The organism is Escherichia sp. E2562, from assembly GCF_005781075.1.
Lineage (GTDB): Bacteria > Pseudomonadota > Gammaproteobacteria > Enterobacterales > Enterobacteriaceae > Escherichia.
This window is the reverse complement of sequence record NZ_VATM01000005.1, coordinates 431,131-488,801: the sequence shown is the minus strand read 5'-3', so window position 1 is coordinate 488,801 and position 57,671 is coordinate 431,131. Positions and strand designations below refer to the sequence as shown.

Annotated in this window: 51 protein-coding genes and 1 pseudogene (2 of these 52 only partly in view); 25 read left to right on the top strand and 27 right to left on the bottom strand. The window is 51.5% G+C overall.

The features are described from left to right. The 8 genes and pseudogenes from FEK43_RS11200 to FEK43_RS11170 form a co-directional block, all read left to right on the top strand. Positions 1-854, top strand: partial view of a DUF4132 domain-containing protein gene (locus FEK43_RS11200; RefSeq protein ID WP_135407327.1) — the final stretch only. Its footprint begins 2,794 nt before the window's first position; the window shows 854 of its 3,648 coding nt (coding positions 2,795-3,648); the start codon falls outside the window, past its left edge; its stop codon occupies positions 852-854. A 60-nt stretch (positions 855-914) separates the two neighbouring features. Further along, entirely contained in the window at positions 915-1,262 is a 348-nt protein-coding gene (locus tag FEK43_RS11195; RefSeq protein WP_135407329.1) for a hypothetical protein, read from the top strand. Between the two features lie 123 nt (positions 1,263-1,385). Further along, positions 1,386-1,457: pseudogene (locus FEK43_RS23075) on the top strand (hypothetical protein); the annotation flags it as partial. A 539-nt stretch (positions 1,458-1,996) separates the two neighbouring features. After that, positions 1,997-3,085, top strand: coding sequence for a MoxR family ATPase (locus FEK43_RS11190; protein WP_001313986.1), 1,089 nt, complete (start codon positions 1,997-1,999; stop codon positions 3,083-3,085). 9 nt (positions 3,086-3,094) lie between these two features. Further along, positions 3,095-5,374 carry a DUF5682 family protein gene (locus FEK43_RS11185; protein WP_135407332.1) on the top strand — a complete coding sequence of 760 codons (2,280 nt, stop codon included), beginning with the start codon at positions 3,095-3,097 and terminating at the stop codon, positions 5,372-5,374. Continuing rightward, positions 5,367-6,503 (top strand): VWA domain-containing protein, encoded by a 1,137-nt coding sequence (locus FEK43_RS11180; protein ID WP_135407334.1) that lies wholly within the window; start codon positions 5,367-5,369, stop codon positions 6,501-6,503. The genes FEK43_RS11185 and FEK43_RS11180 overlap by 8 nt, the downstream gene beginning before the upstream one ends. After that, positions 6,500-8,491 (top strand): SWIM zinc finger family protein, encoded by a 1,992-nt coding sequence (locus FEK43_RS11175; protein ID WP_135407336.1) that lies wholly within the window; start codon positions 6,500-6,502, stop codon positions 8,489-8,491. The genes FEK43_RS11180 and FEK43_RS11175 overlap by 4 nt, the downstream gene beginning before the upstream one ends. Before the next feature lie 133 nt (positions 8,492-8,624). Beyond that, positions 8,625-9,086, top strand: coding sequence for a YehR family lipoprotein (locus FEK43_RS11170; RefSeq protein WP_130207020.1), 462 nt, complete (start codon positions 8,625-8,627; stop codon positions 9,084-9,086). Between the two features lie 40 nt (positions 9,087-9,126). Here FEK43_RS11170 and FEK43_RS11165 read toward each other — a convergent pair whose 3' ends face one another. From FEK43_RS11165 to btsS, 3 genes are read right to left on the bottom strand one after another with little or no spacing between them, the layout of a single operon-like run. Next, complete coding sequence (locus FEK43_RS11165; RefSeq protein ID WP_130257535.1) at positions 9,127-9,597, bottom strand: DUF1456 family protein; 471 nt, start codon at positions 9,595-9,597, stop codon at positions 9,127-9,129. Positions 9,598-9,643: 46 nt separating this feature from the next. After that, complete coding sequence (btsR, locus tag FEK43_RS11160; RefSeq protein ID WP_130207024.1) at positions 9,644-10,363, bottom strand: two-component system response regulator BtsR; 720 nt, start codon at positions 10,361-10,363, stop codon at positions 9,644-9,646. Then, complete coding sequence (btsS, locus tag FEK43_RS11155; protein ID WP_130261142.1) at positions 10,360-12,045, bottom strand: two-component regulatory system sensor histidine kinase BtsS; 1,686 nt, start codon at positions 12,043-12,045, stop codon at positions 10,360-10,362. The genes btsR and btsS overlap by 4 nt, the downstream gene beginning before the upstream one ends. Positions 12,046-12,266: 221 nt before the next feature. Between btsS and mlrA the strand changes: the two genes are divergently transcribed. Continuing rightward, entirely contained in the window at positions 12,267-12,998 is a 732-nt protein-coding gene (gene mlrA / locus FEK43_RS11150) for an HTH-type transcriptional regulator MlrA (protein WP_130207028.1), read from the top strand. Between the two features lie 59 nt (positions 12,999-13,057). After that, the gene (locus FEK43_RS11145; protein WP_064526871.1) at positions 13,058-13,165 is read left to right on the top strand and encodes a protein YohO; all 108 of its coding nucleotides are present in this window, start codon (positions 13,058-13,060) and stop codon (positions 13,163-13,165) included. On the opposite strand, the gene yehW is transcribed toward FEK43_RS11145, so the two are convergent. The 5 genes from yehW to bglX all read right to left on the bottom strand — a co-directional run bounded on the left by yehW (position 13,146) and on the right by bglX (position 19,436). Continuing rightward, positions 13,146-13,877, bottom strand: a complete 732-nt coding sequence (gene yehW / locus FEK43_RS11140; RefSeq protein WP_135407339.1) for a glycine betaine ABC transporter permease YehW — start codon at positions 13,875-13,877, stop codon at positions 13,146-13,148. The two genes, FEK43_RS11145 and yehW, sit on opposite strands and share 20 nt — an antisense overlap. A gap of 4 nt (positions 13,878-13,881) precedes the next feature. Then, complete coding sequence (yehX, locus tag FEK43_RS11135) at positions 13,882-14,808, bottom strand: glycine betaine ABC transporter ATP binding protein YehX (protein ID WP_135407341.1); 927 nt, start codon at positions 14,806-14,808, stop codon at positions 13,882-13,884. Then, entirely contained in the window at positions 14,801-15,958 is a 1,158-nt protein-coding gene (yehY, locus tag FEK43_RS11130) for a glycine betaine ABC transporter permease YehY (protein ID WP_135407343.1), read from the bottom strand. The genes yehX and yehY overlap by 8 nt, the downstream gene beginning before the upstream one ends. 6 nt (positions 15,959-15,964) lie before the next feature. Next, positions 15,965-16,882 carry a glycine betaine ABC transporter substrate-binding protein OsmF gene (gene osmF / locus FEK43_RS11125; protein WP_135407346.1) on the bottom strand — a complete coding sequence of 306 codons (918 nt, stop codon included), beginning with the start codon at positions 16,880-16,882 and terminating at the stop codon, positions 15,965-15,967. A 256-nt stretch (positions 16,883-17,138) separates the two neighbouring features. Next, positions 17,139-19,436 (bottom strand): beta-glucosidase BglX, encoded by a 2,298-nt coding sequence (bglX, locus tag FEK43_RS11120; protein ID WP_130207038.1) that lies wholly within the window; start codon positions 19,434-19,436, stop codon positions 17,139-17,141. A 195-nt stretch (positions 19,437-19,631) separates the two neighbouring features. On the opposite strand from bglX, the gene dld reads away from it, so the two are divergent. Next, the gene (gene dld, locus FEK43_RS11115; RefSeq protein WP_135559389.1) at positions 19,632-21,347 is read left to right on the top strand and encodes a D-lactate dehydrogenase; all 1,716 of its coding nucleotides are present in this window, start codon (positions 19,632-19,634) and stop codon (positions 21,345-21,347) included. Between the two features lie 392 nt (positions 21,348-21,739). On the opposite strand, the gene pbpG is transcribed toward dld, so the two are convergent. Together pbpG and FEK43_RS11105 are read right to left on the bottom strand one after the other, a co-directional pair. Then, positions 21,740-22,672 carry a D-alanyl-D-alanine endopeptidase gene (gene pbpG, locus FEK43_RS11110; RefSeq protein WP_130207042.1) on the bottom strand — a complete coding sequence of 311 codons (933 nt, stop codon included), beginning with the start codon at positions 22,670-22,672 and terminating at the stop codon, positions 21,740-21,742. 173 nt (positions 22,673-22,845) lie between these two features. Beyond that, a complete protein-coding gene (locus FEK43_RS11105) occupies positions 22,846-23,433 on the bottom strand; it encodes a Yip1 family protein (RefSeq protein ID WP_001295454.1) in 588 nt (195 codons plus the stop codon). A 168-nt stretch (positions 23,434-23,601) separates the two neighbouring features. Here FEK43_RS11105 and FEK43_RS11100 point away from each other — a divergent pair, with 168 nt between their 5' ends. Next, positions 23,602-24,159 carry a DedA family protein gene (locus FEK43_RS11100; RefSeq protein ID WP_135407351.1) on the top strand — a complete coding sequence of 186 codons (558 nt, stop codon included), beginning with the start codon at positions 23,602-23,604 and terminating at the stop codon, positions 24,157-24,159. Positions 24,160-24,210: 51 nt separating this feature from the next. On the opposite strand, the gene mdtQ is transcribed toward FEK43_RS11100, so the two are convergent. Next, positions 24,211-25,650, bottom strand: a complete 1,440-nt coding sequence (mdtQ, locus tag FEK43_RS11095; RefSeq protein WP_135407353.1) for a multidrug resistance outer membrane protein MdtQ — start codon at positions 25,648-25,650, stop codon at positions 24,211-24,213. A gap of 159 nt (positions 25,651-25,809) precedes the next feature. On the opposite strand from mdtQ, the gene yohP reads away from it, so the two are divergent. Beyond that, on the top strand, positions 25,810-25,956 hold the full coding sequence (yohP, locus tag FEK43_RS23385) for a small membrane protein YohP (protein WP_205712816.1): 147 nt from the start codon (positions 25,810-25,812) through the stop codon (positions 25,954-25,956). A gap of 373 nt (positions 25,957-26,329) precedes the next feature. Here the strand turns inward: yohP and dusC are convergent, their stop codons facing one another. Then, positions 26,330-27,277, bottom strand: a complete 948-nt coding sequence (gene dusC, locus FEK43_RS11085; protein WP_135407355.1) for a tRNA dihydrouridine(16) synthase DusC — start codon at positions 27,275-27,277, stop codon at positions 26,330-26,332. A gap of 272 nt (positions 27,278-27,549) precedes the next feature. Here dusC and FEK43_RS11080 point away from each other — a divergent pair, with 272 nt between their 5' ends. The 7 genes from FEK43_RS11080 (at position 27,550) to preA (ending at position 33,462) form a co-directional block, all read left to right on the top strand. Beyond that, positions 27,550-27,948: a CidA/LrgA family protein gene (locus FEK43_RS11080; RefSeq protein WP_001295452.1), complete on the top strand. Its 399-nt coding sequence runs from the start codon at positions 27,550-27,552 to the stop codon at positions 27,946-27,948. Further along, on the top strand, positions 27,945-28,640 hold the full coding sequence (locus FEK43_RS11075; RefSeq protein ID WP_130207051.1) for a CidB/LrgB family autolysis modulator: 696 nt from the start codon (positions 27,945-27,947) through the stop codon (positions 28,638-28,640). The genes FEK43_RS11080 and FEK43_RS11075 overlap by 4 nt, the downstream gene beginning before the upstream one ends. A gap of 129 nt (positions 28,641-28,769) precedes the next feature. Next, entirely contained in the window at positions 28,770-29,654 is an 885-nt protein-coding gene (gene cdd, locus FEK43_RS11070; protein ID WP_130207053.1) for a cytidine deaminase, read from the top strand. 185 nt (positions 29,655-29,839) lie between these two features. Beyond that, entirely contained in the window at positions 29,840-30,559 is a 720-nt protein-coding gene (sanA, locus tag FEK43_RS11065) for an outer membrane permeability protein SanA (RefSeq protein WP_130207054.1), read from the top strand. A gap of 2 nt (positions 30,560-30,561) precedes the next feature. Beyond that, positions 30,562-30,801 carry a DUF2542 family protein gene (locus FEK43_RS11060; protein WP_130207056.1) on the top strand — a complete coding sequence of 80 codons (240 nt, stop codon included), beginning with the start codon at positions 30,562-30,564 and terminating at the stop codon, positions 30,799-30,801. Positions 30,802-30,994: 193 nt separating this feature from the next. Continuing rightward, positions 30,995-32,233 carry an NAD(P)-dependent oxidoreductase gene (locus FEK43_RS11055; RefSeq protein ID WP_135407358.1) on the top strand — a complete coding sequence of 413 codons (1,239 nt, stop codon included), beginning with the start codon at positions 30,995-30,997 and terminating at the stop codon, positions 32,231-32,233. Next, positions 32,227-33,462, top strand: coding sequence for an NAD-dependent dihydropyrimidine dehydrogenase subunit PreA (gene preA, locus FEK43_RS11050; RefSeq protein WP_135407361.1), 1,236 nt, complete (start codon positions 32,227-32,229; stop codon positions 33,460-33,462). The genes FEK43_RS11055 and preA overlap by 7 nt, the downstream gene beginning before the upstream one ends. 58 nt (positions 33,463-33,520) lie before the next feature. Here preA and mglC read toward each other — a convergent pair whose 3' ends face one another. The 6 genes from mglC to folE all read right to left on the bottom strand — a co-directional run bounded on the left by mglC (position 33,521) and on the right by folE (position 40,430). Further along, entirely contained in the window at positions 33,521-34,531 is a 1,011-nt protein-coding gene (gene mglC / locus FEK43_RS11045; RefSeq protein WP_001275110.1) for a galactose/methyl galactoside ABC transporter permease MglC, read from the bottom strand. A gap of 15 nt (positions 34,532-34,546) precedes the next feature. Next, positions 34,547-36,067, bottom strand: a complete 1,521-nt coding sequence (gene mglA, locus FEK43_RS11040) for a galactose/methyl galactoside ABC transporter ATP-binding protein MglA (protein ID WP_135407363.1) — start codon at positions 36,065-36,067, stop codon at positions 34,547-34,549. A gap of 60 nt (positions 36,068-36,127) precedes the next feature. Next, positions 36,128-37,126 carry a galactose/glucose ABC transporter substrate-binding protein MglB gene (gene mglB, locus FEK43_RS11035; RefSeq protein ID WP_001036964.1) on the bottom strand — a complete coding sequence of 333 codons (999 nt, stop codon included), beginning with the start codon at positions 37,124-37,126 and terminating at the stop codon, positions 36,128-36,130. A gap of 297 nt (positions 37,127-37,423) precedes the next feature. Continuing rightward, a complete protein-coding gene (gene galS / locus FEK43_RS11030) occupies positions 37,424-38,446 on the bottom strand; it encodes an HTH-type transcriptional regulator GalS (protein ID WP_135407365.1) in 1,023 nt (340 codons plus the stop codon). A gap of 141 nt (positions 38,447-38,587) precedes the next feature. Continuing rightward, positions 38,588-39,745 (bottom strand): DUF418 domain-containing protein YeiB, encoded by a 1,158-nt coding sequence (gene yeiB, locus FEK43_RS11025; protein ID WP_135491637.1) that lies wholly within the window; start codon positions 39,743-39,745, stop codon positions 38,588-38,590. Between the two features lie 16 nt (positions 39,746-39,761). After that, positions 39,762-40,430, bottom strand: coding sequence for a GTP cyclohydrolase I FolE (gene folE, locus FEK43_RS11020; protein ID WP_001139613.1), 669 nt, complete (start codon positions 40,428-40,430; stop codon positions 39,762-39,764). A 257-nt stretch (positions 40,431-40,687) separates the two neighbouring features. On the opposite strand from folE, the gene yeiG reads away from it, so the two are divergent. Beyond that, the gene (gene yeiG / locus FEK43_RS11015) at positions 40,688-41,524 is read left to right on the top strand and encodes an S-formylglutathione hydrolase (protein WP_135407367.1); all 837 of its coding nucleotides are present in this window, start codon (positions 40,688-40,690) and stop codon (positions 41,522-41,524) included. A gap of 31 nt (positions 41,525-41,555) precedes the next feature. Here yeiG and cirA read toward each other — a convergent pair whose 3' ends face one another. From cirA to yieE, 3 genes are all read right to left on the bottom strand, one after another. Continuing rightward, the gene (gene cirA, locus FEK43_RS11010) at positions 41,556-43,547 is read right to left on the bottom strand and encodes a catecholate siderophore receptor CirA (protein WP_135407369.1); all 1,992 of its coding nucleotides are present in this window, start codon (positions 43,545-43,547) and stop codon (positions 41,556-41,558) included. A 285-nt stretch (positions 43,548-43,832) separates the two neighbouring features. Continuing rightward, the gene (gene lysP / locus FEK43_RS11005; RefSeq protein ID WP_130207072.1) at positions 43,833-45,302 is read right to left on the bottom strand and encodes a lysine-specific permease; all 1,470 of its coding nucleotides are present in this window, start codon (positions 45,300-45,302) and stop codon (positions 43,833-43,835) included. 204 nt (positions 45,303-45,506) lie between these two features. Next, entirely contained in the window at positions 45,507-46,388 is an 882-nt protein-coding gene (gene yieE / locus FEK43_RS11000; RefSeq protein ID WP_130207074.1) for a DNA-binding transcriptional regulator YeiE, read from the bottom strand. 98 nt (positions 46,389-46,486) lie between these two features. On the opposite strand from yieE, the gene FEK43_RS10995 reads away from it, so the two are divergent. The 3 genes from FEK43_RS10995 (at position 46,487) to FEK43_RS10985 (ending at position 49,558) form a co-directional block, all read left to right on the top strand. Continuing rightward, positions 46,487-47,536, top strand: coding sequence for a YeiH family protein (locus FEK43_RS10995; RefSeq protein WP_000182044.1), 1,050 nt, complete (start codon positions 46,487-46,489; stop codon positions 47,534-47,536). Between the two features lie 73 nt (positions 47,537-47,609). Next, positions 47,610-48,467 (top strand): deoxyribonuclease IV, encoded by an 858-nt coding sequence (nfo, locus tag FEK43_RS10990; protein ID WP_135407371.1) that lies wholly within the window; start codon positions 47,610-47,612, stop codon positions 48,465-48,467. A gap of 2 nt (positions 48,468-48,469) precedes the next feature. Then, positions 48,470-49,558 (top strand): sugar kinase, encoded by a 1,089-nt coding sequence (locus tag FEK43_RS10985; RefSeq protein WP_135407374.1) that lies wholly within the window; start codon positions 48,470-48,472, stop codon positions 49,556-49,558. Positions 49,559-49,612: 54 nt separating this feature from the next. Here FEK43_RS10985 and FEK43_RS10980 read toward each other — a convergent pair whose 3' ends face one another. Then, positions 49,613-50,863, bottom strand: coding sequence for a NupC/NupG family nucleoside CNT transporter (locus FEK43_RS10980; protein WP_135404852.1), 1,251 nt, complete (start codon positions 50,861-50,863; stop codon positions 49,613-49,615). A 99-nt stretch (positions 50,864-50,962) separates the two neighbouring features. Further along, positions 50,963-51,904 (bottom strand): ribosylpyrimidine nucleosidase, encoded by a 942-nt coding sequence (rihB, locus tag FEK43_RS10975; RefSeq protein WP_135407377.1) that lies wholly within the window; start codon positions 51,902-51,904, stop codon positions 50,963-50,965. Between the two features lie 129 nt (positions 51,905-52,033). Here rihB and FEK43_RS10970 point away from each other — a divergent pair, with 129 nt between their 5' ends. Next, positions 52,034-52,732, top strand: coding sequence for a transcriptional regulator YeiL (locus FEK43_RS10970; protein ID WP_135407380.1), 699 nt, complete (start codon positions 52,034-52,036; stop codon positions 52,730-52,732). Positions 52,733-52,790: 58 nt separating this feature from the next. On the opposite strand, the gene FEK43_RS10965 is transcribed toward FEK43_RS10970, so the two are convergent. The 4 genes from FEK43_RS10965 to fruA all read right to left on the bottom strand — a co-directional run. Next, complete coding sequence (locus FEK43_RS10965) at positions 52,791-54,041, bottom strand: NupC/NupG family nucleoside CNT transporter (protein WP_130207086.1); 1,251 nt, start codon at positions 54,039-54,041, stop codon at positions 52,791-52,793. 93 nt (positions 54,042-54,134) lie between these two features. After that, positions 54,135-55,073, bottom strand: coding sequence for a pseudouridine-5'-phosphate glycosidase (gene psuG / locus FEK43_RS10960; protein ID WP_135407382.1), 939 nt, complete (start codon positions 55,071-55,073; stop codon positions 54,135-54,137). After that, a complete protein-coding gene (locus FEK43_RS10955) occupies positions 55,061-56,002 on the bottom strand; it encodes a pseudouridine kinase (protein WP_135407384.1) in 942 nt (313 codons plus the stop codon). Before FEK43_RS10955 ends, psuG begins: the two co-directional genes overlap by 13 nt. A gap of 422 nt (positions 56,003-56,424) precedes the next feature. Further along, positions 56,425-57,671, bottom strand: the 3' portion of a protein-coding gene (fruA, locus tag FEK43_RS10950; RefSeq protein ID WP_135407386.1) for a PTS fructose transporter subunit IIBC. It continues 445 nt past the right edge of the window; the window shows 1,247 of its 1,692 coding nt (coding positions 446-1,692); its start codon lies off the right edge, out of view; the stop codon is at positions 56,425-56,427.

Below are 57,671 nucleotides of genomic sequence, written 5' to 3'. Positions count from 1 at the left end.
TTTTTGATTTTGGTCCACGGCAGTTTACCGTTCGCTTCGATGAAAACCTCAACCCAGTTATCTACGATCAGCAAAACGTTCGCCAGAAAAGTGTTCCCCGGTTGCGAGCCGATGACGATCAACTGAAAGCGTCCGAGGCACTGGCCCGATTAAAAGGGCTAAAAAAAGATGCCACTCAGGTGAGCAAAAACCTGCTCCCTCGTCTTGAAACGGCACTACGTACCACCCGACGCTGGCCGCTGGCAGATTTTCATTCTCTCTTTGTTAATCATCCATTTACTCGCCTGGTTACCCAGCAACTGATATGGGGCGTTTATCTGGCAAATGAACCGCGACGTTTACTCAACGCCTTTCGTGTGGCTGCAGAGGGGGAATTCTGCAATGCACAAGATGAGCCAATTGACCTGCCTGCGGACGCTCTGATTGGCATTGCCCACCCGTTAGAAATGACAGCAGAAATGCGCAGTGAATTTGCACAGCTTTTTGCCGATTACGAAATTATGCCGCCTTTTCGCCAGTTGGCGCGGCGCACGGTACTGCTCGCACCTGACGAGTCAGCCAGTAACAGCCTGACTCGCTGGGAAGGTAAATCCGCTACCGTTGGGCAACTTATGGGAATGCGATACAAAGGCTGGGAGTCAGGCTATGAGGACGCATTTGTCTATGACCTGGGCGCGTACCGGCTGGTCCTTAAGTTTTCACCCGGTTTTAACCACTACAGTGCTGATAGCAAAGCGCTGATGAGCTTCCGTTCTCTTCGAGTGTACCGTGACAATAAATCCGTCACTTTTGCCGAACTTGATGTGTTTGATTTGAGTGAGGCGTTAAGTACGCCAGATGTCATTTTCCACTGACACACAGCGGGCAGTGATGCAACTGCCCGTTATCAACACGACTTACCACCGGGAAAAGCGATGATCGTGCCAAAAGAGCTGGTCGCTATTTACGATTATGAGGTTCCTGTACCTGAAGATCCTTTTTCCTTCAGACTTGAGATCCATAAATGCTCTGAATTATTTACAGGTTTCGTCTATCGACTGGAACGATTCCGGCTACGTCCAACATTTAATGATGCCGACCCGCTAATAAATGATGCGTTGATTTATATAAGAGATGAGTGTATTGATGAGCGAAAATTACGAGGTGAATCACCAGAAACGGTAATAGCAATTTTTAATCGTGAACTACAAAATATATTCAACCGACAAATAGAAAAATATACTCTAAATAATTCAAGTTGCAGGAAGGCGATAAGCGAGTGAATCCCCAGGAGCTTACTAAAGTAAGTGACTGGGGTGAACGACAAATCCGCATGGAGTGGATTTGAACGCTACTTGTAGCGGCCCCGTAAGGGGTGAGGTCCATGGATGGGCCGAATAACCCGCAGTCGCAGCACATGCAACTTGAAGTATGACGAGTATAGCTTTATTAAAGGGGGAAACGGTATTCCCCCTTAAATGCGTTTCAATTTGCCCGTTACTTCAACAAATCAATCAACCGTAACAGAGCCACTAATAACTCCAGTACGGCAATGAGCACGGTTAACTTTTGTGTCAGCGTGTCCATCCGCTCTCCTTATTAAGGAGCGCAACACCAGTACCTTACCCTTACACTGCCTGTCGATACTGGTTTACGTATGTTGAGTCGCCATGTTGCACTCCGGATCAGGGCACCACCTGCGGCACCACCCGTCCGGTAGCCAGGACTTGAAATTGGTTCGATCCGGCGCAACTTCCCAACAGTCAGGATTATAAATCTCATTATCTTAATTGCAACACGGTCCAGAGGTGGTTATAATTCGTTCGTTGAGATGCCATGTTGCACTATCAGTAACTTAACATCAAAGTAGTAAATAAAAGAACCTGCCTCACCAGCAGGTTTTTTTATTTACTGTGATCTGCTTTCCAGATATTTTCCGCTCAAACAACTAATGCGCCAAACATTTATTGCGCGTAAAATATCGTTTATTTTCTTAATACATTTCAGGGATGAATATATGTCACCGCAGAATAATCATCTGCAGCGTCCGCCTGCTGCTGTGTTATACGCCGTTGAACTGGCAAAATTAAAGCAAAATGATAACGCACCTTGCCCGCCCGGTTGGCAGTTAAGTTTGCCTGCAGCCCGTGCTTTTATCCTTGGCGACGAAGCGCAAAATATTAGCCGTAAAGTCGTGATTAGTCCCTCCGCTGTCGAACGTATGTTAGTCACTCTTGCCACCGGACGCGGTTTGATGTTGGTGGGAGAACCCGGCACCGCAAAATCTCTCCTGTCTGAATTACTGGCAACCGCTATTAGCGGCGATGCCGGGTTAACCATCCAGGGCGGCGCATCTACCACCGAAGATCAAATCAAGTACGGCTGGAACTACGCCCTGCTTATCAACCATGGCCCGTCAACGGAAGCGCTGGTCCCTGCCCCGCTTTACCAGGGAATGCGCGACGGCAAAATTGTCCGTTTTGAAGAGATAACGCGTACACCGCTGGAAGTACAAGACTGTCTGTTAGGTATGCTTTCTGACAGGGTGATGACGGTGCCGGAACTCACTGGTGAAGCCAGTCAGCTCTATGCGCGAGAAGGCTTTAATATTATTGCCACTGCCAATACCCGCGATCGCGGCGTCAATGAAATGAGTGCCGCGCTAAAGCGTCGCTTCGATTTTGAAACGGTTTTTCCGATTATGGATTTCGCCCAGGAGCTGGAGCTGGTCGCCAGTGCTTCGGCGCGTTTGCTGGCCCATAGCGGTATTCCGCATAAAGTGCCTGACGCGGTACTGGAGTTACTGGTACGCACTTTCCGCGACTTGCGTGCCAACGGCGAAAAGAAAACGTCAATGGATACACTAACAGCGATTATGTCCACCGCTGAAGCCGTGAACGTGGCCCACGCTGTGGGCGTCCGCGCCTGGTTTTTAGCGAATCGCGCGGGGGAGCCAGCCGACCTGGTGGACTGTATTGCCGGAACCATCGTCAAAGATAACGAAGAAGATCGCGCTCGTCTGCGCCGTTACTTCGAACAGCGTGTCGCCACACATAAAGAAGCTCACTGGCAGGCTTATTATCAAGCTCGCCACCGCCTGCCGTGAGGAAAGAGCATGAGCGAGCCGTTAATTGTCGGCATCCGGCATCATAGTCCGGCCTGCGCCCGGCTGGTGAAATCGTTAATCGAAAGCCAGCGACCACGATATGTGTTGATTGAAGGCCCGGCTGATTTTAATGACCGGGTAGACGAACTGTTTTTAGCCCACCAGCTTCCGATAGCTATTTACAGTTATTGCCAGTATCAGGACGGTGCTGCCCCCGGGCGTGGTGCCTGGACGCCATTTGCTGAATTTTCGCCGGAGTGGCAGGCGCTACAAGCCGCACGTCGTATTCAGGCACAAACTTACTTCATTGATTTGCCTTGCTGGGCGCAAGGTGAAGAAGAGGACGATTCGCCTGATACGCAAGAGGAAAGCCAGACCTTGCTGCTGCGTGCCACCCGCATGGATAACAGCGACACCCTGTGGGATCACTTGTTCGAAGATGAAAGCCAGCAAACTGCATTACCCTCTGCACTGGCGCGCTATTTTGCCCAACTGCGGGGCGACTTCCCCGGCGATGCACTCAATCGTCAGCGCGAAGCCTTTATGGCCCGCTGGATTGCATGGGCGATGCAGCAAAACAATGGCGACGTGTTAGTCGTCTGCGGTGGCTGGCACGCTCCTGCACTGGCAAAAATGTGGCGAGAATGTCCGCAGGAAATTAACAAGCCAGAATTGCCCTCGCTGGCAGATGCCGTTACAGGTTGCTATCTCACGCCATACAGTGAAAAGCGCCTTGATGTGCTGGCTGGATACCTTTCCGGTATGCCTGCTCCGGTCTGGCAAAACTGGTGCTGGCAGTGGGGCTTGCGGCAGGCGGGAGAACAACTGCTAAAAACGGTTCTTACCCGTTTGCGCCAGCACCACTTGCCTGCTTCAACCGCTGATATGGCTGCCGCTCATCTGCATGCGATGGCTCTGGCACAGTTGCGTGGTCATACACTACCGTTACGCACTGACTGGCTGGATGCTATAGCAGGATCGCTGATTAAAGAAGCCTTGAACGCGCCGTTGCCGTGGAGCTATCGCGGAGTTATTCATCCCGATACCGATCCGATTCTGGTTACGTTGATAGACACATTAGCGGGTGACGGATTCGGTAAACTTGCCCCCTCCACGCCACAACCGCCTCTGCCAAAAGATGTCACCTGCGAACTGGAACGTACCGCAATCTCTCTTCCGACTGAGCTTACCTTAAATCGCTTTACCTCCGATGGGCTGGCACAAAGTCAGGTGTTACATCGGCTGGCAATACTCGAGATTCCCGGCATTGTGCGCCAGCACGGAAGTACGCTGACGCTCGCAGGCAACGGTGAAGAACAGTGGAAATTAACCCGCCCGCTTAGCCAACATGCGGCATTGATTGAGGCCGCCTGTTTTGGTGCCACACTCCAGGAAGCCGCACGCAATAAATTAGAAGCCAATATGCTGGAGGCGGGTGGAATCGGCAGTATCACCACATGTCTTAGCCAGGCGGCGTTAGCGGGTCAGGCGTCCTTCAGTCAACAATTACTGGAGCAACTCACATTATTAATCGCCCAGGAAAATCAATTTGCCGAAATGGGCCAGGCGCTGGAAGTGCTATATGCCTTATGGCGGCTGGATGAAATTAGCGGTATGCAAGGCGCGCAGATATTACAAACGACGTTATGCGCGGCTATCGATCGCACGCTGTGGCTGTGTGAATCTAACGGAAGACCGGATGAAAAGGAGTTTCACGCTCACCTGCATAGCTGGCAAGCGTTGTGTCATATCCTGCGCGATCTACATAGCGGTGTGCAGCTCCCCGGCGTTTCTCTTTCTGCGGCGGTGACCTTACTGGAGCGCCGCAGTCAGGCGATTCATGCCCCGGCACTGGATCGCGGTGCGGCTCTTGGCGCACTGATGCGTCTGGAACATCCCAACGCCAGTGCCGAAGCGGCGCTGACGATGCTGACGCAGTTATCCCCGGCACAATCCGGCGAGGCGCTGCACGGTTTGCTGGCGCTGGCCCGCCATCAACTGGCCTGTCAGCCTGCATTTATCGCCGGTTTCAGCAGTCATTTAAATCAACTAAGTGACGCCGATTTTATCAACGCCCTGCCCGATTTACGCGCGGCGATGGCCTGGCTACCGCCACGAGAACGCGGGACGCTGGCGCATCAGGTGCTTGAGCATTATCAACTGGCGCAACTTCCCGTTTCGGCGCTGCAAATGCCGTTGCATTGCCCACCGCAAGCCATTGCACATCATCAACAACTCGAACAGCAGGCACTGGCATCGCTGCAACACTGGGGAGTTTTCCATGTCTGAACTGAACGATCTTCTGACCACCCGTGAGCTACAACGCTGGCGATTGATTCTTGGCGAAGCGGCAGAAACGACGCTTTGTGGACTGGAAGACAACGCCCGACAAATAGACCACGCGCTGGAGTGGCTGTACGGGCGCGATCCTGAACGGATCCAGCGTGGTGAACGTTCCGGCGGATTAGGTGGCTCAAATCTCACCACGCCTGAGTGGATCAACAGTATTCACACGCTGTTTCCGCAACAGGTAATTGAGCGGCTGGAAAGCGATGCCGTGCTGCGCTACGGCATTGAAGATGTGGTGACGAATCTCGACGTGCTGGAACGTATGCAGCCTTCTGAAAGCCTGCTACGCGCCGTTTTGCACACCAAACATCTGATGAATCCTGAAGTGCTGGTTGCCGCCCGCCGGATAGTGCGCCAGGTAGTGGAAGAAATTATGGCGCGACTGGCAAAGGAAGTTCGCCAGGCTTTTTCTGGTGTCCGCGATCGCCGCCGTCGCTCATTTATTCCACTGGCGCGTAATTTCAATTTCAAAAGTACTCTGCGCGCCAACCTGCAACACTGGCACCCGCAACATGGCAAGTTGTATATCGAATCCCCCCGCTTTAACAGCCGTATTAAGCGCCACAGTGAACAATGGCAATTGGTCTTACTGGTTGATCAAAGCGGATCGATGGTCGATTCGGTGATCCACTCTGCGGTGATGGCGGCCTGTTTATGGCAGTTACCCGGCATTCGTACCCATCTGGTCGCTTTTGACACCAGCGTGGTTGATCTCACGGCAGACGTTGCCGATCCGGTAGAGTTATTAATGAAAGTACAATTAGGCGGTGGGACCAATATCGCCAGTGCCGTGGAGTATGGTCGGCAACTTATTGAACAACCGGCAAAAAGCATCATTATCCTCGTGAGCGATTTTTATGAAGGGGGTTCATCATCATTGCTGACGCATCAGGTGAAAAAGTGTGTCCAGAGCGGCATCAAAGTGCTGGGACTGGCAGCGCTCGATAGCACCGCAACACCTTGCTATGACCGCGATATGGCCCAGGCGCTGGTTAATGTCGGCGCACAAATAGCCGCGATGACGCCGGGCGAGCTGGCTACCTGGCTGGCGGAGAATCTTCAATCATGAATTCACTACGCCCGGAATTATTAGAACTGACACCACAGGCACTGACGGCGTTAAGCAATGCCGGTTTTGTTAAGCGCAGCCTTAAGGAACTGGAAAATGGCAATGTTCCAGAAATCAGTCATGAGAACGGCGCTTTAATCGCCACCTTCAGTGACGGTGTCCGTACCCAGCTGACGAACGGTCAGGCACTGAAAGAGGCTCAGTGCAGCTGCGGGGCCAGCGGCATGTGCCGCCATCGCGTGATGCTGGTGTTAAGTTATCAACGACTTTGCGCTACCGCCCAGCCCACGGAAAAAGAAGAAGAGTGGGATCCAGCAATCTGGCTGGGAGAGCTGGCAACCCTACCCGATGCCACCCGTAAACGCGCACAGGCGCTGGTCGCTAAAGGCATCACCATTGAGTTGTTCTGTTCGCCAGGAGAGATTCCCTCTGCTCGCTTACCAATGAGTGATGTCCGTTTTTATTCCCGCAGCAGTATTCGCTTCGCGCGCTGTGATTGCATTGAAGGAACACTTTGCGAACATGTCGTGCTGGCGGTACAGGCCTTTGTCCAGGCCAAAGCGCAGCAAACAGAATTTACCCATTTGATCTGGCAGATGCGCAGCGAGCAAGTTGCCGCGAATGATGACCCATTTGCCAGCAACGAGGGCAACGCGTGTCGTCAATATGTTCAGCAATTAAGCCAGGCATTATGGCTTGGCGGCATCAGCCAGCCGCTCATCCATTACGAGGCAGCATTCAACCGCGCATTGCAGGCGGCAGAGACCTGCAACTGGCGCTGGGTGAGTGAATCAATACGACAGCTACGGGCAAGCGTTGATGCCTTCCACGCCCGCGCCAGCCACTACCACGCCGGAGAATGCCTGCGTCAGCTGGCGGCGTTAACCAGTCGCTTGAACAGTGCACAAGAAATGGCGCGCCGCGACAGTATTGGTGAAATTCCTCCCATGCCGTGGCGCACGGTGGTTGGCGCAGGCATTGCCGGAGAAGCAAAGCTTGATCATCTGCGGCTGGTGTCGCTAGGTATGCGTTGCTGGCAGGATATTGAGCAGTATGGTTTACGCATCTGGTTCACCGATCCCGACACCGGCAGTATTTTGCACCTTTCGCGCAGTTGGCCGAGAAGCGAACAGGAAAACTCACCGGCTGCCACACGTCGGCTGTTTAGTTTTCAGGCTGGCGCACTGGCAGGTGGGCAAATTGTTTCACAAGCCGCGCGTCGCAGTGCCGAAGGCGAGCTGCTGTTAGCTACTCGCAACAGCTTAAGCAGTGTTGTCCCACTGTCGCCTGATGCCTGGCAAATGCTGGGGGCGCCGTTGCGCCAGCCCGGCATTGAAGCTTTGCGGGAATACTTACACTTGCGCCAGCCAGTCTGCGTCCGGCCGCTTAATCAGGTGGATAATTTATTTATTCTGCCGGTGGTGGAGTGTATTTCGCTGGGATGGGACAGCAGCCGCCAGACGCTGGATGCGCAGGTGATTAGCGGCGAAGGTGAAAATAATGTGCTGACGTTATCGCTGCCAGCCTCTGCCTGCGCCCCCTTTGCGGTTGAACGCATGGCGGCGCTTTTGCAGCAGACGGATGATCCCGTGAATCTGGTTTCTGGGTTTGTCCGTTTTGTCGACGGGCAGTTAACGCTGGAGCCGCGGGTAATGATGACGCTAACCCGCGCCTGGGCACTCGATGCAGAAGCTGCGCCAGTTGTACCGCTACCTTCTGCCAACGTTCTTCCTGTGCCGTCCACCGCGCATCAGTTGCTGATGCGCTGCCAGACATTGCTCATTCAACTGCTACATAACGGTTGGCACTATCAGGAACAAAGCGCTATTGGTCAGGCCGAATTGCTGGCGAATGAACTTACCGCAGTGGGTTTTTATCGGCTGGCGCATGTGTTGGCACAATTGCGTAACCCGGAATGCGATTCAAGGGTAGAAGCATTGAATAACTGTGTTTTACTTTGCGAGCAGTTATTACTGATGCTTGAGTAACAAGGAGGGCAAGATGCTTTTTATTAAGAGTTCTACTCCATTTCCGGACTGCTCAAAACAAGGTATAAAGCATATTCTATAGCGCCCTGGTGAGAGTCACCAGTTTCCTGATTTTGATAAAATGGAGTTTTACATGAAGGCTTTCAACAAGCTGTTTTCCCTCGTTGTTGCATCTGTTCTGGTTTTCTCTCTCGCAGGCTGCGGTGACAAAGAAGAATCTAAGAAATTTAGCGCTAACCTGAACGGTACTGAAATTGCCATTACTTATGTCTACAAAGGCGACAAAGTGATTAAGCAATCTTCAGAAACCAAAATTCAGTTTGCAACCATTGGTGCAACCACCAAAGAAGATGCAGCTAAGAAACTTGAGCCATTAAGCGCCAAATACAAAAACATTCCGGGCGTTGAAGAAAAATTAACCTATACCGATACTTACGCGCAGGAAAATGTAAATATCGATATGGAAAAAGTTGATCTGAAAGCCCTGCAGGGCATTTCCGGTATCAAGATGGGTGATGAAGATACCAGCAAAGGTGTCAGCATGAAGCAGATTGAACTGGTCATGGCTGCTGCTGGTTTTAAAGAAGTGAAATAATCTGTCGGCGGCCATGTTCTTGCATGGCCGCCATCTCGCCTTAGCTTTTCTTCACATGCTGGCGCGCTGCCAGTCCACGCAGAAAATAACGCAAGAATTGATCGCCGCATTCGCGGAAGTTTTTATGATCCGGGGCACGCATCATTGCAGTAATTTCCGGCATGGAAACGCGGAACTGCTGTTCGGTCAGGATCGCCAGAATGTCATCGGTTTTAAGCGAAAACGCGATGCGTAATTTTTTCAGCACGATGTTGTTATTAATGCGACGTTCCGGCTCCAGTGCCGGAGCAGACTCATCCTTGCCGCGTTTTTCGTAAATCAAACCATTCAGGAATGAAGACAAAACAATGTCCGGACAACGCTGAAAACCCTCTTCGTCTTCTTTACGTAGCCAGACGGCGATCTGTTCCGCGGTGGCTTCAACATTAGCCAGCGCCAGGATACGCACCAGATCATTATTGTTGGCTTTCAAAATGTAGCGCACGCTGCGCAGAATATCGTTACTTAGCATGAGGCCTTCGGGTGTTAATGAGGCAAAAAGCCATTTTAGCAGTCTTTTACAGGCCAATCGCCTCTTTTAAACTTTTCAGATAACGGCGGCTGACAGGGACGGTTAATCCATTACGCAAAATCAACTCAGCCTGACCGTTATCTTCCAGGCGAATCTCCTGTAAATGCGCGAGGTTAACCAGATACTGTCGATGGCAGCGCAGTAGCGGTGTGCGGCTCTCCAGCGTGCGCAAAGTTAATTCTGTGAAGCCCTCTTTCCCTTCCTGGCTGATAACGTAAACACCGCTCATTCGACTACTAACAAACGCCACGTCTTTCATTTGCAGCAAATAAATACGACTATGACCGGTACAAGGGATAAATTTCAGCGCCTGCTGATTTTCCGGTAACAGTGAAACATCCTGCTTGCTGCGCTCCTGTCGCAAACGCACCAGTGTTTTCTCCAGCCGCGCTTCATCAATCGGCTTCAATAGATAATCAAAGGCATGTTCTTCAAAGGCTTTTATAGCGTATTCGTCAAACGCGGTGAGAAAAACAATATATGGGCGATGTTCTGGGTCAAGCATGCCCACCATTTCCAGACCGCTGATACGCGGCATCTGGATATCGAGAAACAGCACATCCGGGCGCAGTTTATGCACCGCGCCGATCCCTTCTACGGCGTTTGAACATTCGCCGACAATTTCAATATCACTCTGCTCCTGCAGAAACACACGCAGGTTTTCCCGAGCTAACGGTTCATCATCGACAATTAAGACTTTAATCATGCCTCATCCCTCCATGGCAGTCGTAACGTTATTCGGGTGTAACTATCAGGCTCACAGGCGACGCTTATCCCGTAGTCATCGCCAAACCGTTCACGTAAACGCTTATCCACCAGATTCATCCCCAGCCCGCTGGCATTGGTTGCCGGTTGATACAAACCGGCATTGTCTTCGATCTCCAGCATTAAATGTTGCCCATCACGTCGGGCGCTAATTGCCACTCTCCCCGTATCCAGGAGTTGTGATGTCCCATGTTTAATGGCGTTTTCCACTATCGGTTGTAGGGTAAACGCGGGCAATTGCTGCTGAGATAACGCCTCCGGAATAGAAATGTTGACCTGCAACCGAGACTGGAAGCGCGCCTTTTCAATTTGCAGATAAGCATTCACATGTTCAATTTCGTCGGCGAGAGTAACAAACTCCGAAGGCCGCTTTAAGTTTTTGCGGAAAAAAGTGGAAAGATACTGCACCAGCTGACTGGCCTGTTCGCTGTCACGGCGGATCACGGCTTTGATGGTGTTAAGCGCATTAAACAAAAAATGGGGATTGACCTGGGCGTGAAGCAGTTTGATCTCTGACTGGGTGAGCATCGCTTTTTGCCGCTCATACTGCCCGGCGAGGATCTGCGCCGAAAGCAGTTGTGCAATCCCCTCCCCCAGCGTGCGGTTGATCGAGCTGAACAGCCGATTTTTAGCTTCATACAATTTGATGGTACCCATCACCCGCTGATTTTCACCACGCAGAGGGATCACCAGCGTTGAGCCTAACTTGCACTGCGGATGCAAAGAGCAACGATAGGGCACTTCGTTGCCATCGGCGTAAACCACTTCTCCGGTTTCAATGGCTTTTAAGGTATAAGCCGAAGAAATCGGTTTGCCGGGTAAATGATGGTCGTCACCAATACCAGTAAAAGCCAACAGTTTCTCGCGATCGGTAATCGCTACCGCGCCAATATCCAGCTCCTGATACAGCACCTGGGCCACCTTCATGCTGTTCACTTCGTTAAAGCCCTGGCGCAAAATGCCTTCCGTCGAGGCCGCAACTTTCAGCGCGGTAGCGGAAAAAGCCGAGGTGTATTTTTCAAACATCGCGCGCTTATCGAGCAAAATGCGCATAAACAGCGCCGCGCCCACGGTGTTGGTTACCATCATCGGCGCAGCGATATTACTCACCAGACGCACCGCATCTTCATAAGGCCGGGCAATCGCCAGGATGATCAGCATTTGCACCATTTCCGCGACGAACGTGACGGCACCAGCGGTAATGGGGTTAAAGACTTTATCGGTACGCCCGCGGCGGATCAGGATGCTATGTACCAGCCCGCCGAGCAATCCTTCGACGATCGTCGAGATCATGCAACTCAGCGCAGTCATGCCCCCCATCGAATATCGATGTAGACCGCCGGTCAGACCAACCAGTCCGCCCACTACCGGACCACCGAGTAAGCCGCCCATCACCGCGCCAATCGCTCGCGTATTAGCAATCGAGTCGTCGATGTGTAACCCGAACCAGGTGCCCATGATGCAGAAGATGGAAAAGACGATATAGCAGAGAAATTTATGCGGCAGACGAACAGTGACCTGCATTAACGGTATGAATAATGGCGTTTTACTCATCAACCACGCAATGACCAGAAAAACGCACATCTGCTGAAGCAGCAGCAACACCAGATTAAAATCGTACATACCCGCAAACCACACGTCCCTTTAAAACGCGTAACATACATTGCTCGCGTTCAACTTTCTTTGAACTGTTGCAGAAAAATGAAAAATCGTGAGTACGATCACTCAAAACAACCTGGCAAAAACAAAATCATCCTAATCGAGATCAAAAAACGGCCAAAACTACCTGGTTCATAAAAGAACGTCTACAGTTATGCTGGGACCTCGCAAGCAAGGGTGGGACGATGGCGCTTTACACGATTGGTGAAGTGGCGTTGCTTTGTGATATCAACCCTGTCACGTTACGCGCGTGGCAGAGGCGTTATGGGCTGTTAAAACCGCAGCGCACAGACGGCGGTCATCGCCTGTTCAACGATGCCGATATCGACCGGATCCGGGAGATCAAACGCTGGATCGACAACGGTGTGCAGGTCAGCAAAGTTAAAATGCTACTCAGTAATGAGAATGTTGATGTGCAGAACGGCTGGCGCGATCAGCAAGAAACTCTGCTTAGTTACCTGCAAAGTGGCAACCTGCAAAGTCTGCGAATGTGGATCAAAGAGCGTGGTCAGGATTATCCCGCCCAGACGCTCACCACACATCTGTTCATTCCTCTGCGCCGACGGCTTCAGTGCCAACAACCGACTCTCCAGGCACTGCTGGCGATTCTGGACGGCGTACTGATCAACTACATCGCCATTTGCCTGGCTTCGGCACGTAAAAAACAGGGCAAAGATGCGCTGGTGGTTGGCTGGAATATTCAGGATACCACTCGTCTGTGGCTGGAGGGCTGGATTGCCAGTCAACAAGGATGGCGCATTGATGTCCTCGCCCACTCGCTCAATCAACTACGCCCTGAACTGTTCGAAGGCCGTACATTGCTGGTGTGGTGCGGTGAAAATCGAACCTCCGCCCAACAGCAGCAACTCACCAGTTGGCAGGAACAAGGGCATGATATTTTCTCACTCGGCATTTAATGATTCGTTAACAAATGCGCTTTACTGTACAATCCTTTCGTTAACATAAGGAGTGCATTATGCGCATAGCTAAAATTGGGGTTATCACCCTGTTCCTGTTTATGGCGTTAGGCGGTATCGGTGGCGTAATGCTCGCAGGTTATACCTTTATTTTGCGTGCTGGCTAAGCGCCTGCACCAGCCGTTCAAACAGGCGGTCTACGATGATCGCCGCCAGTGCCACCAGTAACGCCCCCTGAATCACATAAGCGGTATTAAATCCGCTAAGCCCGATGATGATGGGCGTACCCAGCGTACTGGCCCCAACCGTTGAGGCGATCGTCGCCGTGCCAATGTTGATAATCACCGAAGTCCGCACGCCCGCCAGAATCACCGGCGAAGCCAGCGGTAACTCGACTTTGCGCAGTCGCTGACTACGGCTCATTCCCATGCCTTTGGCAACTTCGGTCACGCTGGCATCAATCGCTCCCAGCCCGGCAAGTGTCGCCTGCAAGATGGGGAGCACGCCGTAAAGGATCAGCGCGATAATCGCCGGTTGCTGGCCAAACCCAATCACCGGAACGGCAATCGCCAGCACCGCGACGGGCGGAAAAGTCTGCCCAACGGCGGCAATAGTTTCCACCAGTGGGCGAAATTCCGCGCCCCACGGGCGAGTGACAGCAATTCCAGCACCAGTGCCAATGATCACCGCAAATAAACTCGAAATTCCCACCAACCAGAAATGGGCCAGCGCCAGGGCTGCAAAGCTTTCTTGCTGATAAACGGGCCTCGGCAGTTGCGGAAATAAAGCACCGAACAGCGGCTGGCTGTAAGGCAGCCAGAAGATCAGCGCCACAAACAGAGCAATGAGCCAGAACAGCGGATCGCGCAACATCTTCATACGCTTACGCCTCCACCAGCAGATCCTGAAAATGCAGCGTGCCGCAAGGCTGGCCCTGCGTGTTGACCACCGGCAGCACTTCGCATCCCCGCGCAACAAACAGGGAGAGCGCATCGCGTAGCGTCATCTCTTCTGCCAGCGCCTCACCTTCAGCCCGTTCTTCGCGGCGCACGTAATCCGCTACGCTACGCAATGACAACAGACGCACACCCAGTTCGCTGCGCCCAAAAAACTGGCGGACAAAATCGTTTGCCGGACGAGTCAGCATCGCCAGCGGATTGCCCTGCTGCACCACTTCACCGTGATCCATTAACACCAGATGTTCTGCCAGCCGTAGTGCTTCATCAATATCATGAGTGACCAGCACAATGGTTCGCCCCAGCAAACGGTGAATGCGCGTCATCTCTTGTTGCAACGCGCCGCGCGTTACCGGGTCCAGCGCGCCAAAGGGTTCATCCATCAGTAAGACTTGCGGATCGGCAGCCAACGCGCGCGCCACTCCCACACGTTGCTGCTGACCGCCGGAAAGCTGATGCGGATAACGCTCACGCAAATTCGGTTCCAGCCCCAGTAACGCCATTAGTTCGTCGATACGAGCGTCAATCCGCGCCCGCGACCATTTTTGTAATTGCGGCACGGTGGCGATGTTTTGCGCCACGCTCCAGTGGGGAAACAGGCCAATAGATTGAATGGCATAGCCCATCCGGCGGCGCAGCTCCAGCACTGGCAGCGAGCGAATTTCTTCTCCGGCAAAGCGGATCACTCCGCTGTCATGCTCCACCAGGCGGTTAATCATTTTCAGGGTGGTGGATTTACCGGAGCCAGATGTACCGATCAGCACCGAAAAACTCCCTTCCTGAAAATTGAGATTGAGATCGTTAACGGCTTTTTGTGCGCCGAACAGTTTGCTGACATGGCTAAATTCAATCATTACGTTTCACCTTCAGCAGTGCGATAAGCAAATCGAACAGCGCGTCGGTAAGCACCGCCAGAACAATTACCGGGATCACCCCCAGCAACACTAAATCAATGGCACTGCTTAGCAGCCCCTGGAAAACCAACGCCCCAAAGCCACCCGCACCAATTAACGCCGCAATCACCGCCATACCGACGGTCTGCACCATCACCACCCGCAGGCTGCGCAGAAATACTGGCAGCGCCAGCGGTAACTGGACATGCAGGAAACGCTGCGCCCCGCTCATACCCATCGCTGTGGCGCTCTCCAGCACATCACGCGGGATCTGGTTCAAGCCGACTACCACGCCGCGCACCAGAGGCAGCAAAGCATAGAGCACCAGCGCTATCAGTGCTGGCGTCATGCCTGTTCCTGCCACACCAAGCGTACCCAGCAACGGAAAGGCAGTAACCAGCGCGGCAAGCGGCGCAATCAACAGGCCAAAAAGCGCCACCGAAGGCACGGTCTGAATGACATTGAGCAGAGAAAAAATCGCCCCCTGCCGCGCAGTGGAAAAGTAGCACCAGACGCCCAGCGGCACGCCAATCACTAACGCAGGCAGCACCGCACCAAACAGCAGGGTCAGATGTTGCGCCAGCGCGTCATCGAACACATCCTGACGGTTGGCGTATTCTTTCATTAACGAGAGATCGTTAAGCGTGCCGGAGTACAGCAACCACAGCGGAATAATGGCAATCTGCATATGCAACAACCAGCGCCACAGCGGATGCGTGGAAATTCGGCGGATGGCATCGCTACAGGCCAGCAGTACCAGCGCCGCAGCCAGCCAGAAACCACTGCCGAGGCTGGTACGCGCCAGCGCACTGCCATTTTGCGCCAGTTGTGTCGCCGCCTTTCCAGCTCCCCACACCAGCAATACGAAGACGAATTGCGCCAGAATGAGTGCAAAAATGCTGCCTTTTCTACCGGGAATAAAACAGGCAGTCAGCCAGGCGCAACCAACGCCCACCAGCATCCAGATCGTTTGTGGCCACAGTTGCCAGAGATAACGTCCCTCACCAGAGACTAACCTGTTAGGTGCATAGCTGATAAACGGCAGCGCCGCTGCGATTGCCGTCAGCAACAGCAGCAGCGCCAGAACAGGATTAATACGTAGATAAGTCACGGGAAATTACTTCGTCCACCCTTTTTGTTTCAGATAGTCGGCAGCCACTTTTTTGGCATCCAGTCCTTCCACAGCAATGCTGGCATTCAGTTTTTGTAACGTTTTTTCATCGAGGCTGGCGAAGACTGGCTGTAGCCACTGTGCCATTTGCGGATACTCTTTCAACACCGACTCACGCACCACTGGTGCAGGCGCGTAGATCGGTTGAACACCCTGCGGATCGCTTAAGGTTTGCAGCCCCAGCGCCGCGACCGGGCCGTCAGTGCCGTAAGCCATCGCCGCATTAACGCCAGAGGTTTGCTGGGCAGCGGCTTTGATCGTCACCGCCGTGTCGCCACCGGCCAGTGACAGCAACTGATCCTGATCGAGTTTAAAGCCATAGGCTTTTTCAAAAGCGGGTAACGCATCGGCGCGTTCGATAAACTCTGCCGAGGCTGCCAGTTTGAAGGTGCCGCCCTCTTTCAGATAACGGCTCAGGTCGGCAAGCGAAGTGAGTTTGTTTTTCTCTGCCACATCCTGGCGCACGGCGATGGTCCAGGTGTTATTCGCAGGTGCGGGCGTCAGCCAGATTAACTTGTTTTGCTCCGCATCGAGCTTTTTGACTTTCTCGTAGCCCTGCCCGGCATTTTTCCACGCTGCATCGTTTTCATCTTTAAAGAAGAAAGCACCATTGCCGGTATATTCCGGATAGATATCCAGTTCGCCGGAAGTAATTGCCCCGCGCACCACGGGTGTTGTTCCCAACTGGACTTTATTCACCGTCGGTACGCCGTGGCTTTCGAGTAACTGCAAGATGATGTTGCCGAGTAGTGCGCCTTCAGTATCGATTTTCGAACCGACTTTAACGGGGGAAGCCGCCTGTAGCGGCAGGCTCACAGCTGCCAACATAACCAGTGAACCCGCCCAGAGCTTTGAGAGTGGCATGATGCTTTCCTCATTCTTTTACTGTTGTTTTCAGCGAATTAAGAGAAAAGCATAGTTGATAATAGCGGGGTTAGCCTGACAGGGCGGATTCAGTTGCAGAATCAGATAAATACTTAAAGGGCATATCTTGCCCGGTGTATCTTGCCGGATGCGGCGCTACAAAGGGTAAAAATTAAACAAGTTGCAAACACCCTGTAGGCCTGATAAGCGCAGCGCATCAGGCAAAGGGCGCAAATTTCGCGCCCTTACTAAAGCATTACAGCAACTCAAACTCGCCTTTCTTAACGCGTGCGGAATCGGTGCCGATGAAGACGTTGAATTTGCCAGGCTCGGCATCATACTTCATCTGCTGATTCCAGAACTTCAGCGCCTCAATATCGATTGGGAAGCTGACGGTCTGAGTTTCGCCCGGTTTCAGGGTGATTTTCTCAAAACCTTTCAGCTGCTTCACCGGACGACTCATGGAAGCCGTTACATCCTGCAGGTACATCTGAATCACCGTTGCCCCTTCGCGCTTACCGGTGTTCGTCACCTGCACGCTGGCGGTCACTTTACCGTCACGCTTCATGGTCGGCGCAGAAAGTTTCACATCAGAGACGGTAAAAGTGGTGTAGCTCAGACCATAGCCGAACGGATAAAGCGCCCCGTTAGCTTCATCAAAATAGCGCGAAGTGTATTTGTTCGGCTTGTCGGCATTATACGGACGACCGGTATTCAGATGGCTGTAGTAAACCGGGATCTGCCCGACAGAACGCGGGAAGGACATCGGCAGCTTACCGGACGGGTTGTAATCACCAAACAACACATCGGCAATCGCATTACCCCCTTCCGTACCCGCAAACCAGGTTTCCAGAATCGCGTCGGCCTGCTGATCTTCTTTCACCAGCGCCAGCGGGCGACCGTTCATCAGCACCAGCACCAGCGGTTTTCCGGTGGCTTTCAGCGCCGCAATCAAATCGCGCTGGCTTTGCGGAATAGTGATATCGGTCCGGCTGGAGGCTTCGTGCGCCATCCCCTGGGCTTCACCGACCACAGCCACTACCACATCAGATTGTTTCGCCGTCTGCACCGCTTCATCAATCATCTCTTGCGGCGAGCGCGGATCGACTTTGACTGCTTCTTCATACTGATTCAGGAAATCGATAATACCTTTGTCACTGGTGACGTTCGCCCCTTTGGCATACAGCACCTTGCCGTTTTCCCCGACGGCATTTTTAATCCCGGTCAGTACAGTCACGGATTGATCGGCAACACCAGCTGCGGACCAGCTGCCCATCACGTCACGTTTGCTGTCCGCCAGTGGACCAACCACCGCAATGGTTGCCGACTTTTTCAGCGGCAGGGTTTCAAGGCGGTTTTTCAGCAACACCAGGCTTTCGCGCGCTACTTCACGTGCTTCTTTGCGGTGCAGGCGGCTTTCGGCATTGGTATCAACCGGGTCAGACTCTTTCGGACCAAGATGGCTGTATGGGTCGTTAAATAACCCCATATCATATTTAACGTTCAGTACATGGCGGGCAGCGTCGTCCAGCTCTTCCATCGTCACTTTGCCGGACTTGATCAACCCAGGCAGATACTTCGAGTAATACTCGTCACTCATGCTCATGTTGATCCCGGACTTAAGCGCCACGCGCACCGCATCTTCCGGGTCTGCCGCCGTGCCATGTTTAATCAGCTCTTTGATTGCACCGTGATCGGAAACCGTGATGCCTTTAAAACCCCACTGGTCGCGCAGAACATCTTTCAGCAGCCAAGAATCAGAAGTTGCAGGCGTGCCGTTGAGTGAGTTCAGCGCCACCATCACCGCGCCGCTGCCTGCGTCCAGCCCCGCTTTGTACGGCGGCATATAGTCATTAAACAGGCGCTGCGGGCTCATATCGACGGTGTTGTACTCTTTACCGCCTTCAACCGCACCGTAAGCAGCAAAGTGTTTGACGCTGGTCATCACCGAGTAGCGATCTGCCGGGCTTTTACCCTGCATCGCTTCAACCATGGTTTTACCCATAATTGAGGTGAGATAGGTATCTTCACCAAAACCTTCGGAAGCGCGACCCCAGCGAGGATCGCGCGAGACATCGACCATCGGCGCCCAGGTCATGTTCAGGCCATCGTCCGCCGCTTCATAAGCTGAAACGCGCCCGACGGTTTTCACTGCGTCGAGGTTAAAAGAGGACGCCAGACCGAGGCTAATCGGGAAAACTGTGCGCTGACCGTGCAGCACGTCGTAGGCAAAGAAGAGAGGAATTTTCAGGCGGCTCAGTTCCATCACTTGATCCTGCATGGCGCGGATATCCTGACGGGTTACGGTATTAAAAATCGCTCCCACCTGCCCGTCTTTGATCATCTCGCGGATCGCCTCTTTCGGGTTATCCGGGCCGACGCTGATTAGGCGCAGCTGACCAATTTTCTCATCAACCGTCATTTTCTTGAGCAGCTCGGTGACGAACGCATCCCGCGCTTCGGGCGTTAATGGATGGTTGCCGAATAAATCATCCGCCAGTGCTGGCTGTAGGGCCAGACTCACCGCGATACCTACTGAACATAGCCATTTCATGTGGATTATTCTTCCTCTGTTGCCCGACGTGGCAGCGAAAATGGTGCAAAAGCGGTAGTTTGCCATAACCCTGATAGAGAGAGAAAAAGAAAGCTCAGTTTATTGTCTGAATTTTCAAAATATTCACTCGCTGAATTGTCATACAAGGCGCTATTCTAGTTTGTGATGTTTTTTCGCCACCACAAGGAGTGGAAAATGTCTTCCATGACAACAACTGATAATAAAACCTTTTTGAATGAACTTGCCCGTCTGGTCGGTTCTTCATACCTGCTCACCGATCCCGCAAAAACGGCCCGCTATCGCAAGGGCTTCCGCTCCGGTCAGGGTGACGCGCTGGCCGTTGTTCTTCCAGGCTCGCTACTGGAATTGTGGCGAGTACTGAAAGCCTGCGTCACCGCCGACAAAATTATTCTGATGCAGGCCGCCAATACCGGTCTGACCGAAGGCTCGACACCAAATGGTAACGACTATGATCGCGATATTGTGATCATCAGCACCCTACGCCTCGACAAACTGCACGTTCTCGGCAAGGGCGAACAGGTACTGGCGTATCCTGGCACTACGCTCTATTCGCTGGAAAAAGCTCTCAAACCATTAGGCCGCGAACCGCACTCGGTAATTGGTTCATCGTGTATTGGCGCATCGGTTATCGGCGGTATCTGTAACAACTCCGGCGGCTCACTGGTGCAGCGTGGTCCGGCGTATACCGAAATGTCGTTGTTTGCACGCATTGATGAAAACGGCAAACTGACGCTGGTCAACCATCTGGGGATTGATCTGGGCGAAACGCCGGAGCAGATCCTCAGCAGGCTGGATGACGATCGCATCAAAGAGGATGATGTGCACCACGATGGTCGCCACGCCCACGATTATGACTATGTTCATCGCGTGCGTGATATCGAAGCCGACACACCTGCACGTTATAACGCCGATCCGGATCGCCTGTTTGAATCCTCCGGTTGCGCCGGAAAACTGGCCGTCTTCGCCGTGCGTCTCGACACCTTTGAAGCGGAAAAAAATCAGCAGGTGTTTTATATCGGCACCAACCAGCCGGACGTGCTGACCGAAATCCGCCGCCATATTCTGGCTAATTTCGAAAATCTGCCGGTTGCCGGGGAATACATGCACCGGGATATCTACGATATCGCGGAAAAATACGGCAAAGACACCTTCCTGATGATCGACAAACTAGGCACCGACAAGATGCCGTTATTCTTTAACATCAAAGGACGTACTGATGCGATGCTGGAGAAGGTGAAGTTCTTCCGCCCACACTTTACCGATCTCGCAATGCAGAAATTCAGTCATTTGTTCCCCAGTCATTTGCCACCGCGCATGAAAAGCTGGCGCGATAAATATGAACATCATCTGCTGTTAAAAATGGCGGGGGATGGCGTGGGCGAAGCAAAATCCTGGCTGGTAGATTTTTTCAAACAGGCCGAAGGCGATTTCTTTGTCTGTACGCCGGAAGAAGGCAGTAAAGCGTTTTTACACCGTTTCGCGGCGGCAGGCGCAGCGATACGTTATCAGGCCGTGCATTCCGATGAAGTCGAAGACATTCTGGCGCTGGATATTGCTCTGCGGCGTAATGACACCGAGTGGTATGAACATCTGCCGCCGGAAATCGACAGCCAGCTGGTGCATAAGCTCTATTACGGGCATTTTATGTGCTACGTCTTCCACCAGGATTACATCGTTAAGAAAGGCGTGGATGTGCATGCGCTGAAGGAACAGATGCTGGAATTGTTACGCCAGCGCGGCGCGCAATATCCTGCCGAGCATAACGTCGGTCATTTGTATAAAGCACCGGAGACGCTGCAAAAGTTTTATCGTGAAAACGATCCAACTAACAGTATGAATCCGGGGATCGGTAAAACCAGTAAGCGGAAAAACTGGCAAGAAGTGGAATAAATACGGCTGGATGCCTGATGCGCAAGCACCGCATCAGGCACGGTCAACGAATGCCGGATGCGGCGTGAACGCCTTCTCCGGCCTACGGGCGCGTCACGTTTGTAGGCCTGATAAGATGCGCAAGCATCGCATCAGGCACGGGCATCGAATGCCGGATGCGGCGTAAACGCCTTATCCAGCCTACGGGCGCGTCACGTTTGTAGGCCTAATAAGATGCGCAAGCATCGCACCAGGCACGGGCAACGAATGCCGGATGCGGCGTAAACGCCTTCTCCAGCCTACGGGCGCGTCACATTTGTAGGACTGATAAGATGCGCAAGCACCGCATCAGGCACGGGCAACGAATGCCGGATGCGGCGTGAACGCCTTCTCCGGCCTACGGGCAAGCAAACTTAATCGTTCTGTGCCGTCTGCCCTGCCGCCGCCATCTGGGCGGCTTTTTGTTTTTTATAACTCAACGCCGCAGCCGGAACGGGCATCACTTTGCCGGTTTCAATCCATGTACGCAGGCGGCTGGCATCGGCAAAATGGGTATATTTGCCAAACGCATCCATCACCACCAGCGCCACTGGTTTATTATTGAAAACCGTGCGCATCACCAGGCAATGCCCTGCGGCATTGGTAAAGCCGGTTTTGGTTAGCTGGATATTCCAGTTATCGCGATACACCAGATGGTTAGTATTGCGGAACGGCAGCGTATACGACGGATTAGAGAAGGTCGCCATATCTTCACGGGTGGTACTTAACTGACCGATCAACGGATATTGTTTGGTGGCAATCAACAATTTGGTCAGATCACGGGCAGTCGAAACGTTATGCACTGATAGCCCGGTCGGTTCAACGAAGCGCGTGTTATTCATCCCGAGAGCTTTTGCTTTCGCATTCATTGCTTTAATAAATGCGTTATAACCGCCAGGATAATGATGTGCCAGGCTCGCCGCCGCGCGGTTTTCCGAAGACATCAACGCCAGCAGCAGCATATCTTTACGGCTGATTTCGCTGTTCAGTCGTACGCGCGAATAGACCCCTTTCATCTCCGGCGTCTGGCTGATGTCTACTTTTAGTTTCTCATCCAGCGGCAGTCGTGCATCCAGCACAACCATCGCAGTCATTAATTTGGTGATTGAGGCAATCGGACGCACCAGATCCGGGTGGTTCGAATAGATCACTTTGTTGGTATTAAGATCAACAATCATCGCGCTACCGGAAGCAATTTCCGGCTGCGAAGCGGTGGTAGCGGCTGCCGTTTTCGCAGCGGCCTGCGGTGCAAAAGGCACAGCCAGCATCAGGGCCAGGCTAAATAAAGAAACTCGAAATTTCGGCATGATGAGCATTCAAATAGTGGTTCACGCGCAGGGGTTGCGCACCGCCGGAGTAAGGATTTACTGAGGCTAGCGAAGCTATCATAACGAGCAAAAAGTGCGGTCGTCAAAGGAGAATCGTGAGGAAATGCTGCATTGCTGACATTTACGCCAGCAATGCAACGCAAAAGAACTTTCTAGAACAGACGATAACCGTACCCCCAAAGTATGACGGTAAGGGCGAGCAGGACTTCCAGTACCAGCACACCAATCGCCAGTGTCGAACTGGAGAAGCTAAGACCTTCCTCTTTGTTGATGTTCAGGAAGCTTGGAATACCGAGATAAAGCAGATACCCCGTGTAAAACAGCGCCACCGTGCCAACCAGAGCACACAGCCAGACCAGCGGGTAAAGCGCTACCAGACCGCTGAGAAACAGCGGCGTCGCGACGTATCCCGCGAAGACCATACAGTGCGCAAGCGACGGGCGCTGTGGGTAATTGCGCGCCATCCACCAAATGACCCGCCCCATCACCGCGACCCCAGCCAGCATCACGCCATAAAACAAGACAGCCAACGCCAGTCCGGTAAACCAGGATAACTTCAGGATAGTGCCATCGCCAAAATTCCAGCCGATTTGCGTGGTGCCAATGAAGGCGCAAATCACCGGAATCGCCGCCATCAGCAAAACGTGGTGGGTGTAGTGGTGAGAAATCGTTTCGTTTTCACGATTAATTACCTGCATTTCACGATCGGGATGGGAAAACAGTCCCCAGACATGGCTCATACCGCCCCCTTGTTGTGAGTTCATGAACCTGACAGTTCAAGTATAAGTCAGCTTGTGATTATTTTTTGCGCGATCACTAAATTAGTGCACTGCCCTGCGGGGCTTTTTCTGCGTGAATGATTTACTGGGTGTATGCTTACAGGCAACCAAAGGGAGACAGACTGGCCTATGGATATTAATACGCTTATTTCACAATATGGTTATGCCGCGCTGGTACTTGGCAGTCTGGCAGAGGGTGAAACCGTCACCTTGCTCGGTGGTGTTGCCGCGCATCAGGGGCTGCTGGAATTCCCGTTGGTGGTACTTTCCGTAGCACTTGGCGGCATGATTGGCGACCAGGCGCTTTATCTGTGTGGACGGCGGTTTGGCGGCAAGCTGTTACGACGTTTATCAAAACATCAGGACAAAATTGAACGGGCGCAGAAGCTGATCCAACGTCATCCGTATCTGTTTGTTATTGGTACACGTTTTATGTATGGCTTTCGGGTGATTGGTCCGACGCTGATTGGCGCTAGTCAGCTACCGCCGAAAATATTTCTACCGCTGAATATTCTCGGCGCATTTGCCTGGGCGCTGATTTTTACCACCATTGGCTACGCAGGTGGCCAAGTGATTGCGCCGTGGTTGCACGAACTTGACCAACATTTGAAGCACTGGGTTTGGTTGATTCTGGTTGTAGCTCTGGTGGTTGGTGTTCGCTGGTGGCTGAAACGGCGCGGGAAATGAAACGCCGGTGAGGTCCAACGTTTCTCTGCTTAATACTTGATAAATGAGACATCAACCGCGTTTGTAGCCCCCGCCCAGCGCACTGGTGAGTTGAATGGAGGCATCCAGCCATTGCCCTTGCAAAAGCAGGCCGTTGGCTCGTTCGCGAAGCGCCGGAATTCTGGCTTCACTGACGCGGGAACCCGCGATGATGCCCGCGTTAAATCGCGCCTGTGCCAGCCCCACCACTCGCATGGCATCGCGCTCAATTTGTGCCTGATGCTGGTTTTTCTCTGCCAGTATCTGCACCTGACTCGCCGCCCGCGCCACATCGTTCACCGCCTCGACCACTGCTTTGTTGTAGTTGGCAATCGACAAGTTGCTTTCGGCTTTCGCAATATCAAGATTGGCATTAAGTCTGCCGCTGTCGAATATTGGCAATGTCAGCCCCGCCGTGACGCCCATCTGTTGGGCGGAGCTACGAAAAAGATCGCTTAAATGCAAAGCATCCTGTTGCAGGAAGGCCATCAGATTGATGTCGGGATAAAATGCCGCTTTTGCTGCGTCGATGGTACTTAACGACGACTCGACATACCAATGCGCCGCCTGCAAATCTGCCCGCCGGGCCAGCAAGGAATATCCCAGTTCATCAGGAAGCTGGCTTGCCACTTTCGGCAACGTGACCGGATGCAGCTTCAATGCGCTTTTCTGATGGTTGGTGAGCGCACTTAATCGCGCCTCGATAATTTTCATTTTACCCGCGACATCGTTGAGCTGTTGCTGGGTTTTACTGGCATTAATATCGGTTTCCACACCTTCAACCGAAGAGGTAATTCCACGCTGATAGAGCTGGCGATCGGTCGCAATAATGGTGTTCTGCTCTTTTTCGATTTGCAGCAAAACCGTGTTCAACGCCGCCTGAGTTTGCCAATCCCAGTACAAACGGGCCACGCTGCCAGCCAGCAATTGCCGGGTCTGCTCACGTTCCGCCACCCGAGCTTTTACTGAACCGAGGCGAGCAGTAACTTCCGCCCGATTCTTTCCCCAGATATCAAGATGCCAGCCCGCCGTTAAACCAAAAGTACCGTTGGTATACCACGGCCCCGTAGTTCCTGCGGCAGGATCGTTCAGGGCAAACGGCCCCATTAAACCTTCAGCCGACATTTTTTGCCGTTGCATATCCGCAGAAAAATCTACCTGCGGGCCATCCTGGGTCGCTGCTGCTTTCGCCTGCGCTTCAGCCAGTTGAATGCGCTGTTCAGCCACCTGCATATCCGGCGCGTTCTGTATTGCATTATTAATTAAGGAAGTGAGTTGATTATCGTGGTATTCCAGCCACCACTGGCTGTCTGGCCAACCGTTTTTCAATGCCGCCGGTAACGCAGTGTCCACTTGCGTGGCAGGCGTTTGCAGGTTTAACGCCTGACGAGTTTCGTGCACAGGCGCACACCCAGCCAACAAAATTAAAAGCGGAAAACAGAAGCTTGCTGCATTAAATGAATCACGATTCATGGGGAATAATCAGGTAAGAAACGGTGCGCGGAGATTACCGTGTGCGGCGAAATATTTTTTAGTTTCACGTGGCAATACATCAGCGGAAATAAAACGACATATCCAGAAAAATATACAATAAGTGAATGATATCCTCTGATTTATCTTAATCGTTTATGAATGACGGCAAAGAGTTTCATTTTTTCCTATACTTATTCAGCACTCACAAATAAAGGAACGCCAATGAAAATTATACTCTGGGCAGTATTGATTATTTTCCTGATTGGGCTACTGGTGGTGACTGGCGTATTTAAGATGATATTTTAAAATTAATTAATGTCATCAGATTCGAAAATAACGAGAATATTTCAGTCTCTCATCCTGTTGCGCTCCTGTCATGTGCATTGCTTCATATAATCACTGGCGCAAGGAGCGCGCAAGGGGCGGCCAATCGCCGCCGCCCCCTGCACCCCCGGGCTCTGGCGAACAAAATCGCCGCTGCGCGGTGCCCTCGGCTTATCCCTTACGGCTACCGGGTCGGGCGCGAGGTAACATCCCTGTAAGACGCGCCCTCAGCCCACATCCATGTGGGCTGCCCCGGCCTTCAGGGAACGCCTCGGCGATTTTGACGCCACCAAACAACCGTGCGGCCTATTGATAAAGAGCTAACACATTGTCAAAAAAACATCACTATAGTTTTTTAGAGTTTCTCGATATCAATTGCCTGAATAGCCCTTGCAATATCAGGGGAATTATTCAACACCCGCACATGCTGAAATAATTCCGTTGCTTCATCATATTCTTTACGTAAATAACTCAACCACTGCTTGATCCGCGCGACGTGATATAACCCGGTATCCCCCTGTTTCTCCAGACGGGTATACTTTTGCAGCAATGCAACGACCTCCGGCCATGGCATTCGCGGTTCGTTATATTTCACCACCCGACTCAGGTTGGGAATATTGAGCGCCCCGCGCCCAATCATCACCGCGTCGCAGCCGCTGATAGCCATGCATTGTTGCGCACTCTGCCAGTCCCAGATTTCACCATTGGCAATTACCGGAATATTCAGCCGCTGGCGAATCTCGCCAATCGCCCGCCAGTCAATATGCTCCGCGCGGTACCCCTGCTCTTTTGTCCGCCCATGCACCACCAGCTCCGTAGCGCCAGCCTGTTGAACAGCATCGGCAATTTCAAATTTTTTCTCGCCACTGTCCCAGCCCAAACGCACTTTCACGCTGACGGGCAAATGCGCCGGTACGGCTTCGCGCATCGCTTTCGCGCCCTGGTAGATGAGTTCGGGATCTTTCAGTAACGTTGCCCCACCACCGCTGCCGTTAACCGTTTTCGACGGGCAGCCGCAGTTAAGATCCACGCCCCAGGAACCTAATTCCACCGCACGGGCGGCGTTCTCTGCCAGCCATTGCGGGAACTGCCCCAGCAACTGTACGCGCACCAGCGTACCTGAAGGAGTACGGCTGGCGTTTTGTAGCTCAGGACAAATGCGATGAAAAACTTTTACCGGCAGCAGTTGATCCACCACGCGAACAAACTCAGTGATGCACAGATCGTAGTCGTTAACTTCGGTCAGCAATTCGCGCACCAGAGAGTCAAGTACCCCCTCCATTGGCGCCAGTAACACACGCATATCATCACCCGCAAAAAAATGAGGCGCTATGTTAGCGCCTCCGGTCAGCGGATTAAAGGTCTGCCGAGTGAGATTGCTGCAAAGCTGCAATCCCTCTCTATGCTTGATCTATGGCAAACACACTTTCTGTTGCGAAAAAGCAGATTTGCCTGAGTTCGCTGCTCACATCGTCATACCCAGGCGCGAAAAATAGCGATGAATTCTTAATGTGATCGGTAGCACGTTTTACGGATTAATTGTATGATGAATCCATCTCATCTGGGGTATTGATCATGAGTAAGACACTGAACATTATCTGGCAATATTTACGCGCTTTCGTCCTGATTTATGCCTGCCTGTATGCAGGCATTTTCATTGCATCCCTGCTACCGGTAACCATTCCGGGCAGCATTATCGGGATGCTGATCCTGTTTGTCCTGCTGGCCTTGCAAATTCTTCCGGCGAAGTGGGTCAATCCGGGGTGTTACGTTTTAATTCGCTATATGGCGCTATTGTTTGTGCCGATTGGCGTAGGCGTAATGCAATATTTTGATTTACTACGCGCGCAGTTTGGCCCGGTAGTGGTTTCCTGTGCAGTCAGTACGCTGGTGGTTTTTCTGGTGGTGAGCTGGAGTTCTCAACTGGTGCACGGTGAACGTAAAGTCGTAGGTCAGAAAGGATCAGAAGAATGATGGCAAATATCTGGTGGTCATTACCGCTGACGTTGATTGTCTTTTTTGCCGCCCGCAAGCTGGCGGCGCGGTATAAGTTTCCCTTGCTTAACCCGTTGCTGGTGGCAATGGTGGTGATCATTCCTTTTTTAATGCTGACCGGCATCTCTTACGACAGCTACTTTAAAGGTAGCGAAGTGCTAAACGATCTGCTGCAACCGGCGGTCGTCGCGCTGGCCTATCCTTTATATGAACAGTTGCATCAGATCCGCGCCCGCTGGAAATCAATCATCACCATCTGTTTTATCGGCAGCGTGGTAGCGATGGTGACAGGGACTTGCGTGGCATTGTTGATGGGGGCTTCACCGGAAATTGCTGCGTCAATATTACCGAAATCAGTCACTACGCCAATTGCGATGGCTGTCGGCGGCAGTATTGGCGGTATTCCGGCAATCAGCGCAGTTTGTGTCATTTTCGTCGGGATCCTCGGCGCGGTCTTTGGTCATACGTTACTTAATGCGATGCGTATTCGTACCAAAGCGGCGCGCGGTCTGGCGATGGGGACGGCTTCCCACGCCCTCGGTACGGCGCGCTGTGCTGAGCTGGATTATCAGGAAGGCGCATTTAGTTCGCTGGCGCTGGTGTTATGCGGGATTATTACTTCGCTGATCGCGCCGTTCCTTTTCCCAATTATTCTGGCAGTAATGGGCTAAAATTTGCGATGCGTCGCGCATTTTTGATGTACGTTTCACTTGTTGCATAATTAATGAGATTCAGATCACATATAAAGCCATAGCAGGTTCGTAAACTGTTATCCCATTACATGATTATGAGGCAACGCCATGCATCCACGTTTTCAAACTGCTTTTGCCCAACTTGCGGATAACTTGCAATCTGCGCTGGAACCTATTCTGGCAGACAAGTACTTCCCCGCTTTGTTGACCGGGGAGCAAGTCTCTTCGCTTAAGAGCGCAACCGGGCTGGACGAAGACGCGCTGGCTTTCGCACTGCTACCGCTGGCTGCGGCCTGTGCGCGTACGCCATTGTCGAATTTTAACGTTGGCGCTATTGCACGCGGCGTGAGTGGTACATGGTATTTCGGTGCCAATATGGAATTTATTGGTGCAACAATGCAGCAAACTGTTCATGCCGAACAAAGTGCTATCAGCCACGCCTGGTTAAGCGGTGAGAAAGCTCTCGCGGCCATCACCGTTAACTACACGCCTTGTGGTCACTGCCGTCAGTTTATGAATGAACTGAACAGCGGTCTGGATCTGCGTATTCATCTGCCGGGTCGCGAAGCGCACGCACTGCGTGACTATCTGCCGGATGCCTTTGGACCAAAAGATCTAGAGATAAAAACGCTGCTGATGGACGAGCAGGATCACGGCTTTACGCTCACTGGTGATGCGCTTTCTCAGGCAGCGATTGCCGCGGCAAACCGTTCGCACATGCCTTACAGTAAGTCACCAAGCGGTGTAGCGCTGGAATGCAAAGACGGTCGTATTTTCAGCGGCAGCTACGCTGAAAACGCCGCATTCAACCCGACTCTGCCGCCGTTGCAGGGTGCGTTAATTCTGTTGAATCTCAAGGGTTATGATTACCCGGATATCCAGCGCGCGGTTCTGGCAGAAAAAGCCGATGCGCCGTTGATTCAGTGGGATGCAACCTCAGCAACGCTGAAAGCTCTCGGTTGTCACAGTATCGACCGCGTTCTTCTCGCTTAAGCCTGGTGCCGGATGTGGCGTGAACGCCTTGTCCGGCCTACAGGTCTGGCACGCTGATAAGCGTTGCCTCAGGCTTGTCAGCGCTCTCCTGATGTCGAAAATCCCGGCAAACAGTTTACCGTTTCTTGCGCAAAAGCAGCGGGTAAAGTAGCCTGATAAAAATTTCCCGAGATCGAGTCTTCTGCATGTTAAAGCGTCTGTTCTACAGCCTGTTAGTCATGATCGGCTTGCTGCTGTTGACTGTGCTCGGCCTCGATCGCTGGATGAGTTGGAAAACCGCGCCTTATATCTACGACGAGTTGCAGGATCTCCCCTACCGTCAGGTCGGCGTGGTGCTTGGCACAGCAAAGTATTATCGCACCGGAGTCATTAATCAGTATTACCGCTACCGTATTCAGGGGGCGATTAATGCCTATAACAGCGGTAAGGTGAACTATCTATTACTTAGCGGCGATAACGCGTTGCAAAGTTATAACGAGCCGATGACCATGCGCAAAGATTTAATAGCCGCTGGCGTCGACCCCTCTGATATTGTTCTCGATTACGCGGGCTTCCGAACACTGGATTCCATCGTACGCACGCGCAAAGTGTTCGATACTAACGATTTCATTATTATCACCCAGCGTTTTCACTGTGAGCGGGCATTATTTATCGCTTTACATATGGGTATTCAGGCCCAGTGTTATGCCGTACCATCGCCAAAAGATATGTGGTCTGTCCGTATTCGCGAATTTGCCGCCCGTTTCGGCGCGCTGGCTGACCTTTATATTTTTAAACGTGAGCCGCGCTTTTTAGGTCCATTGGTCCCTATTCCGGCAATGCATCAAGTGCCGGAAGATGCGCAGGGCTATCCCGCCGTCACGCCCGAGCAGTTACTTGAATTACAAAAGAAACAAGGAAAGTAGTTATGGATGTACAGCAGTTTTTTGTCGTTGCCGTTTTTTTCCTAATCCCTGTATTTTGTTTTCGCGAAGCGTGGAAAGGCTGGCGTGCTGGCGCGATTGATAAACGGGTTAAAAATTCGCCGGAACCGGTGTATGTCTGGCGCGAAAAAAATCCGGGACTCTTCTTTGCTTATATGGTGGCGTATTGCGGTTTCGGAATTTTATCTATTGGCATGATTATTTATCTTATTTTCTATCGTTAATATCTCCCTCTCCAGTTAATTATTGAGAATAATTATTACTTCACCTGATAAGCTGCGGATATCACATTCTTAACCGCGGCTATTTGTGAATCCTTTCACAGTTTAAATTTCCCCGCACGCTTAGCCTTAATATCAATACATTATTATTCACTAAACGCTCGCCTTAATTACCTATAGCATTAAGGAAGATCACATGCCGCAACAAAATTATCTGGATGAACTCACTCCGGCTTTTACGCCTTTACTGGCGATTAAAGAAGCCTCTCGCTGTTTATTATGTCACGACGCGCCCTGTAGTCAGGCTTGCCCGGCGCAAACCGATCCGGGAAAATTTATTCGCTCAATTTATTTTCGTAATTTTAAAGGTGCTGCCGAGACAATTCGCGAAAATAACGCGCTCGGTGCCGTTTGCGCCAGAGTATGCCCGACGGAAAAATTATGCCAGCTCGGTTGTACACGAGCCGGTGTCGACGACCCAATTGATATTGGTCGCTTACAGCGTTTTGTTACTGATTTCGAGCAGCAAACCGGAATGGAGATTTATCAGCCCGGTAGTAAAACACTCGGCAAAGTGGCGATTATTGGTGCAGGCCCCGCCGGGCTACAAGCGAGTGTGACACTGACCAACCGGGGATACGACGTCACGATTTATGAAAAAGAAGCACAGCCAGGTGGTTGGCTGCGTAATGGCATTCCACAATTTCGTTTGCTGCAATCGGTGCTGGATGCAGAAATCGCCCGTATCGAAAAAATGGGGGTGACCATTAAGTGCAATTGCGAGATTGGTAAAACACTCACGCTGGAACAATTGAAAGCGGAAAACCGAGCGGTACTGGTGACTGTCGGTTTATCGCGCGGTGCCACCCTGCCGCTGTTTGAGCATAGCGATGTTGAGATCGCCGTCGATTTCCTGCAACGCGCTCGCCAGGCACAAGGCGATATCAGCGTCCCGCAGAACGCATTAATTATTGGTGGCGGCGATGTCGCAATGGACGTTGCCAGCACGCTGAAAGTTCTCGGTTGCCAGGCAGTAACTTGCGTTGCGCGTGAAGAGTTAGATGAGTTTCCGGCAAGCAAGAAAGAGTTCACCAGCGCTCAAAAATTGGGGGTATCGATTATCGATGGCTTTACGCCAGTGGCTGTAGACGGCAATAAAGTGACGTTTAAACACGTTCGTTTACCGGGCGAACTGACAATGGCGGCGGACAAAATTATTCTCGCTGTAGGTCAACATGCCGAACTTGCCGCTTTTTCCGCACTGGAACCACAGCGCAACACCATCGAAACGCAAAATTACCAGACCCGTGACCCGCAACTGTTTGCCGCTGGCGATATTGTTGAGGGTGACAAAACAGTGGTTTATGCAGTCAAAACCGGGAAAGAAGCCGCCGAGGCGATTCATCATTATTTAGAGGGAGCTTGCTCATGTTAACGAAAGATCTTTCTATTACCTTTTGCGGCGTGAAGTTTCCCAACCCGTTCTGCCTCTCTTCTTCGCCGGTTGGCAATTGCTACGAGATGTGCGCCAAAGCCTACGACACCGGCTGGGGTGGCGTGGTGTTCAAAACGATCGGCTTTTTTATCGCTAATGAAGTCTCACCGCGTTTTGATCATCTGGTGAAAGAAGATACCGGTTTTATCGGCTTCAAAAATATGGAGCAGATTGCTGAACATCCGTTGGAAGAGAATCTGGCCGCCCTGCGTCGGCTGAAAGAAGATTACCCGGACAAAGTATTGATCGCTTCGATCATGGGGGAAAATGCGCAGCAGTGGGAAGAGCTGGCGCGTCTGGTGCAAGAAGCTGGCGCGGATATGATCGAGTGTAACTTCTCCTGTCCGCAGATGACCTCCCATGCGATGGGTAGCGATGTCGGGCAAAGCCCGGAGCTGGTAGAAAAATATTGTCGGGCAGTGAAACGTGGTTCCACGCTGCCAATGCTGGCGAAGATGACGCCGAATATCGGTGATATGTGCGAAGTGGCGCTGGCGGCAAAACGCGGCGGCGCAGATGGTATTGCAGCGATTAACACCGTCAAATCCATCACCAATATCGATCTTAATCAGAAAATCGGTATGCCGATCGTCAACGGTAAATCGAGTATTTCCGGTTATTCCGGTAAAGCAGTGAAACCGATCGCCCTGCGCTTTATTCAGCAAATGCGCACCCATCCAGAGCTGCGCGATTTCCCGATCAGCGGTATCGGCGGTATTGAAACCTGGGAAGATGCGGCGGAGTTTTTATTGCTCGGCGCGGCAACCTTGCAGGTGACCACCGGCATTATGCAGTACGGGTATCGGATAGTGGAAGATATGGCGAGCGGGTTGTCGCATTACCTTGCCGATCAGGGATTTGCCTCGTTGCAGGAGATGGTGGGTCTGGCGAATCATAATATTGTTCCGGCAGAAGATTTAGACCGCAGCTATATCGTCTATCCCCATATCAATCTCGATAAATGTGTTGGCTGTGGGCGCTGTTACATTTCCTGTTACGACGGCGGTCATCAGGCGATGGAATGGAACGAGAAAGCGCGCACGCCGCATTGTAATACCGAAAAATGCGTTGGTTGTTTGCTTTGCGGTCATGTTTGCCCGGTGAGTTGTATCGATCTCGGGGAAGTAAAGTTTAAGAAAGGAGAGAAAGAACACCCGGTAACGTTGTAAAACCAGCATTTGGCACCGATTGCCGGATGCGGCGCATCCGGCAATACCCACATTCATATCACTTCTTACGCGCGTACTTCAGTGAATCCAGCGCCACGGCGAAGATAATAATCGCCCCTTTGATGATGTACTGCCAGTACGGGTTTACGCCGATGTACGTCAGGCCATAGTTAATGACCGTAAAGATAATTACCCCGGTCACTACACCAATGACCGTCCCCACACCGCCGCTGAACGATACGCCGCCCACCACGCACGCCGCGATAGCATCCAGCTCATACATGAAGCCGAGGTTGTTGGTGGCAGAGCCGATACGTCCGGCTTCTAACATCCCGCCGAAGGCATAGAACACGCCAGACAATGCGTAGATCATCAGCAGGTTCAGGCCAACGTTGACACCAGAAACTTTCGCCGCTTCCGGGTTACCGCCAATGGCAAAAATGTTCTTACCAAAACGGGTTTTGTTCCACAGCACCCAGACGAAGGCCACCGCAATCAGGGCGTAGAAGGTGATGTAAGAGAGACGGAAGCTCCCCAGCGCAATAAAGCCCTGGGCAAAAGTGGAGAAACCACTGTCAAAACCAGAAATAGGCGACGCACCAACAAAGTCGTAATAGAGCGAGTTAATGCCATAAACGATGATCATCGTACCGAGAGTGGTTATGAACGGCGTTACGTTGAGATAGGCGATAATCAGCCCGTTGATCAAACCGATAACCGCGCCAATAGCACAGACAATCAGAATAACCAGCGCAATCGGCATCGTCGCCATTTCCGGGAACACTTTGTTGGCGTTATCCATGGACTGCAATAACGTCGCCGCTACAACTGCCGCCAACCCCACCTGACGACCAGCGGAAAGGTCAGTCCCCTGGGTGACAATTAACCCTGCAACGCCGAGCGCAATAATAATACGCACCGATGACTGGGTGAGAATATTACTTAAGTTCAACAGACTTAAAAATGTTGGGTCCTGGAAAATAATAATCGCCAGCAAAACTAAAAGAACGACGTAAATACCGCCCTCTTTCAGGTAAGTAAGAAAACTTTTCTTATTTAACGCACTCATGGGAAGCCCCTAATCTTAAAGGTGCAAAGACGCAAGACGCAGAATTTCGTTTTGCGTTGTTGTTTTTGTATCGACAATTCCGGAAACGAGGCCATTGCTCATAACCAGAATACGGTCTGTTATCCCTAACAACTCTGGCATTTCAGAGGAGATAATAATAATCCCCTTGCCTTTCTTCGCCAGTTCGGCAATTAACTGATAAATTTCAAACTTCGCCCCAACATCAATACCGCGCGTTGGTTCGTCGAGCATTAATATTTCCGGTTGCGTCAGTAACCAACGACCAATAATCACCTTTTGCTGATTACCACCTGAGAGCGAACCAATTTGCGTCCGATGACCTGGCGTTTTTACCCGCATCGAATCAATCACCCACTGGGTATCGCTTTTCATCCGCGAGTTATCCAACAAGCCCACTTTATTTTTGTAGTTGCGAATATTGGAAATTAATGAGTTAAAGCCAATATCCAGATAGGCATAAATTCCCGTTGAACGGCGTTCTTCAGTTACTAGTGCAAATCCGTGGTTAATGGCTTCGTTGGCATTATGGTTATTGATCTTTTTGCCATGCAACGTAATGGTGCCAGCAGATTTCTCGCGAATGCCAAATAATGTCTCAACAATATCGGTACGTTTCGCCCCCACCAGCCCGGCAATACCGAGGATCTCCCCTTTATGCAGGTCAAACGAGACATCGCGAATCGATGGCTGGCGTAGTGACGTCAGGTTACGCACTTCGAGGATCACTTCGCCCGGCTTGTTTTCTTTATCCGGGAAACGCTGGTTAAGAGAACGACCAACCATCATGGCGATGATCTTGTCCATCGTCAGCCCTTCCAGCGGTTCGGTAGCGATCCACTGACCGTCGCGCAATACGGTGACTTCATCACATAACTGGAAAATCTCTTCCATTTTATGCGAGATATAGACAATACCGCAGCCGCGTTCTTTTAATTTACGAATAATAGTAAACAGATGATTGACCTCTTTTTCGGTTAACGAAGAAGTCGGTTCATCCATAATCACAATTTTCGCGTTATAGGAAAACGCTTTAGCAATTTCGATCATCTGCATTTGCGAAACGGATAATGTGCCGACGCGCGCACGCGGATCGATATCAATATCCAGTTCATCAAAAATCGCTTTAGTTTCGCGGTACATTTTGACCTGATCAACAAACATGCCTTTGGTGGGATATCGCCCCAGCCACATGTTGTCCATCACCGAACGTTGTAATACCAGGTTTAACTCCTGGTGTACCATCGAAATACCATTTTCCAGTGCTTCTTTGGCAGAATGAAAATCGATCTCTTTACCCTGGAATAAAATGGTGCCGGAATCTTTTTGATAAATACCAAACAGGCATTTTAATAATGTTGATTTTCCCGCGCCGTTTTCCCCCATTAATGCATGGATAGAATGTGGCCGGACATTTAAATTAACGTTATCAAGTGCCTTAACACCGGGAAAGGACTTGTTGATACCGCTCATTTCCAACAAGTATTCACCAGATGACGGAGTCGTTGAGCTGACCATATAATTTTACCTTGTTGGTCATACAATAAGGGCGCAATAAACTATTGCGCCCGTTCAGTCTTATTTCTTGCTGAATTCAGCCAGGTTATCTTTGTCTACGCCAACATAAGGTACGCGAACCACTTTGTTGTCGATTTTCCAGTTGGTGCCGTCAGCGGCGCCCTTGCCATCGGCCAGGTTTTTCGCCAGATCAAAAGTCGCTTTCGCCTGGTTGTTGGCATCATTCAGTACGGTACCCGCCAGCGCACCGGATTTCACCAGCGCCAGAGCTTCTGGCAGCGCATCGACGCCAAACACCGGAATGCTGGACTTGTTGTGTGCTTTCAGCGCTTCAACCGCACCCATTGCCATCGCATCGTTGTTAGCAATAACCACTTCGATTTTGTTGGCGTTCGGGCCAGACAGCCAGGCGTCCATCTTATCTTTCGCCTGAGCAGTGTCCCACATAGCGGTATCTAACTGTAACTGTTCAGTTTTGATGCCTTTGTCGTTCAGTTCTTTAATCACGTAAGTGGTGCGTGCTTCTGCATCCGGATGGCCCGGCTCGCCTTTCAGCAGTACGAACTGAATCTGACCGTCTTTGTTCAGATCCCACCCCTGATTCGCCGCCCAGTGTTTAGCAATCAGATCGCCCTGGATAATGCCGGACTCTTTGGAGTCAGTACCAACGTAGTAGGCTTTGTCGTAGCTATCCAGTGCCTTACGGGAAGGTTCTTTGTTGAAGAAAACCACCGGCACGTTTTGCCCGCGCGCTTTCTCAATCACCGTACCCGCAGCTGCCGGGTCAACCAGGTTGATTGCCAGCGCCTTCACCCCTTTCGCCAACAGCACGTCAATCTGATCGTTCTGCTTGGACTGGTCATTCTGTGAATCATTCATCAGCAACTGGACGTCTGGTGCTGCTTTCGCATCCTGTTCGATAGCCTTACGCACAACAGACATAAAATTATCGTCATATTTATAAATCGTCACACCAATACGGGTATCAGCAGCGTGTGCAGCGGCGCCGAATAACATGCTGGCCATCACAGCAGACAGGGTTAACACCTTCTTATTCATGGTATCTCCGGTTTTTCTTATGCAGGGTAGTGCTTGAGATAAATGCTCGGCGGGCCAGTATGGTTAATGAAGTGTTACTGAACGCCGAAGCTCATTTTTAAAAATCCGTTCGTCCATGCCCGGTAACGCTCCATAAAACGGCTCTAATTGTTGTTATGACGCCATAACCTCGATAAAAGCGATTATTCGCTGTTACATACAAGTTACAACGTTAAAACGGTGCAATCATAGCCACCACATTGTTAACATACTGTGAAATCACTCACAAATTGAAAGCGGTTACATCCTCTGATTTGCTCAGTTAGTGATCGCCGCCGCATTCTGGCGTAATGCGACAGAATGGCGGCGCACTAACGTCGGCATAAAACAGTGGCTGGCACGCGGATCAATGTTGCCTGCTGCCCCCTGCAAGGCCAGTTCCGTGGCTAATTTTGCCATCGAAGCAATGGGGTAACGCACGGTCGTTAATTGCGGGTCGGTGTAACGAGCAATGGGGATATCATCGAAACCGATGATTGAGAGATGTAACGGAATCGCAATGCCATTATCTTTTAATGCCGTCAGAGCGCCAGCGGCCATATTGTCGTTATAGGCAAATACAGCGGTAAGTTGTAGATTGCGCCCGAGTAGTTCAACCATCGCCGCCTCGCCGCCTGGCATATCCGGTGTCCCCGTGCCAATCCAGCTTTCCGGCGGAATAATATCCTGCTCTTTCAGCGCGCTTATCCAGCCCGCTTTACGCATTGCGTCATCTTCAATGCTGTGGCTGGAAGAGAGATAGCCGATACGTTGATGGCCGTTGTTCAGCAACATGCGCGTCGCCATTCTGGCGCCGCTAATATTATCCAGACAAACACAGCGATGGGCATAGCCAGGCACAACCCGATTGATGAGCACCATGCCAGGAATGTTGTCCATAAATTGCGCCAGTTCATCGTCACTTAACGCTTTTGAATGAACGATCAACGCGTTACAACGCTGGCGGATTAGCACTTCGATGGCATGACGCTCTTTTTCCGCTTCATGATAGCTATTGCCAATCAACACATATTTCTGATGTTGCTGGGCAACGAGATCGACGGCTTTAACCAATGCGCCGAAAAATGCATCTGAAACATCCATGACCACCACACCGATGGTATCGCTCACCTGAGTTGCCAGCGCCTGTGCATTGGCATTTGGCCGATAATCCAACTCACTCACCGCTTTCATAACTGCTTCACGCGTGTCGGCACTTACCAGCGTGCTGTTATTGAGCACCCGGGAAACCGTTGCCACAGAGACGCCAGCCTGACGCGCTACATCACGAATGGTGATCATATTCACTACCTGTTATGAGATTGCAGTAGGTTACTGCTTGCTGGCGGCTATTTTGTCAGCACTGAATACAGGACTTCGTGAATCGAGTCACAGCAATGGAAACGGTTACAGCCGTTTTGTTAATGAATGTGATCCAGATCGTTATCTGGATGTTTTAGATAATGCAGGTCCGGCAGCGCGCAAGGTTAACTGACGCCAGAGCCATTCCACCGGCCCCTGACGGAAGTAACGCAGCCAGATAACAGAGAAAAGCAGGTTCGCCAGCCATACCGGAACGACAAACACCAGCAACTCCAGGCGGTCAAACTGCATAAACAAACCGAGGTGGTAAAACAGCGTGGTACAAATCAGCGTTTGCAGTAGATAATTGGTTAGCGCCATCCGTCCGACGCAGGCGATTGCCAGCACCAGCCTGAAGCGGCTTAATTGCGGCCAAAAGCCATAAAACAGCGACGCATAGCCAATTGCCTGAAACGGCGCGCTAAGTTCACGCGGCATTTGAAGTAAGAAGGCACACCAGCGATACGCCCAGTCCAGCCGCCATTGCAGTGCGATAGCAGGAAGGTTAATTAGCACACCAATTGCTACCAGCACAAAACCGGTACGACGATAGTGACGTAAGCTGAACTGCCCTTTCAGCCAGCCGCTGCGCATCAGCGCCGCGCCAATTAACATCATCCCCGCCAGTTGCCAGCCATACTGCGCGCCCAGTGCCAGTAAACTGTTGCCAACGCCATCGGCGCGGTTACTGATCGCTTCAACGCCGCCATGAAGTTTCCAGTATTTTTCATACAAAATGGCCGATGCATCTGGCGTCCAGGCGCGGCTGGTCTGGCTGTCAGAAATCAACCCCAGCAACAGCAAAACGCCAATCCCCACCAGATACAGCATCACGCCAGTATTAAATAAACTTTTTACCGATGGCGCATCGCGCACCAGTCGCCAACTGATTAAGCCCACCAACCCGTAAGCCAGCAGGATATCGCCGTCCCAGAACAATAAACCGTGAATAAAGCCCAGCAAGACTAACAGTGTTAACCGCGACTGAATCCAGCGTCTGCCGCGCGGCAGCAACATTTGCAGGCCCGCGCCAAACAGCAGCGCAAAAAGCGTGAGGAATTTTACCTGGCCGATGAGATCCAAAAACGCCCAGGTCCAGGCGTCGGATGGGGTAATAGTGCCATACCAGGCGGGATTGAGATAAGCCGCCTTTGGTAAACCAAAGGCGCTGATGTTTAATAGCAGGATCCCCAGAATGGCGACGCCGCGAACAAAATCGAGCGTGACGTTGCGCTCCATGGTTCCTGCCTTTTAATCAGTTGTGATGACGCACAGCGCGCAGAAACTCGTGCCGCGTATTCTGACTGGATTTGAACAAACCACCGAGGGAGGTCGTTGTCGTGGCGCTGGTTGCATCGCGGATGCCACGCGCTTTCACGCAGTAATGCACCGCGTCGATGGAGACAGCCACGTTATTGGTCCCCAGCAGCGTTTGCAGCGCAATGAGGATTTGCTGAGTCAGACGTTCCTGCACCTGCGGGCGCTGGGCAAAGAACTGCACGATGCGGTTAATTTTCGACAGGCCGATCACCGAATCTTTCGGGATATAGGCTACCGTCGCTTTGCCATCGATAGTGACAAAATGGTGCTCGCAGGTGCTGGTCAGGGTGATATCGCGCACGGTGACCATTTCATCGACCTTCATTTTGTTTTCAATGAGGGTGATTTTCGGGAAATTGGCGTAATCCAGACCGGAGAAAATTTCATCGACATACATTTTAGCGATGCGATGCGGCGTTTCCATCAAACTGTCATCAGCGAGGTCGAGATTCAATAGCTGCATGATTTCAGTCATATGACCGGCGATAAGGCTTTTGCGCGTTTCGTTATCCATTTCATGCACGGGCGGGCGCAGCGGTGTTTCCAGTCCTCGCGCAACTAACGCTTCATGAACCAGGGCCGCTTCTTTACTGAGTGATGGCATTTATGTTTTCTCCTGCAGGTGTGACGCCTCCGCCCTGCGTGGGGGCAAAGTTATTAAGCTGATTAGCAGCCCGATTATTGTGCGTGAGGTGGCGCACATAATCCAGTATTCACAGCGATAATTATTGTAATTGCCGCTGCCTTTCAGCGTTAGATGTTAAAACATCGTTATGCATATGCGGAAGTGAAAGTTACTCACAGCGCATTGAATAAACGGTATGATGACTAAAATGCAAACAACACAACAAGGAGCCACGCATGGAAATGCTCGAAGAGCACCGCTGTTTTGAAGGCTGGCAGCAACGCTGGCGGCACGACTCCAGTACCTTAAATTGCCCGATGACGTTCAGCATCTTTCTCCCACCGCCCCGCGACAACGCCCCTCCGCCTGTGCTGTACTGGCTTTCAGGTTTAACCTGCAATGACGAGAACTTCACCACCAAAGCAGGCGCTCAGCGCGTAGCGGCAGAACTGGGGATTGTGCTGGTGATGCCAGACACCAGCCCGCGCGGCGAACAGGTTGCCAACGATGATGGCTACGATTTAGGCCAGGGTGCAGGGTTTTATCTCAACGCCACGCAACCACCGTGGGCGACGCATTACCGGATGTATGATTACCTGCGCAATGAATTACCAACGCTGATTCAATCGCAATTTAACGTCAGCGATCGCTGTGCTATTAGCGGTCATTCGATGGGGGGTCATGGCGCATTGATTATGGCGCTGAAAAATCCGGGCAAATACACCAGCGTTTCGGCCTTTGCGCCGATTGTGAATCCGTGCAGCGTCCCGTGGGGAATCAAAGCATTTAGCGCCTATTTAGGTGAGGACAAAAATGCATGGCTGGAATGGGACAGTTGCGCGCTGATGTACGCCAGCAATGCGCAAGATGTGATTCCGACGCTTATCGATCAGGGTGATAACGATCAGTTTCTTGCCGACCAGCTTCAGCCCGCGGTACTGGCAGAAGCTGCGCGCCAGAAAGCGTGGCCGATGACGCTACGTATTCAACCTGGTTATGATCACAGTTATTACTTCATTGCTTCTTTTATAGAGGATCATCTGCGCTTCCATGCGCAGTATTTACTGAAGTGAAAGTTCGCCCGGTTCGCCGGGCATCTCCTCATCAGAAGCGATAATCCACTGCCATAAAGTAACGACGTCCGTCTTCGTTATAGCTGTAGTCATCACGACTCAGATCTTTGTCGCCCAGGTTCAGCACGCCTGCGCGCAGTTTGACGTCTTTGGTCACCTGCCAGGCCGCGCCGGTATTCCAGATGGTATAACCGCCCGGTGTTTTAACGGTATCGCTGTCGGCACGTTTCTGACCGGTGTAGTGACCAGAAACATAGAACGACCAGTCTTCCAGCGCCAGCGGTTTCCAGTCCAGCGTACCGTTAGCGGTATGGAACGGCAGATCGGATAGCGGTTTGTTTTCACCGTTGCTGACATCGCGTCCATCGTTGTAGGTGTAGTTGAGTGACAGCTTCCATTCATCGTTGAACGGGATTTTCAACTCAGTTTCCACACCCTGGATACGTGCTTTATTGACGTTGTAGTAACTGAACACCGGTATACGTCGACCGTTTGCCCCCGTTTCAAAACCAACAAAGTTTTGGTAACCCGGCGCAGCATTGACGTCAGATGTACGGCTGATGCTAATACGATCTTTCACATCATTGCGGAAGACGGTCACACTGGATTCAACGCCTTCCAACCAACCTTCTTCGCCCATGTAGTAAAGCCCCAGCTCCCAACTTTCGCTGGTTTCTGGTTTCAGGTCCGGGCTACCAATAATCTTGCATGCGCCACGGCAGGAGTTGGTCGTCCAGTCGGGGCTAAGTTGTAATAACGAAGGTGCTTTAAAAGCCGTCGCCCAGCCGCCTTTTACTGTTACGGTATCGGTGGCGTTATAGACCAGATAGGCACGCGGGCTCCAGTGTTCGCCGTAGGTTTCGTGATCGTCCATACGCACGCCGGTCGTCAGCGCCAGCGGCTCGAAGATCCGCCATTCATCTTCCACAAACAGCGCGTACTGACTGGCGGACGTTTTAGTGCTGGTACCGCCGGTCAGGTTCACCGCATCGCTAAGTTTGTCGTGGCGCCATTCACCACCCACCGTGACAAACTGATTGATAGCCGTCAGCGGCAGCGTGTATTTACCATCGACCGTGTTACTTTCGGAAGTAATCGGGCTACTGTTGCCTGGGTTTTTGTTCTCGACTTTCTCACCATAATATTTCAGTTCGCTGGTGCCGTAATCCCAGCGCCCATTATGGCTTACGGAGTAGTTCTGGCGTTCGAGGCGGTTTTTGTCCAGCGAGTCAGAATCGCGATCCTGGCGGTCGAAACCGTAACCAGCGGTAAAATCGTGATTTTGATTCGGCGTCCAGGCAAATTCGACATTGCCGTCGCGGCTGGAGAATCCTTCAATACGCGGCGTTTCTCCCGTGTCGGTAGTAGAGGAACTCTGCGGGTCATCCTTTTCACGTTTTGCCAGGCTGCCGTAAGCTTTCATTCCCAGCACGCCGTCAATCAGCGGTCCACTCGTGAAGAACTGGCCGTTGTAGGTGTCACCGCGATCGCGATGTTCCTGAATGGTGGTATCTACCGTTACCGTACCTGACCATTTCTGGCCGATTTTTTTAGTGATGATGTTCACCACGCCGCCGAGCGCATCGGAACCATACAGTGAAGACATCGGGCCACGTACCACTTCGATACGTTCGATAGAATCGACCGGGATCCAGTTCAGGTCAAAGTCATTATGGCGGAAGACGGCATTGCGCGAGTTAACACGTTTACCATCGACAAGAATCAGGGTGTAGCTGCTATCCAGACCACGAATACTGACGCCCTTACGGTTGTCCCCTTCGTTAGTCAGTTGTACGCCCGGCACTTCTTTGAGGACATCCTTCAAATTTTGCACTGGTTTACGTTGCAAATCTTGCTGGGTAATGACACTGATACTGGCGGGCGCATCTTTGAGGTTTTGTTCAACGGAAGATGCCGTGACTACCATCGTTTCGCCATCATCATCAACCGCTAACACAGGCCATGCACATGAAACTGCGGACAAACACAGCCCGACCCGTACGAAAGGGTTCAACCTAAACATTCCATATCTCCATGAGGTAACTACGAAAATAAAATGGGTTATCGCTCACATCTTCTTCATGTCCCCTTGCGTACGGCAGCATCGCGGTAGACTTTTTTGTATGCAGGTGATCATCCCAAAAGCCTGAACAGCCTCTGATTTGTCAGCCTTTTTTGATTTCGGCGTAACGATAATGCAAACGATAACAATTATCAATCCAAATGTTAAATTTTATATCCGCATGAATACTAAGGAAAAGAAAAAGCCCTCTCGGTTGAGAGGGCTTTATTAAGGAAGGGGTAAAACTTATTTCTTATCGTTCTGCGGGAACTTCATTTCGCTGTAGCGTACGAAGTGGGTTCCTTTAATCAACTTATAGCCAAACCAGATCATAAGGAACAGCGGGATGCCAATATAGGTTGCCGCTACGCCACCCCAGTCGATAGTGTCTTTCAGGAACGCTTCGTAGTTCTGGCCCAGAGTGATAATCAGGCACAGCACAAAAGCGAAGATCGGTCCCAGCGGGAAGAAGCCTGAACGGTACGGCAGATCGTTAATATCATGCCCCTGCAGCACATAACCGCGACGGAAACGATAATGGCTGATCGCAATTCCCAGCCAGGCGATAAAGCCTGTCATACCGGAGGTGTTCAGCAACCACAGGTATACCGTCTGGTTACCAAACATGGAGGTCAGGAAGCACAGACCTGCAATTACCGTGGTCGCATACAGTGCGTTACGCGGTACGCCGCCACGCGACAATTTAGCGAAAATGCGCGGTGCTTTACCGTCACACGCCAGGGTGTACAGCATGCGAGTAGACGCATACATACCGGAGTTACCCGCTGACAGCACCGCCGTCAGAATAACCGCGTTCATCACCGCCGCCGCAGAGAGCAGACCCGCATGCTGGAACACCAGGGTGAACGGGCTGACGCTGATGTCTTTAACATCATTACGCAGCAGGCTCGGATCGGTGTATGGAATGATCAGGCTGATGATCAGGATTGCGAACACATAGAACAGCAGGATTCGCCAGAACACCTGACGTACCGCGCGTGGAATGTTTTTCGCCGGTTCTTCGGACTCGCCTGCAGCAATACCGATCAGCTCGGTTCCCTGGAAAGAGAAGCCGACAATCATTGCCACACCGATCATCGCCGCAAAACCACCAGCAAATGGTGCTTCGCCAATCGTCCAGTTGCTCCAGCCCGCAGGCTGTGCGCCTTTGAAGATGCCGATAATCATCATCACGCCGACGATGATAAAGACAATGACCGTGGTGACTTTGATCAGTGAGAACCAGTATTCCGCCTCGCCAAAGCCACGAACTGAAATGTAGTTCAGGAGGAAGATAACGCCGAGGAACAGCGCACTCCAGATCCAACCCGGGGTGTCCGGGAACCACCAGCTCATGACCAACTGAGCGGCCACCAGGTCAACGGCGATAGTTACCGCCCAGTTGTACCAGTAGTTCCAGCCCAGCGCGAAGCCAAAGCCTTCTTCAACATAGTTCTGACCGTAAGTGGCAAAGGAACCAGAAACCGGCATATATGCCGCCAGTTCACCAAGACTGGTCATCAGGAAGTAAACCATCAGGCCGATCAGAATATACGAGAGCAGCGCCCCACCTGGACCTGCCTGAGAGATCGTTGCGCCAGAGGCAACAAAAAGACCCGTACCGATGGAACCGCCAATGGCAATCATCGTCAGGTGACGCGCCTTTAATTCACGGCGTAAGCCCGGCGCTTCTGTGGTTTTAGTTTCGGAAACCATACGAAAATGCTATCCATCTTAAAAATGAGGCGCGATTGTAGCAGACGATTTGCAATCCTTCCGGTAGAAATACGCTTTTATAAGACACCTTCATGATCGTCCAGGGATTATAAGTAAAGCAACCAATCTCTTTTCTGGCGAATGTATACCGGTGGTGCTGCGTCGCGAAATCGACACAGCCCCCGTAGGTTTCTGTACAACAGATTAACGCGGCAAAGTGGAGGAATCGCAGTACTCCAGAAAGCGCCGTAACGCATTGGAAAGGTGTTTCTGCCGATGATGTATACGCCACAACGTACGCATCAGGCGCGGCAGAGGGACAGCAACTTCACTTAATGTGCCAGCCTGCAATTGATCTTCAATGACCCTTCGCGACAGGCAACTAATTCCCAACCCATGACGCACCGCATGTTTGATTGCCTCGGAGTTACCTAATTCCATCGCCATCTCAAACTTCGGTAAATGCGACAGTAACAGATAATCGACGATCTCCCGCGTGCCGGAACCGCGTTCACGCAGGATCCACGGCGCAGCGGCCAGCTGTTCTAAAGTGACCGGACCACGAGCCAGCGGCGAAGTCGGCGCGGCGAAAACCACCAGCTCGTCTTCCAGCCACGGTTCAGAAATGATTTCAGTGCTGTGGCACGGTCCTTCAATAAAGCCAATATCAACGCGGAAATCCAGCACCGCTTGCATCACGTCCTGGCTGTTCCCAACGCTCAGTTCAATCGGCAACTGCGGATAATCATGGCGATAACGGGCGATGACTGCAGGCAGAATGTAGTTACCGATGGTACTACTGGCATAGACACGAATCGCGCCGTTGTCTTCGCGAAACAGTTGTTCGATTTCAATCGCCTGTTCAAGCAGTGCCAACGCACGCGGATAGAGCAGCCGCCCGTGTTCATTAACAACCAGTCTTTTACCCACGCGATCAAACAGTTGCACGCCAAGCTGCCCTTCCAGGTCGGTCAAGGCTGCGCTCACTGCTGATTGCGACAACGCCAGCATCACCGACGCCTGGGTGGTTGATCCACTTTTCAATACTTCTGCAAAAACTTCCAACTGCCGGAGGGTGATGTGCATAGTCGCTTACCACTTATAAAGATTAATTATAAATATATAATCAATTTTATTTTTAAACCAGTTAGTCGTAACCTTATGCCCGGTTAAAGGAGAGGGTTATGACGAATATCACCTTACAGAAACAACATCGTACACTGTGGCATTTTATTCCGGGGTTAGCCCTGAGTGCAGTTATCACCGGGGTCGCCCTGTGGGGTGGTTCCATTCCCGCGATTGCGGGTGCCGGGTTTAGTGCCCTCACCCTCGCAATCTTGTTGGGGATGGTTTTAGGCAACACCATCTATCCGCACATCTGGAAAAGCTGTGACGGTGGCGTGCTGTTTGCCAAGCAATATTTATTACGTCTGGGTATCATTCTTTATGGCTTCCGTCTGACGTTCTCACAAATTGCCGATGTCGGTATCAGTGGGATCATCATTGACGTGCTGACGCTGTCCAGTACCTTCCTGCTGGCTTGCTTCCTGGGGCAGAAAGTGTTTGGTCTGGATAAGCACACCAGCTGGTTGATCGGTGCCGGTAGCAGTATCTGTGGTGCTGCAGCGGTACTGGCGACTGAGCCGGTAGTGAAAGCGGAAGCCAGTAAAGTAACCGTGGCTGTTGCAACCGTTGTTATCTTCGGGACCGTCGCGATTTTCCTCTACCCGGCGATATATCCACTGATGTCTCAATGGTTTAGCCCGGAAACTTTCGGTATCTACATTGGTTCTACTGTGCACGAAGTGGCGCAGGTGGTGGCGGCAGGTCATGCCATCAGCCCGGATGCAGAAAACGCAGCGGTTATTTCCAAAATGCTGCGCGTGATGATGCTGGCCCCGTTCCTCATTCTGCTGGCGGCGCGTGTTAAACAGCTGTCTGGGGCGAACAGCGGCGAGAAAAGCAAAATCACTATTCCGTGGTTTGCCATCTTGTTCATCGTAGTTGCCATCTTTAACTCGTTCCACCTGTTACCGCAGAGCGTGGTGAACATGCTGGTAACGCTGGATACCTTCCTGCTGGCAATGGCGATGGCGGCGCTGGGTCTGACCACTCACGTCAGCGCGCTGAAAAAAGCCGGGGCGAAACCTCTGCTGATGGCACTGGTACTGTTTGCCTGGCTGATTGTTGGTGGTGGTGCAATTAACTATGTGATTCAAAGCGTCATCGCATAAACCACTACATCTTGCTCCTGTTAACCCGCTATCATTACCGTTTTCCTCCAGCGGGTTTAACAGGAGTCCTCGCATGAAATACATTGGAGCGCACGTTAGTGCTGCTGGCGGTCTGGCAAATGCCGCAATTCGCGCCGCCGGAATCGACGCAACCGCGTTTGCCTTGTTCACCAAAAACCAACGTCAGTGGCGTGCCGCACCGCTCACGACGCAAACCATCGATGAATTCAAAGCCGCCTGTGAAAAATATCACTACACATCGGCGCAAATTCTTCCCCACGACAGTTATCTGATTAACCTCGGACATCCGGTCGCTGAAGCCCTGGAAAAATCGCGCGATGCCTTTATAGATGAAATGCAGCGTTGCGAACAGCTGGGGCTTTCTTTGCTCAACTTCCACCCTGGCAGCCATCTGATGCAGATTTCAGAAGAGGATTGCCTTGCGCGTATTGCCGAATCCATCAACATTGCACTGGATAAAACACAAGGTGTGACCGCGGTTATTGAAAATACCGCCGGTCAGGGCAGCAACCTTGGATTTAAATTCGAACATCTCGCGGCGATTATCGACGGTGTGGAAGATAAATCCCGCGTCGGCGTCTGCATTGATACCTGCCATGCTTTCGCTGCCGGGTATGATTTGCGTACTCCAGCCGAATGCGAGAAAACGTTCGCTGATTTTGCTCGTATTGTTGGCTTTAAGTATCTGCGCGGGATGCACCTCAACGATGCGAAAAGTACCTTTGGCAGCCGCGTTGACCGCCATCATAGCCTTGGTGAAGGCAATATCGGTCATGATGCGTTCCGCTGGATCATGCAGGACGACCGTTTCGACGGCATTCCGCTGATCCTTGAAACCATCAACCCGGATATCTGGGTAGAAGAGATCGCCTGGCTGAAAGCGCAACAAACTGAAAAAGCGGTAGCCTGAAGATGAATAACCGGGAGAAGGAGATCCTTGCAATTTTACGGCGTAACCCGCTGATTCAGCAGAATGAAATTGCGGATATGCTGCAAATTAGCCGTTCGCGCGTTGCGGCGCATATTATGGATTTAATGCGCAAAGGGCGGATTAAAGGCAAAGGTTACATTCTCACCGAGCAGGAATATTGCGTGGTGCTGGGAACAATCAATATGGATATTCGCGGGATGGCGGATATCCGTTATCCGCAAGCGGCCTCTAATCCCGGTACAATTCATTGCTCGGCGGGCGGCGTTGGGCGCAACATTGCCCACAATCTGGCGCTGTTAGGTCGCGACGTCCATTTACTCTCGGTGATTGGCGATGACTTTTATGGCGAAATGCTCCTGGAAGAGACGCGCCGCGCCGGAGTGAATGTCTCCGGCTGTGTTCGTTTACACGGCCAAAGCACATCGACGTATCTGGCAATTGCCAATCGAGACGATGAAACCGTGCTGGCGATTAACGATACCCATCTGCTGGAACAGTTGACACCGCAACTACTGAACGGGTCGCGCGATTTACTTCATCATGCGGGCGTGGTGCTGGCAGATTGTAACCTGACTGCCGAGGCGCTGGAGTGGGTCTTCACCCTTGCCGATGAAATCCCGGTGTTTGTCGATACCGTTTCAGAATTTAAAGCGGGCAAAATCAAACACTGGCTGGCGCATATTCACACTCTGAAACCCACTTTGCCAGAGCTGGAAATTTTATGGGGCCAGCCGATAACCAGCGATGCTGATCGTAATGCCGCAGTGAATGCGTTGCATCAGCAAGGTGTTCAGCATCTGTTTGTTTATTTGCCCGATGAGTCAGTTTATTGCAGCGAAAAGGATGGTGAACAATTTTTGCTGACTCCGCCAGCACATACGACGGTAGACAGTTTTGGTGCTGACGATGGTTTTATGGCGGGCCTGGTGTATAGCTTTCTGGAAGGAAGCAGTTTCCGTGATAGCGCCCATTTTGCGATTGCCTGCGCGGCAATTTCGCGCGCCAGCGGCAGCTTAAACAACCCTACCCTGTCTGCCGATAACGCGCTTTCATTAGTGCCAATGGTGTAACAATGTTGCCGGATGCGACGCTTAACGCGTCTTATCCGGCTCATAAATCGCGCACTACGCTAAACCAATAAAGAACCCGGCAATGGTCGCACTCATCAGGTTGGAAAGCGTCGCCGCCGCCAGCGCCCGTAAACCAAGCTGGGCGATTTCCGGCGCACGGTGTGGCGCAACCGCAGAAAATGCCCCAACCACTACCCCGATAGAACCAAAGTTAGCGAAACCGCACAGCGCAAAAGAAATAATCGCCACGGTTTTAGCATCCAGAGAGCCACCCGTTTGCAGATATGGCGAGAAATTGAGATAAGCAACAAATTCATTGATCGCCAGCTTCTGCCCAATCAAACTCCCGGCAAGATTTGCATCACTCCAGTCAACACCCATCACCCACGCCAGCGGGGCCAGCAGATAACCTAAAATGGACTCCAGCGAGGCTTGCTCAAAACCAAACCAGCCGCCAACGCCGCCGATAATACCGTTAATTAACGCAATGATGGCAACAAATGCCATGACTACTGTCGCCACACCCGCAGCGATTTTCAGCCCGGTCATTGCCCCTGTAGCAGCGGCCTCAATAATGCTTTTTGGCGGTGTTTCGGTGAAAGAGAGGTTATTAAAGGAAACCTGCGAAGATTCCGTAGCCGGGCTTAACAGGCGGGCAAACAAGATCCCGCCGGGGATCGCCATTAACGATGCCGCCAGCAAATATTCCACAGGCACGCCCAGTGCAGCGTAACCAATCATCGTCGAACCGGCAATTGAGGCCATACCGCTGCAAATAGCTGTAAACAGCTCATTGCGATTCAGACGATCGATAAAGGGCTTCACGATCGCCGGAATTTCGTTTTGCCCAAGGAAAATGGTAGTAACCGCGACGAATGACTCAATCTTGCTGATATTTAATGCTTTCTGGAATATACCGCCAAGAATGCGAATTAAGATCCCCATCACACCGATGTAGTAGAGAATACTCACCAGTGCAGTGACGAAGATAATTGCCGGTAATACTCTGAAACCAAAGATAAATCCTGCGCCATCAAATAAGGTATCCATCTTCGGTCCGACCAGAGAACCGAAGATAAATGCGCTACCCGCGTCGCTGTACGCCATCACTTTATGCACGCCAAAAGCGACTTTTTCAGCGACCCAACGCCCTGGCGGTAACCACAGCATTATGCCGCCAATCACGACCTGTAACACTAACGCCGCGCCAACGGTACGCAGGCTGATCTTCTTCTTGTTTACTGACAGTAAAAACGCAATCGTCAGCAATACCACCATTCCCAGAACACTTCTCATGACATCCATAGTTATTATCTCTTCATGTCATTTTGGGCGACGGCTTTCTGCCCATCAGAAATAGCCGGGCCTGCATCTTGCGATACTGACCCGGCTTGTTATCAACACTTAATGGGTTTTGATGTAGCCGCGAACGCACTCTTCGACTAAGCCCCAGAACCAGTCGGTATCAATAGTGATGCCGACTTTGGTATTGGCGGGCTTGCCAAGAACGCCCAACTCGTCGCAGACGGTACGCCCGTAGCAAGGGCCGCTATTAACGTCCACTTCGACGTACATATCCTGGGTTTTAATGCCATTCGGGTTAATCAGATAACCGATGCAGGTGGCGTCGTGCACCGGGCCGCCAGCCAGACCGTAGTTTTCGAACTGCGTTTTGAGAGTGAAGTTCATGATGTCGCTGAACAGCTCCCCGGCAGGGCCGCCTGCCTTTTCCATCCGTGCAATCACGTCCGGGGTGCAAACGGTCTGGTTGGTGAGATCGAGGCCCATCATCACCAACGGAACGCCGGAGGTGAACACCACGCGTGCGGCTTCCGGGTCAGCAAAGATGTTGAACTCGGCAGATGGCGTAAAGTTGCCAGTACCATAAGCGCCGCCCATCAGTACAATTTCACGGATTTTGGGCAGGATTGCGGGTTGCATGCGCATTGCCACCGCGATGTTTGACAACGGACCAACCGGCACCAGAGTGATATCGCCATCGCTTGCCATCAGGGTATCGATGATATATTTCACCGCATGGGTGCTTTCTGCCTGGCGGGTCAGCGGCTCGAATACCGGGCCATCCAGTCCGGTTTCACCGTGAATATTATCGGCAACGATTTGTTGACGCATAATGGGCTGCGGCATCCCCGCATAAACCGGAACATTAATCTCCAGTTTCTGGCAAACATTCAGGCCATTAATTAATGTTTTATCAAGAGTCTGATTACCCGCCACAATAGTGATACCTAATAAATCAATCGCCGGATGTTTCGCAGCCATCATTATGGCAATAGCATCATCATGACCCGGATCACAATCCAGAATAATTTTTCTCTTTTCCATTGTTTATTTCCTCTGTTTCCAGTTGCGTTATTTTTTCTACAGCAAAGAAAATTCGACCGGGTCGATGATTGAATCTTAACAACAGCGTACGTATGCTAAATATGAGAAATCTCATAGCGGATAAACATCGTGAAAGAAATCCACAATAATGAATTGAAGCAACAACTGATTAACGAATCCGCATTTAAGGATTGCTTTTCAACGGATGTTTCAGCCGATACGCGGCTGTTTCATTTTTTAGCGCGTGACTACATTGTGCAGGAAGGGCAACAGCCGTCCTGGCTGTTTTACCTGACGCGAGGCCGTGCCAGGCTTTACGCCACGCTGGCCAATGGTCGCGTGTCGCTGATCGATTTCTTTGCCGCGCCCTGTTTTATTGGCGAGATTGAGGTAATCGACAAAGACCATGAACCGCGTGCGGTACAGGCTATTGAAGAGTGTTGGTGTATTGCGCTCCCCATGAAACATTACCGCCCGCTGTTATTAAACGACACGCTATTTTTACGAAAACTCTGCGTCACCTTAAGTCATAAAAATTATCGCAATATTGTTTCTTTAACTCAGAACCAATCATTTCCGTTAGTGAATCGCCTGGCAGCATTTATATTACTCTCGCAGGAAAGTGATCTTTATCACGAAAAGCACACGCAAGCCGCAGAGTATTTGGGCGTTTCTTATCGACATCTTTTATATGTTCTCGCGCAATTCATTCACGACGGTTTATTAATTAAAAACAAGAAAGGGTATCTAATTAAAAACAGAAAGCAGTTGTCAGGACTGGCGCTGGAGATGGACCCGGAGAATAAATTCTCCGGGATGATGCAGTAAAAATTATGTGCAATAGCGCGATTGCCGGATACGTCTTATCCGGACTACAAATCGAGCATTACGCCAACCCAAGAAAGAACCCGGCAATAGTCGCACTCATCAGGTTGGAAAGCGTCGCTGCTGCCAGCGCCCGTAAACCAAGCTGGGCGATTTCCGGAGCACGTTTTGGCGAAATAGCCGAAAACGCCCCAACGACAACGCCGATAGAACCAAAGTTAGCAAAACCACACAGCGCAAAGGAGATAATTGCCACGGTTTTCACTTCCAGCGTGCCACCCGTTTGCAGATACGGTGAGAAACTCAGGTAAGCAACAAATTCGTTTATCGCCAGTTTCTGCCCAATCAGACTACCTGCAAGGTTAGCATCGCTCCAGTCTACCCCCATGATCCACGCCAGTGGCGCCAGCACATAGCCAAAAATACTTTCCAGAGAAGCATTGGCGAAACCAAACCAGCCGCCAATTCCGCCGATAATGCCGTTGATCAGCGCAATAATTGCGACAAACGCCATTACCACCGTCGCCACACCAGCGGCGATTTTCAGCCCGGTCATCGCACCGCTCGCCGCCGCTTCGATAAAGCTTTTTGGCGGCGTTTCGCTGAATGACAGGTTTTCAAATGTCACCTGCGAAGGCTCGGTTGCAGGGCTAAGAATACGCGCAAACAAAATACCGCCGGGGATAGCCATCAGCGATGCCGCTAACAGGTAGTCAATCGGCACGCCCATTCCGGCATAACCAATCATCATCGAACCTGCAATAGACGCCATCCCGCTACAAATTGCGGTAAACAGCTCGTTGCGATTCATGCGATCGATAAACGGTTTTACGATCGCCGGGATCTCGTTTTGCCCGAGGAAAATAGTGGTAACCGCAACAAAAGATTCGATTTTGCTGATGTTGAGGGCTTTCTGGAAAATACTGCCAAGAATACGAATCAGTAGTCCCATTACGCCAATGTAGTACAGTAGGCTGATAAGCGCAGTGACGAAGATAATCGCCGGGAGTACGCGAAAGGCGAAGATAAAGCCCGCGCCATCAAAGAGAACATCCATTTTCGGCCCAACCAGCGAACCAAAAATGAAGGCGCTACCGGCATCACTGTAAGACATCACTTTATGAACGCCTAATGCCGCCTGTTCTACTGCCCATTTTCCCGGCGGAAAATAGAGCATGATGCCACCAATGGCGATTTGCAGCAGCAGCGCGGCCCCAACCGTGCGCAAACTGATGCCCTTTTTATTCACCGACAACACAAACGCAATTGCCAGCAATACCACCATACCCACCAAACTTCTCATTATATCCATAATGATTTTCCCTTTATGCCAGTAAACCCGGCGCCAGCGCCAGGTTTCGGTATGTATGATCAGTACGGGCGACGGCTTTCTGCCCGTCGGAAATTAACCCGCGAGACGCTGGTATTCTTTGGCAATTTCACTCGCCAGAATGGCGTTGTTGAACACCAGCTGGATGTTGGATTTCAGGCTGTCACCGCCGGTCAGTTCAGCAACACGCGCCAGCAAGAACGGCGTACTTTCTTTACCAATAACACCCTGCGCTTCAGCTTCAGCTACCGCCTGATCGATCGCCGCATTGATAGTGTGTTCCGGCATAGCAAACTGTTCCGGGATCGGGTTCGCTACCACGAGGCCACCGTTCAGCCCGCTTTGCCATTTCACCGCCATCGCGCGGGCAATTTCTTTGGCACTGTCGAGACGAATGCTGACGTCAAACGGGCTGGTACGGCAGAAAAACGCAGGCAGCGCTTTGGTCTGATAGCCAATTAGCGGTACACCGAAAGTTTCTAAATATTCGGTAGTTAAGCCTAAATCGAGAATAGATTTCGCCCCGGCACAAACTACGGTGACATTGGTGTGCGCCAGTTCCTGCAAATCGGCAGAAATATCGAAGGTATGTTCCGCCCCGCGATGTACACCACCAATTCCCCCGGTGGCAAATACTTTAATTCCGGCAAGCGCCGCAATAATCATCGTTGAAGCAACGGTGGTTGCGCCATTTTTTCCGGCGGCAACAACAAAAGGTAAATCGCGACGGCTAACTTTGGTTACGTTATGTCCTTCACGACCCAGCAATTCAATTTCTTCTTTGCTTAAGCCCACTTTCATGACGCCACCAATAATGGCGATAGTGGCAGGTACAGCGCCCTGTTTACGAATAGTTTCTTCCACTTCAATTGCCGTCTGGGCATTTTGTGGAAACGGCATACCGTGAGAGATAATGGTCGATTCCAGCGCAACTACTGGTTTTTTGCTTTTTAAAGCATCCTGAACTTCCGGGGAAATTTGTAATAATTCAGGGGAAATGTTTAATTCAGACATTCTGCGTTCTCCACTAACGATATAACGTTGGCAATCGATAAATTGGGGTTATTGGTGTATTCACAGGAGAGCGCCATTGACGAACATCCCTGTGCAAAACGAACAGATTCGGCAAACGGCATACCGTCGACCCAACACGAAGCAAGACCTGCCATCATGGCATCGCCCGCTCCGGTAACATTAATGACATTGGTTTTAATCGGTGCAGACCAGCCGTTTTCACCGCCGATTTCACTGTAGTAAACACCGTCTCCGCCCATACTCAGTACCAGGCGGTTCAGGCCATGTTGATGGAACCAGGCGGCAACTTTTGCGACATCTTCACGCCCTGACAACGCAATCCCACTCAGGGTTTCCGCTTCAAGGCGGTTTGGCTTCAGGGTGTGGATCTGACTTAGACGGTCGCGCACTTTGACACATTTCCATGCCGAAACTGGATCGACAAATACAGGTACGTCGGCGGCATTATCCAGAATCCAGACCAACGCCTCTTCACTGATATTACAGTCAGCGACAATGACCTTTGCTCCCTGGATAAATTCACGGTGCTGTGCGAGATATTCCGCAGAAATACAGTTACTAATATTCATGTCATTTATAGCAACCAACATTTCACCGGTATCATCGAGCAATGATAAATAGCTCGACGTATTTTCCCCTGGCACAATCAGGCATTTCTCGACATAAACACCGGATTGATTGGTTTGCGTCAGGAGCGATTGACCATAAAAATCACTGCCTACAGCGCTAAGTAGCCAGACTTTGTTCCCCAGCAATGCCAGATTTTGCGCGATATTGCGCCCTACTCCACCAGGTGTAAATTTTATTTTCCCTGGATTTGAATCCGCATAATTCAATGATTCATGTGAATATCCGGCGACATCAATATTCGCCGAACCTATAATTACGACATATTCCTTTTCGCGCATAGCACGTCCCCTGGTAAAAAATTACCAACTCTGTCAATCCACAAGAATATAGGTACTGCAAATAACATTTAAACATGTGTTCGTATTTAAACATGTGCTCATAGTATGCATGTTTTACTTAAAGTAAATTGCCGCCAGATGAGCAAAATGGGCAGATTTGAACAGGCTCACAAAACGCTATTAAATGCATGGATTAAAAAAACGGAGAATTTGTGACGGGATGCACAGAACGGAAGCAATAAAAAAGGGCAGAAATTAATCTGCCCTTGAGGAAATAAGGTTAATGTTTGATGAAGATTTCAGGTTTCAACTTAAAGATAAAATAGATAAATTCATAGAGTTACCCTCAAGAACGGGTCAATCACCTTGCGATCTTCACATGATACAGGGCAGGAAATTTCTGCCCTGTAACACACCTTTTATTACGCTGCTTTCGCTACCGCGTCCACTTCCGGACGTTTCAGGAAGGCATAAGCCAAACCCGCCACCAGCGTACCGGCAATAATTGCCAGCAGGTAACCCAGTACCGGCGTAATTGCGCCCGGGATCAGCAGCACAAACAGACCACCGTGCGGTGCCATCAGTTTCGCACCAATCGCCATAGAGATTGCACCAGTCAACGCCCCGCCAACGATACAGCACGGCAGCACACGCATCGGATCACGGGCAGCAAACGGAATTGCACCTTCAGAAATAAAGCACAGTCCCAGAACCAGAGCTGCTTTGCCGCCTTCCTGCTGCGCTTTGTCGAATTTGCGACGCGCCACCATCGTTGCCAGCCCCATTGCCAGCGGTGGCACCATACCTGCCGCCATAATCGCTGCCATTGGGCCATAGGTTTGGGTACTCAGCAGACCCACACCGAACGCGTATGCCGCTTTGTTAACCGGGCCGCCCATGTCAGTACACATCATGCCGCCAAGGATCGCGCCCAGCAGAACAGCATTCGCAGTCCCCATCGTTTGCAGCCAGTGAGTCAGAGCTTCGAGGATGCCAGCAACCGGTTTACCGATCAGGTAGATCATCGCCAGACCAACCACCAGACTGGAAATCAGCGGAATGATCAGGATCGGTTTCAGCGCCTCCATACTCTGCGGCAGTTTCAATTGCGTACTGATTAACTTCGCAATGTAACCAGCCAGGAAGCCCGCAATAATACCGCCAATGAAACCAGAACCGGTGCTGACCGCCAGCATACCGCCAATCAGGCCAGGCGTGAGGCCCGGACGGTCGGCAATAGAGAAGGCAATATAACCTGCCAGTACCGGCACCATCAGCGCAAAGGCTGAACCGCCACCAATCTGCATCAGCGCCGCTGCCAACGTACCCGGCTCTTTAAACGCTTCGATACCAAAAGCAAAAGAAAGCGCGATACACAGACCGCCAGCAACGACCATCGGCAGCATGTAAGAGACGCCCGTCAGCAAGTGACGATACGCGCCTGCACTCTCTTTCTTGCCTTCAGTCGCCGCCGTTTGAGCTTTGCCTGCTGGTTCGTAAGGCGTCGCTTCAGCAACGGCTTTATCCAGTTCCTGCGCGGTTTTCTTCAGCGCCAGACCGGTAGAGGTGCGATACATCGGTTTACCAGCAAATTTCGCCAGATCGACTTCAATATCTGCCGCCACAATGACCAGATCCGCCGCAGCCACTTCTTCAGGGGTGATGGCAT

Bases quoted from the DNA above. Each gene is read 5' to 3' on its own strand.
- yeiB (WP_135491637.1), bottom strand. From the start codon at position 39,745: ATGGAGCGCAACGTCACGCTCGATTTTGTTCGCGGCGTCGCCATTCTG.
- mglA (WP_135407363.1), bottom strand. From the start codon at position 36,067: ATGGTCAGCTCAACGACTCCGTCATCTGGTGAATACTTGTTGGAAATG.
- rihB (WP_135407377.1), bottom strand. From the start codon at position 51,904: ATGGAAAAGAGAAAAATTATTCTGGATTGTGATCCGGGTCATGATGAT.
- preA (WP_135407361.1), top strand. From the start codon at position 32,227: ATGTTAACGAAAGATCTTTCTATTACCTTTTGCGGCGTGAAGTTTCCC.
- FEK43_RS11190 (WP_001313986.1), top strand. From the start codon at position 1,997: ATGTCACCGCAGAATAATCATCTGCAGCGTCCGCCTGCTGCTGTGTTA.
- dld (WP_135559389.1), top strand. From the start codon at position 19,632: ATGTCTTCCATGACAACAACTGATAATAAAACCTTTTTGAATGAACTT.
- cdd (WP_130207053.1), top strand. From the start codon at position 28,770: ATGCATCCACGTTTTCAAACTGCTTTTGCCCAACTTGCGGATAACTTG.
- yohP (WP_205712816.1), top strand. From the start codon at position 25,810: ATGACGGCAAAGAGTTTCATTTTTTCCTATACTTATTCAGCACTCACA.
- btsR (WP_130207024.1), bottom strand. From the start codon at position 10,363: ATGATTAAAGTCTTAATTGTCGATGATGAACCGTTAGCTCGGGAAAAC.
- nfo (WP_135407371.1), top strand. From the start codon at position 47,610: ATGAAATACATTGGAGCGCACGTTAGTGCTGCTGGCGGTCTGGCAAAT.
- FEK43_RS11145 (WP_064526871.1), top strand. From the start codon at position 13,058: ATGCGCATAGCTAAAATTGGGGTTATCACCCTGTTCCTGTTTATGGCG.
- mdtQ (WP_135407353.1), bottom strand. From the start codon at position 25,650: ATGAATCGTGATTCATTTAATGCAGCAAGCTTCTGTTTTCCGCTTTTA.
- FEK43_RS11100 (WP_135407351.1), top strand. From the start codon at position 23,602: ATGGATATTAATACGCTTATTTCACAATATGGTTATGCCGCGCTGGTA.
- FEK43_RS11080 (WP_001295452.1), top strand. From the start codon at position 27,550: ATGAGTAAGACACTGAACATTATCTGGCAATATTTACGCGCTTTCGTC.
- pbpG (WP_130207042.1), bottom strand. From the start codon at position 22,672: ATGCCGAAATTTCGAGTTTCTTTATTTAGCCTGGCCCTGATGCTGGCT.
- mglC (WP_001275110.1), bottom strand. From the start codon at position 34,531: ATGAGTGCGTTAAATAAGAAAAGTTTTCTTACTTACCTGAAAGAGGGC.
- mlrA (WP_130207028.1), top strand. From the start codon at position 12,267: ATGGCGCTTTACACGATTGGTGAAGTGGCGTTGCTTTGTGATATCAAC.
- yeiG (WP_135407367.1), top strand. From the start codon at position 40,688: ATGGAAATGCTCGAAGAGCACCGCTGTTTTGAAGGCTGGCAGCAACGC.
- psuG (WP_135407382.1), bottom strand. From the start codon at position 55,073: ATGTCTGAATTAAACATTTCCCCTGAATTATTACAAATTTCCCCGGAA.
- FEK43_RS11165 (WP_130257535.1), bottom strand. From the start codon at position 9,597: ATGCTAAGTAACGATATTCTGCGCAGCGTGCGCTACATTTTGAAAGCC.
- mglB (WP_001036964.1), bottom strand. From the start codon at position 37,126: ATGAATAAGAAGGTGTTAACCCTGTCTGCTGTGATGGCCAGCATGTTA.
- FEK43_RS11060 (WP_130207056.1), top strand. From the start codon at position 30,562: ATGGATGTACAGCAGTTTTTTGTCGTTGCCGTTTTTTTCCTAATCCCT.
- yehX (WP_135407341.1), bottom strand. From the start codon at position 14,808: ATGATTGAATTTAGCCATGTCAGCAAACTGTTCGGCGCACAAAAAGCC.
- FEK43_RS11055 (WP_135407358.1), top strand. From the start codon at position 30,995: ATGCCGCAACAAAATTATCTGGATGAACTCACTCCGGCTTTTACGCCT.
- btsS (WP_130261142.1), bottom strand. From the start codon at position 12,045: ATGTACGATTTTAATCTGGTGTTGCTGCTGCTTCAGCAGATGTGCGTT.
- FEK43_RS10985 (WP_135407374.1), top strand. From the start codon at position 48,470: ATGAATAACCGGGAGAAGGAGATCCTTGCAATTTTACGGCGTAACCCG.
- lysP (WP_130207072.1), bottom strand. From the start codon at position 45,302: ATGGTTTCCGAAACTAAAACCACAGAAGCGCCGGGCTTACGCCGTGAA.
- yieE (WP_130207074.1), bottom strand. From the start codon at position 46,388: ATGCACATCACCCTCCGGCAGTTGGAAGTTTTTGCAGAAGTATTGAAA.
- yehW (WP_135407339.1), bottom strand. From the start codon at position 13,877: ATGAAGATGTTGCGCGATCCGCTGTTCTGGCTCATTGCTCTGTTTGTG.
- FEK43_RS10965 (WP_130207086.1), bottom strand. From the start codon at position 54,041: ATGGATATAATGAGAAGTTTGGTGGGTATGGTGGTATTGCTGGCAATT.
- bglX (WP_130207038.1), bottom strand. From the start codon at position 19,436: ATGAAATGGCTATGTTCAGTAGGTATCGCGGTGAGTCTGGCCCTACAG.
- FEK43_RS11170 (WP_130207020.1), top strand. From the start codon at position 8,625: ATGAAGGCTTTCAACAAGCTGTTTTCCCTCGTTGTTGCATCTGTTCTG.
- sanA (WP_130207054.1), top strand. From the start codon at position 29,840: ATGTTAAAGCGTCTGTTCTACAGCCTGTTAGTCATGATCGGCTTGCTG.
- FEK43_RS11105 (WP_001295454.1), bottom strand. From the start codon at position 23,433: ATGAGCCATGTCTGGGGACTGTTTTCCCATCCCGATCGTGAAATGCAG.
- FEK43_RS10980 (WP_135404852.1), bottom strand. From the start codon at position 50,863: ATGGATGTCATGAGAAGTGTTCTGGGAATGGTGGTATTGCTGACGATT.
- FEK43_RS10955 (WP_135407384.1), bottom strand. From the start codon at position 56,002: ATGCGCGAAAAGGAATATGTCGTAATTATAGGTTCGGCGAATATTGAT.
- folE (WP_001139613.1), bottom strand. From the start codon at position 40,430: ATGCCATCACTCAGTAAAGAAGCGGCCCTGGTTCATGAAGCGTTAGTT.
- osmF (WP_135407346.1), bottom strand. From the start codon at position 16,882: ATGCCACTCTCAAAGCTCTGGGCGGGTTCACTGGTTATGTTGGCAGCT.
- cirA (WP_135407369.1), bottom strand. From the start codon at position 43,547: ATGTTTAGGTTGAACCCTTTCGTACGGGTCGGGCTGTGTTTGTCCGCA.
- FEK43_RS11075 (WP_130207051.1), top strand. From the start codon at position 27,945: ATGATGGCAAATATCTGGTGGTCATTACCGCTGACGTTGATTGTCTTT.
- FEK43_RS11195 (WP_135407329.1), top strand. From the start codon at position 915: ATGATCGTGCCAAAAGAGCTGGTCGCTATTTACGATTATGAGGTTCCT.
- galS (WP_135407365.1), bottom strand. From the start codon at position 38,446: ATGATCACCATTCGTGATGTAGCGCGTCAGGCTGGCGTCTCTGTGGCA.
- FEK43_RS10995 (WP_000182044.1), top strand. From the start codon at position 46,487: ATGACGAATATCACCTTACAGAAACAACATCGTACACTGTGGCATTTT.
- dusC (WP_135407355.1), bottom strand. From the start codon at position 27,277: ATGCGTGTGTTACTGGCGCCAATGGAGGGGGTACTTGACTCTCTGGTG.
- FEK43_RS11175 (WP_135407336.1), top strand. From the start codon at position 6,500: ATGAATTCACTACGCCCGGAATTATTAGAACTGACACCACAGGCACTG.
- FEK43_RS11185 (WP_135407332.1), top strand. From the start codon at position 3,095: ATGAGCGAGCCGTTAATTGTCGGCATCCGGCATCATAGTCCGGCCTGC.
- FEK43_RS11180 (WP_135407334.1), top strand. From the start codon at position 5,367: ATGTCTGAACTGAACGATCTTCTGACCACCCGTGAGCTACAACGCTGG.